This window comes from Francisella salina (genome assembly GCF_000219045.1).
GTDB lineage: Bacteria > Pseudomonadota > Gammaproteobacteria > Francisellales > Francisellaceae > Francisella > Francisella salimarina.
Window position 1 is genome coordinate 1787816 of sequence record NC_015696.1, and the last position, 57671, is coordinate 1845486.

A 57671-nucleotide genomic window follows, 5' to 3' on the forward strand; every position below is an offset into this window, starting at 1 on the left:
CTGGATTCTTTGGTGGTGTAATTAGTTCACATATTGCTGTAGATAAAAACACTCCTGCAAATAGTTTTGCATCAGGATATTTTAAACTTTTTATTGCAGCAATTATTATGGCTGTTATATTATTTGCATTAACTCCATTATTAAAAAAACTTACTAAACTTAGGGTATAAAGATGATTCTAATTGCAAATGATGAAGGTCGTGGTGGCGTACATGAAGCTTTCAAACAACTTAAAAATAAGGAAAATGGTCTCAGATCTATAATTGAGGGTATTAAACTTGTAGAGAATGATACTACTATCAAAACTGTAGGTAGAGGCTCTTGGCCTGATATTTTGGGCAATGTAACTCTAGATGCTTCTGTAATGGATGGTGATGATCTGCGTACAGGCTCTATCGGTGCTCTAAAAGGTTATGCTAATGCTGTCGAGGTTGCTTATGAAGTTATGCAAAGATTACATCATGAGATATTAGTTGCTGAAGGAGCAAATAGATTTGCTAATGAAATTAATGCGACTAAAATCGATAACCTATTACCAGAAATTAAAAAAGTTTGGTTAGAACATTTAGATAAACATTTAACTGCTGAGCAAAAAGCTAAGTTTCCAAATATTCCACTGATAGAACTAAGTAAATTTGCTGTTGATCCTGAAAAAATATTTGATACTACAGTCTATCTATCAAAAGACTATAATAACACTATCTCATCTGCTACAAGCACTTCTGGCTGGGGCTGGCGTTATCCTGGTAGGTTAGGTGATAGCCCAATTATTGGTGCTGGCTCGTATGCCGACTCTAGATATGGTGCTTGTGCTTGTACACATACTGGTGAGATGGCTATTCGTTGTGGCACAGCTAGGTCTGTAGTTCTATATATGAAAATGGGAATGTCTGTAAAAGATGCTGTGTTAGAAGCTGCTAAAGATTTACGCCATCTTAAAACTGGATATTTAGATGAGCTAACAATTCATGCGATTGATAATCAAGACAACCACTATGTGGCTAGTTTTAAAGGTAGTGAACCAGTTTATTACTGGGTTTGGACTGATGGTATGAATGAACCTGTTAAAAAACAAGCACGGCTGATTTTGTAGTCAGATTAAAAATCAATATTGCCATTTGGTCCAATAAGTGATCCAGTCATTGGCGCTATATCTGGTTGTAAGTCTAAATCTTCAATAATAATTTTATAGGTATAACTATCAAGAACAGCTTTCTTTAATTTTATATCTGATCGAAATTGTTTTATTTTTCTTACTAACTCTTTTTGAATTTTCTGAGGAGTTCTTACTCCAAAAATAATTTCTTTGATAGATTTCTCAGGTATTTCCCAAACTCCAGGACCCCATTGAGGAGTTCCTTTCACAGCACAGCTTATTAATCTATACTCATTCTCATAATCCCATTCAGTCGATTTTTTGATGAACTTATCTACATCTCTTTCACAAGGTCTTTCATCAGTATAAATTACTTTTTTAAGAGAATGTATCACAGGACTACCATGACTATTTTTATCACATTCTTTAATAAGTATATCCGTATCAAACCCTATACAAATACCCTTGTGTTGACTTGCATAGTGACTCCACATTGGCATCCTATCATTATGAGGAGTAAAACACGTAACACCAACTACTCTAGACAATCCTTGTTGTAGCTTATAGTTAAGACTATCTACTACGGCGTGAGGCAATTCTCCCTTAGGAAATTCATTTCCCCATGAATTAGGGTAACAATCAAATGGATCATTGAAATCAACCGGATTAGTAAATTTTATAGACCCTTTTGTGATTAAATCTATAAAAAATTTCTTATCTTGCTTACTATTATCATGGATATTACCTCTATATTGATAAAGAATCATAATATCTACCCAATTACCCTATATCCAAACCAATCAGGTTTTAAATCATACACTTCATCACTTAGAGTTAAATGAATATACTTACCATCAATAGAGCTAAGCTCTAAACAATCATCAACTTCCATAAGATTATCTTTATGCTGATGTAATGAGTTTTTTAGTAGACTTTGCTTTGCTTTTTCTTTTGCTTCTGTTTTATCTGCAGCAACAAATAAAGCAAACTCATGTAGCTCATTTAGCTTAGATTCATCATAGCCACCAAGATTGACAAAATATAACTTTTTATTAAAGTTTTGAGGTCTATCTTGGATAGATATCTTATAACCATCTGCACCTTTGAGAGCTTTATAACTATCCAAATGCAATCCTTTGACCGTGCCAAACCAATTTTGTCTAAGTTGCTCATAGGTATCTTCGATAGTATTACCAATTACAAACTGTACATCATGTAACTCGATATTTGCTTTGGGTGCGCTCCCGCCAAGATAAACGATAAATAGTTGACTCATAAAAACTCTATAAAATTAATTTTGTTACAAACAATTATACCAACTCTAAAACAAATTGAAGACTATGAGTTATGATTAATAAAAGGTTACTCATTAGTAGTTAGTAGCGAAACCAACATAAAACTAATGTTATAATATGATAAATCAAAGTTAGATAATCTGTTCATCCATGACAACCCTAGAAATCTGTATAGATAACTATCAATCAATACTCAATGCCCAAAAAGCTGGCGCTGATAGATTAGAACTATGCTCCGCTCTTGGAGTAGAAGGACTTACACCCTCGCCTAGTTTAGTCAAATTTGCCAAAGAGAATTTCATAGGTTCATTACAGGCTATGGTTCGCCATCGTGCTGGTGATTTTTATTACGATAAGATAGACCAGCAAATTATGCTTACAGATTGTAAACTGATGCTAGAGCTAGGTGTTGATGGTATTGTCATTAGTGCTTTAACCAAAGAAAATAAAGTTGATAAAGAATTTCTGAAACCATTTATTGAACTTACAAAAAAAGCTGGCAAAGAACTAACCTTTCATAGAGCAATTGATTTAACAACAGATATATACACAGCTACTCAAGAAGTTATTGAACTAGGTTTTGATAGAATTTTAACATCTGGAGCTAAGCCAAATGTAATACAAGGTTTAAAAATTATAAAAACTCTACAAGAAAAGTTTGGCAGCCAAATTCAAATAATGCCTGGTGGTGGAATTAACTCAAATAATTTAAAAGAAATACTCGAAACTACAAAAGTAACAAATATCCACTGCTCTGCTTCTAAAAAAATTTTACGAGATACTAAATGTACTGCTTTTCCATCGTCTGCTTTAGAAATTAAAGTTAGTCAAGTTGATGAGATGAACAAGATAAAATCACAAATTAATGAGTAAGAAAAAACATGATAAAAAATATATTCTTTGACTTAGACGGTACACTTGTAAATACAGTTGGTGATCTAACAGTTGCAACAAATGCCATGCGTAAATATTTTGGACTTGAGCCGGTATCTGAAGATGTCTTAACAAATATAATTGGTAAAGGTTACCCTACCACCGTTAGAAAAGTTCTAGCATTAGATTTTAATAATAAAGAATATATTGAATCTATAGCTGATACAGGTGTTAAAATTGTCAGTCAAACATACAAAACTCTAAATAGTGCAAATAGTAAAGTATATCCCAATGTCATTGAAACTTTAGATTTCTTAAAGCAACAAGGTATAAAAATGGCTGTTGTAACAAACAAACATGAAGAGGATGCTATACAATCCCTAACCCATTTAGATTTAATTGACTATTTTGAAGTAATTATTGGTGGAGATACTACAACGAGCTACAAACCATACGCTGAACCCTTACTGTTTGCTATGAATAAGCTAAGTGCTAAAGCTGAAGAGAGTTTGATGGTTGGCGACTCTATGAATGATTATTTATGTGCTAGAGAGGCAAATGTAAAAACTATAATGGTAAGTTACGGTTATCATAATGGTGTAGATCTAGAAGCTCTAGAGAGCTTCGCATATATTGATAATTTCGCTGAGATTAAAAACATTGTCAAAGAAATAAATCCACATTAGCAATTAGTAGTTTCAAAAATAAACCTCTTAAGAAGGTTATTTCAAAATTTCACTTGAACAAGCACTATGCTATAATTTCGCCATAATCGTATTTTGAAGAACTTTTTAAAATGGCAAATCATCATAAATTAATAATCCTAGGATCTGGTCCTGCTGGATATACTGCAGCGATCTATGCGGCTCGTGCAAACTTAAACCCTATAATAATCACAGGTATGCAACCCGGTGGACAACTTACAACTACTACAGATGTAGATAACTGGCCAGGTGAAGCTGATGGTATCATGGGTCCTGAGCTTATGGAAAAGCTACAGAAACAAGCTGAGAGATTCGATACACAAATCACATATGACACAATTAACTCTGTAGACCTACAAGCTAGACCTTTCAAATTAGTTGGAGAGATTGAAGAGTATACTTGTGATGCTCTAATTATAGCTACTGGTGCTACTGCTAGATACTTAGGTTTAGAATCAGAAGAAAAGTTCATGGGCAAGGGTGTGTCTGCTTGTGCTACTTGTGACGGCTTCTTTTACAAAAACAAAGATGTCGCAGTTGTTGGTGGTGGTAACACAGCTGTTGAAGAGGCTCTTTTCTTATCAAACATTGCTAAATCTGTAACACTAATTCATCGTAGAGATTCGCTTAGATCTGAGAAAATCCTTATCGATAAACTAATGGAAAAAGCTGAAAATGGTAATGTAAATATTATCTGGGATACGACACTAGAAGAGGTTCTTGGTGATGATATGGGTGTGAATGCTCTACGCCTTAAAAATGTCAAAACTAACGAAGAATCTAAAATTGATGTTATGGGGGTATTTATTGCTATCGGTCATACTCCAAACACAGGTATCTTCAAAGATCAGCTTGAAATGGAAAATGGTTATATCAAGGTAAAATCAGGTTTAGCTGGTGATGCTACTCAAACCAATATACAAGGTGTATACGCAGCTGGTGATGTAGCCGACCATGTTTATAAACAAGCTGTAACTTCTGCAGGTACTGGTTGTATGGCTGCGTTAGATGCTGAGAAGTATTTGGATAACTTAAATCAATAATTTCAACTCATCACTAATTCAATATCTATTACTTAGTTTTGTCTAAAAACTTTAATCCATTAAATATTGGCCATAATGTACATAATGCCAAAGCTGCCAATACATAAAACCATCTATTACTAGGTAATGGTTCTAAATAATTAATCATAAAAAATATTGTATATATAAACATAACCACCAGACCAGATAAACCATAAGCAACACCTTGTATTTTAGCCTGTAAAGTTATCGGCGTATTTTTTTGTGCTATAGTAACAATTATTACCCATGATGATATAAATACACCAGCTACTAGATAATACAAGATAGCAAAAGCTATACTTTGGTTTAATCCCAATAACAAATACATCATAGCTGATGCACTCATAGAAAAAGCTAGCGTTAATTTTGGCGACATTTTTTCTATCATATATGGCAGTAAAATATTCCCAATAATAAAACCTACCGAAAATGCCACTTCTATTAGTCCAAATTCCAAAGATGAAGCATGAAGAATATTCTTAGCGTATGGAGATATGAAGATTGGAGCAATCATATATATACAAGTCATGCTAACTTGAGCCAAATAACACCAATATAACGATATATTTTTACTAAGATAATTAATAACTTCCTTCCAATTATCTAAAAAGCTCCCCTTTTGATTTTTTACAATTCTCTTTGGTACAATCATAAAACTACACAAAGTCGCAAAAATACTTCCAGCAAGCATTATTATCATAATCTGGTGCATATCGAAATACGCTACTAAGATCCCTCCTAAAGACATTCCAATAACCATACCAAATTCAAATAGACCATCCATCGTACTATTTGCATACAATAGAACATCATCATTAGGAAATAGCTCTCGCGACATTATCATCATTGCCGGCATAAAAAATGCTAATATAATCCCCCATATACTTGTAAACAAATATACTAGAGTTAAAGAATCTAAATTACCCAAAAATACAAATGCTGAAAGTAATATAACTCTAAAGATATTTACTAGAACTATAATTATTTTTCTAGGTATAAGATCAGCAAAATAACCTGTAATTGGAGATAATATCACTCCAAAAATCCACCAAGTAAGCATAAATAACATTATAACTTCAAGGTTATTCTTCAGAGTTAACAAATGCCAACTTATAGATATATACGCGATACCTACCACAGTAGCATTAAATAAAGTCATCACACAAGCATAGCTAAAAGAACTATTACTAAATAGTCTACCTCTAACTTTAAAATAATTGAGCATACCAATACCTATCAAGATAAGATTTTTAAATTCATATGACTAAATTAATTACAGAAAATACAGACACAAATAATCTAAAGTCATTCTATATTAAAAATATTTATAAGCAAGAGATACATCGGCAAATGCTAGCTGTGACTATCCATAATCTTAAGGATATTGGGTAGATTAGGTTTATAATTTCAATTATCTAAGACAGCTCCAGTTTTTTATTGTAAGTTTACTAAATTTTTCTCTGCTTCAGCTACTTCTTGCAATGTTACATCTGGATTATTTTTAGCCATACTCAAAAAGATTTTTGGATTTTTTAAAATCAAGCGGGTAAATGTACCTTTGACCAACTTATTATTTTTATGTCCAAGATCCCTTCTAATTTCTAAAAAAGCTCTTCCATCATAAACATAACTTTTGCATCATTTTTACCTTCCTTTAAACGCTCCAACCAGTTAATATAATTTAATAAGACATCTTGTCCTCCCCAAAGAATTATCTTTCTTTGCCATTCCTGAAGAAAACTAACGAGGTCATCTATTTCTTTATTATTTTCTGAAGTACCATAGAAAAGTTTGAGAAGTTTACATAAAAACTCATCGTATATTTGAGTTTTCTTTTCTCTATAGTGTGCTTCAATATCTTTCTTTCGTTCAAAATACTTTCCTAAAACAACTGTTACAGTTGCAGCTATCACTGTTGTAGCGGCTGTTAATAAACTAATTGAAACTTTAGGATCCAAAAGCTTAAATTGATTCCAAACAAGTGAAATAATCAAGTAGCATCCCCAACCTACCGCTCCAAGTAAAATAAAACCTAAAATCGTTGATATAATTTTTTCAAAATAGTTCCTACAAATTTAACACTTATTAATATACTAAATAATAAGTATTTATAATTCTCATATCAATAAAGCTATATTCTTACTTTTATGACTTTTGCACATCAGCGACAAGTAGTTTCAAAAACAAATGATTAGAAAATAAAACTGTTTGAACGAAGTGAGTTTTTTATTTTCCATTTGTTTTGAACTACGATAGCGAAGTGCTAGGCAGTTTTGCATACTTTTTCTGCCATGAAAAAAGTATGTCGCTATAACTTACGCAGTAAGTAGCGAAATAGAAAAGACAGAACAATGTTCTGTCACTACAATAACAAACAAGTTATAGTTTTTTATATTTAAGGTTAACGTCCCCTCAAAAAGAAATTATCTAACTGCGCAAAATTTAATTTAACCCAAGTCGGTCTGCCATGATTACATTGACCGGAATTTTCAACAGTTTCCATCTGTCTTAGTAGATGATTCATCTCCTGAATACTAAGCTTATCATTTGCTCGTACAGCAGCATGACAAGATACTGTAGCCAAAATATGGTTTAGATAAAACTCGACACTCTTTGTCTTACCAGAAGATGTAAGCTCTGTAGCTATATTTGATATTAGATTTTGTACATCTTTATCTTTAACATAAATAGGCGTTGATCGTACAAGTATTGCATCATCAGCTACTATAGATATCTCAAAACCTAACTTTTCGAAAGTTTCAATATTTTCATCAATTGTTGCAACAGTCTTACTAGATAACTGGCATGTAAGTGGCATAAGTAGATTCTGTTTAAATTTATCCGTATCTGCATGCCAAGTTTTTTTCATCTCTTCATAGAGTATTCTCTCATGTGCTGCATGCATATCTACAAGTACCACACCATCATCTACTTGCGCGAGAATATATATACCATGGATCTGACAAATAGCCTGCCCCAAACCACTAGATTTTGGCTTTTGTGATATGTGAATTTCATTTTCTTGAGTATTTTGATTATTTAGATATCTATCAAGTAAGCTAGTATTTGATTCAGATTCCTCTTGCTCATCTTCAACACTAATATCCAAGCTCATATTACCAATATTCAATGGATTATTTGCACTATTTGATTCTTCTTGGATATCCTCTTGAAGAGCAGACTTATCTACTTCAACATCAGCACTAGTAGTTATAGCTTTATTAACTGTACCAAAAAGAAAATCATAGATGAATTTCTGATTTCTAAAGCGCACTTCACTTTTAGCTGGATGAACGTTTACATCCACCTCTTTATAATCCATATCAAGATAAAGCAAAAATGCTGGATATCTATTACCATACATTACATCTTTATAAGCATTTTTTATCGCATGAGTAACAATCTTGTCTTTGATAATACGCCCATTTATATAAAAGCTCTGCATATCTGCTCTAGCTCTATTGAATCTAGGACTAGCCACCCAGCCCCATAGATGAGCATCTCCAACCTCTTTATCTATATAAATAGCATTTTCAATAAAATCACGACTATACAAATCTAAGACACGATTGTATTTAAGTTGCGCATCTTCTGCTGAAAGTAGATCTTTGACATCTTTACCATTATGAATAAGTCTAAAGGCTATACCAAAATAGCAAAGCATATATTTCTTAAGTAAATCAGAAATATGTAAAAACTCAGTATTATCTTTTTTCAAAAATTTGCGTCGTGCTGGAGTATTATAAAAGAGTTCACTAACCTCTATAGTTGTTCCTGTTACATGAGCTGCTGGTATGATTTCTTTAGTTTGATTATTAATTTGCCAAGCATCATCATGATTATAATGTTTAGATATAATCTTTAGCTTAGATACAGATGCAATACTCGCTAAAGCCTCACCACGAAAACCCATACTAGCCACAGATTCTAACTCTTCGAGAGTATAGACTTTACTTGTTGCATGAGGTACTAGAGCTAGTCGCAAATCATCACGAGTAATCCCTTTACCATTGTCTCTAATTCTAATTAATGACTTACCTCCCTCTTGAACTTCTATGGTGATAGCAGTTGCCCCAGCATCTATAGAGTTCTCAATAAGTTCTTTGACTACAGACGAGGGTCTTTCTATAACTTCTCCAGCCGCTATTTGATTAGCTAAGCTTTCAGATAAAACCTTTATTTGACGATAATTCTGCTGAAAATGCATAAATAATAACTATTACAAAGGATCTTTTACGAAATCTCTTGTTGAACACTCCTTCCATAGTTTCTGATCAACTATATTTCCAGACTTATCTTGATATGGGTAGATATTTTCTTTGGTCAAACCACATTCCCATTTTATCTTGTTTGCTTGTGACTTAGGTATCCTTTGCCAATACTCATCTTTACCCAAATAGCCCCAAAAAGCTCTAACATATACTTTGTCTCCATCCTCTATGGTTTGAGCTTTGACGTGATAATACTTACCATCATGTGGATTTAGTACCGAACCCTCCGTATAAACTGGTCCTTTACCATGTGGTTTATCAACAGAACCTGATTTTTTAATATCCCATACAAACTCTAGCCCTTGATATGTATCACTCCCACTAGAGTAATCATATTTATGCCCATAAGCATCTCCCTTGCCACAATTTTTACAATAAATCATAGGTGGATGAACCTTGCCACCATCTACATTTGCTAACGGCACAAACATTCTAGCATTCAAACTACCATGGTCATTAGTATAAGCATGAATCACTCCCACATTTGTGTTAGTTGCTTCATCCTTTTGTAACCAGTAGCCATTTGCATTTGTTTTATCAAATCTAGCATAGCCTGACATAACAATGGAAAGACCAAAAATTAGAAACGTAATTTTTTTAATCATTCTAGAAATTTATTATGACTTTTAAGATAAAGTATAAAGAAAATTTGCAATTATACAAACTAATTAGACAGGACTTTTAACACCAAATTGCTCAACAGGATAGTTAGTACAAGTAGCAGTAACCTTCTCATCTTTATTTACATATTGTCCATCAGCGGTTACACCACAATCTGCTTTAACTTTTTCGTAATCAGCTTTTGTGATTCTTTGCCAATGAGCAGCTTTGCTACCTAACTCTTTGCCCCAAACGATATAAGCAGCTTTAGCATACATTGTTCTACCTGCATCTTGAACTTGTGCTTCAGATGCATAGACTTTACCATCATTTGGATTTATTACACCACCATCTTTATATACGTCACTACTTTGACCAGCAACACCTGTACCCGCTTGTGGCTGCATATTACCTGCGAATACTATTCCTTGTAATGGGGTGTTTTTACCTTTATAGTCAAATCCGTTATATGAACCATTTGAGCAGTTATTACAAGTTGCTCTAGGCTTAGTTGGCTTGCCAGATGAGTCTACATACATTAAAGGTACAACAATCTCCATCTGTAGAGTACCTTTTTTACCATAATCATTATTCTTTGCAAAGTATGTGTGTACTATACCCTGAGGCATACCACGACCAGCATCTGGATCTTCATCAAATTGCACCCAGTATCCTTCTGGTGATAGATTAACTCCACCTGCATCATCTGCATAAGAAAAACTCGTCGCACCAAATGTTGCCAAAGCCATCAATGTCAAAAATTTAGTTTTCTTCATTACTTCTCCTTTAATTCTTCTTTAAGATTAAATATGAATTTTCTTTCTTAATCTCTCGATACTAGCAAAGATAATATTTTTATTCAAATATATACAAGACATTATTCGCATTTTCATAAATAATGCTTATAATTAACTTTAATAAAAAGATAATTCATAATATATCTTTGCAAGGAAAAATCATAACAAACTTTGGTGGCAATATTTCTGTCAAACTTACAAGTGGCGAGAAAGTTTCGGCACTATTACGAAGCCACTTAAAGGGCGAACTTACTGTTGGCGATAATGTAGAACTTGAATATACAAATTCCACTTATGTAATTGCTAAATTATTAGATAGAAAGAATTTAATCGCTCGTCCCAACCAATATCAGCGCAAAAATAAGAATATCGCTGCAAATATTGATAGTGCTGTAATAATTATTGCACATTCTCCGGCACCAGTTGAGCATTATATTGATAGATATCTAGCAGCATTACATAATAGTAATATTGAACCTATAATTGTTATCAATAAAATCGATGATCAAAAAGAGAAAGATAAGAAATATATTCAAGACTTAGCAAATGTTTACCAAGAAATCGGCTATAAAGTATTCTATACCTCTGCACAAAACAATATAGGGATTGACAACTTACTTGAAGAACTTAAAAATAAAACATCTATATTTTTAGGTCAATCAGGTGTAGGCAAGTCTGAAACATTAAATACAATATTAGGTACTAAAATCACTGCAACAACTGCTGTATCGGATTCCACCAAAAAAGGGCGTCATACAACTACATGCTCTACCTTGTACGAGATAGATGATACTACTAGCATAATTGACTCTCCTGGCATTAGAGAATTTGGACTTTGGCATATCACAAAAGAAGAGCTTTTTGATGGTTTCTTAGATTTCAAAAAATACAAGGGTATGTGCCAATTCAGAAATTGCTCACATGAAGAGGGTTCTAGGGGTTGTGAAATAGTCGAACAAGTTAAACGAGGTCATATCAACCCCGTTAGGTTTAAGAATTATCATCGAATATTAGCAGAGATCAAAAACTAAGAATACATGCTAACCAATCACCTCTTTTAGAAGTACTCAATCCAAAAGGGCTTTAGACTAATTTTGGTTGGGCTTATAATACTTAGGTGTAAATTCTATACCATATTTAACATTCATCCACATTCTACTAATAAAGCTCTGCATTTCTGCATCATGAATGTTAAGAACATACATCTTTTTGATCATCTCATCAGTAGGCCTGATATTAGTGTCACTAAATATATCATCTAAATATTTTTCATTTTGCGTAACTGCATTAGGCTGATATAAATAATTACTGTTTTGAGCTGCTACATACGGATCTATAATATAATTCATAAGAGCATAAGCTTTATCAAGATCCTTGGCTCCTTTTGGAATCATAAGCATATCAAACCAAATATTAGTACCTTCTTTAGGTATCACATAAGCTAAAGTCACATCAGGATTAATAGTTTTCGCTCTTTCGACAGATCTAACTACATCGCCAGAGTACCCCATCACTAAACATAAGTTACCTGCTGTAAAATCATTTTGATATTTGTTACTATCAAAATACTTAATATATGGACGTATGTTCTTGATAATATCCAAAGCTGCCTTCTCATATTCAGCTTTACTATTAGTATTAGGATCAATACCATGATAGTAGAAATAATTACCAAAAATCTGCTCAGGCTCATCAAGCAATGAGACTCCACATGGTGCTATTTGTTTGAGATACTTTTTATCAAATACATATTTCCAACTATTAGGAACAATACCCTTACCTAATCTTTGTTCTATTTCTTGTTTGTTATAAGCTAACCCAGTAGTACCATAGCTATAAACTACAGCATAATTATTCCCTGGATCATTAATTTGAGAAACCTTATCATAAATTACTTTATTACGATAATCTAAGTTTGGTAATTTTGACTTATCAAGTTTAATAAGTGCTTTAGATGCTATTTCACTATTTAGATATAGAGCACCTTGCTCAATCAAATCAAAACCTGAAGAGCCTGTCATTATTTTTGCCCTAGTCATATTATCGTCAGATGTATATATGTACTTAACTCTGGTATTAGATAAATCAGAAAAGCAAGGTACTATATCAGGAGATATATAGTCAGCCCAGTTTGTAAAATTCAACTGCGTTCTTGACTCTGTTGATATAATTGGATTTTTAAGAATTTTATTATCACAAACATACGAGTTTTCTTCAGAATAAGCCACATTAAATAGGCTAACTAGTAGGCCTAAAACAAAAACTTTTTGTTTCATAAAACTAACACACGCTCTAGTTGTTATAAAATTCCTTTAAGTATATACTAAACCGTGGTATCGGAGAAATAGAAAAATAGAATAATGGAACAAATTGTTAGTAGTAAAAAGTTTGGTCTAATCAGACTAATTATGATAAATATTATTGCTGTTGATAGCTTAAGAAACATATCAATTACCGCTCAAGCTGGCTGGATAGTTATTACTTTTTATATACTAGCAGGTATTTTCTTTTTAGTTCCATGCGCCCTACTTACTGCTGAAATGTCTACAGGATCCTCTCAAGAAACTGGTGGTATTTACATCTGGGTCAAAAAAGCTTTTGGTAAAAGATTGGGCTTCCTAGTGATATGGATACAGTGGGTTTATAACTTAGTTTGGTTTCCATCTATTTGTGGCTTTTTCGCTGGTATTATCGCTTATGTAATAGCTCCAACTATAGGTCAAAATGCCAACGAACTAGTAGCTAACCCTTGGTATATGATCTCTATGAGTTTGGTGATGTTTTGGAGTGCTACAGCTATCAACTTATTTGGTATCAAAACTTCAAGTACAGTTAGTACTCTTGGTGCTATTATAGGTACACTCCTACCTATGTTTATTATTATATTAATAGCTATTATTTGGTCATTTTCTCACAGCTCTGAAATAGTATTACCTAGTGTTACTGATTTTATCCCATCAGGTAATAACATGAGTAGCTGGGCTTTATTTATCACAGTGATGTTTAGTTTATTCGGTCTAGAAATGAGTGCAATCCACGCTGCTAATGTCAAAAATGCCAAAAAGAACTTTCCTAGAGCCCTACTAATTTCAGGTTCTGTAATATTAGGTTCTTTGATTTTGTCAAATATTGCAGTGATTTTAGTTAGTAGTCAGCTACAGATTGGCGATGTTGATATTGTTACAGGATTGATGGTTTCATTTCACTACTTCTTTAACCAAATCAATATGCCTTGGATGACATATATTATTGCTATTACATTAATATTTGGTGCATTTACTACAACCTCAGCTTGGATTATGGGATTATCTAGAGCATTTATGGTTGTCAGTAATGACAATATCCTACCTCAGATGTTTGGTAGAACTAACAAAAATGATGCTCCTGATACTATGCTAATTACTCAAGCACTCATTTTCACAGTATTTTGCTTCTCGTATATATTTATGCCATCAGTAAATGAAGCATATTGGTACCTAAGTGACTTAACTGCTCAGCTAGCTGTTATTGCATATATACTCATGTTTATTACAGCTGTGAAGCTTAAACTCAGCTCTCCTCTTCAAGAAGGTCAGTATGAAATATGTAAAGGCTCTCTAGGTACTATACTAATGGCTCTTTTAGGGTGTATTGGATGTATTGTTGCAATTATAGTTGGATTCATACCTATAGATAGCATGGCAATGTCCGTTTTTAGTTTTGATATGATGCTTATTAGTGGAATTGTAATAACATTAATTATCCCAGCTGTTATAACTATTAAGAAATAATATTTTAAATTCTTTCCATTAATACCTTTATATATTCAATTTTTTTCAAAACTGATACAATATTATCAATTTAATAATAGCTTAATTAACAATGCTCTTACGAACTATAAAAAACTGGTATGGTAACAGATATCAAAACAATGAACCAATAGTGTTTTTTGGTTTAATGTTATTTTTCTATCTAGTTTTAACTTTCTTGGGTGACTATATAGCACCAATATTGGCTGCTCTAGTTATTGCTTACTTACTTGACACTCTTGTAAATATTCTACATAAAATTACAAAAATTAAGAGAATCATTCTAGTATATTTTGTATATGTACTATTCCTAATTTTACTTTTGTCATTGATATTTGTATTGCTACCGATTATCGTTAATCAGTTGATTGACTTTATTAAACAAGCGTCTCACACCCTATCAAGTTTGAAAGAAAGTCTAGAGCAACTCTCTCTCAAATACCCTACAATTCTTACAGATGAAAGAATTAACTCTATTGTAAGTTGGTTTGACAGCATTGATTGGAAGAAAATCAGCTCCAGTATTGGCTCATTTATATTAGAGAATACAGCTACAACACTACCTGTTATTTTCTCTATATTAATATATCTTTTCTTAGTACCACTTATGGTTTTTTACTTCCTAAAAGACAAAGAAAAAATGATTAACTGGTTCAAATCATTCTTACCGGAGCAAGATGGAGCCCTATATTTTGTATGGAATGATTTAAAACCTAAGCTTGCTGACTATGTTAGGGGCAAAGCTATTGAGCTAATTATTGTTTCGATTGTAACATATATTGGTTTTGCGTATTTTAACTTGAACTATGCATTACTATTAGCGGTAGGTGTTGGCCTATCTGTTATTATTCCATATATTGGAATGATCATTATCACAATCCCTGTTGTTATGGTTGGTATCCTTCAGTTTGGACTAAATGGTACATTTGTATCAATGCTGATAGTATTTTTTATTATTCAAGCTTTAGATGGTAATTTATTAGTACCTCTTCTTTTCTCTGAAGTTCTAAATATCCACCCAGTAGGGGTAGTATCATCTATCTTGATATTTGGGGGTATTTGGGGATTGTGGGGTATATTCTTTGCAATACCATTAGCATTACTATTTATATCAGGTGTAAATATGTGTCGAAACCACCTCAGTGGTAAAAAAAATCTTTCTAATATAAATTTATGCTAATAAAACAAAAACAAACTAACCAAAAAGTTTTAGATACTTTGATATCAAAAGGTTACGATACATTCTTATCAAAAATAATCTCTTCTAGAGTAAATAATTTTGAGAATATTGACCTTATATTGAAAGGATCAATCAAAGATCTATCATCCCCCTTTCTCTTCAAAGATATCGATAAAGCCGTAGATAGACTTTTTCAAGCGTTACAAAATAATGAAATCATTGGATTAGAAACCGACCATGACTGTGATGGCCAAACATCTCATGCAATTTTATATGAAGCGCTGACAAAGATATTTAATTACCCTCAAGAAAAGATTCGTTCATATATAGGTCACAGGATGCAGGAAGGATATGGTCTATCAGAGTCTTTGATGAATAGGATATTAACAGATAGAATTAGACCAAGCCTTGTTATAACAGCTGACAATGGTTCAACAGATGAGCCTAGGATTGCAGTTCTTAAACAAAATGGAATAGACAGCATTGTAACAGATCACCATGGTATTCCACCAGAAGGCCCTCCGCAAAGTGCTATAGCGATACTTAATCCAACTCAACATGATTGTAACTATCCAGACAAAGCTGTAGCTGGCTGTATGGTTGCTTGGCTTTTTATGGCAGCTCTTCGTAGAAAATATCTGCAAAATGCTAAATCATTATCTAAGTCTTACGGATTAAGTAATTTACTTGACTTTGTTGCAATTGGTACAGTTGCAGACTGTGTTAGCATGGCAAATAGTCACAACAACCGCATTGTTACAAAACTAGGTATAGAGCAACTAAAGAATAACGATCGTCTATGTTGGGACTTCTTAGATAAAGAGAAGCTATCAAGTGAGTATATTAGCTTTAGTATAGCTCCCTTGCTAAATAGTGATGGAAGAGTTTCTGATGCATTAGGATCTGTTAGCTTCTTACTTGAAAATGATGAACGCAAAATTGAAGAAACATACGAAAACCTAACCAAGCAAAATAACCAACGTAAAGAAATTCAAAAAAAGCTTACTCATGAAGCAATAACTAAAGCTCATCAACTGAACGACGACAATTTCTCTCTGTGTATATTACTTGATGATGGCCATTCTGGAATTCACGGTATAACCGCAAGTAGAGTCAAAGAAATGTTTGGCAAACCTGTCATTATTTTTTCTGAAACACAAAATGATTCCAACTTAATATCAGGCTCTGCTAGAAGTATAGATAATATTAATATCAAAACCATCCTTGATACTATAGCACTTAAATCACCTACTTTGATGATAAAGTATGGTGGTCATAAAGGAGCTGCTGGCTTAACAATTAATAAATCTGATTTCGATACTTTTTATGATTTATTTGAAAGTGAAATTATCAATTTCGTTAAAAACAATAATATATCTTTAGAGCCTATTTTAGAGTATGATTTTGAGCTTGACGAAAATGATTTCAGACTACAAACTCTAGAAAAGATAGAATCTCTTGAGCCATTTGGTAGAGAATTTGAAAAACCTCTATTTTACAATAGTTTCACTATAGAAAATCTACGTTTAGTTGGTAAAGATAAAAACCATGCTCAACTAGTTTTACGCTATAAAAACATTCCTTCAATCAAAGCAATATGGTTTAATGCTTCAGACAATAAAATAACTAAACATATAGCTATTGGCGATACTATAAGAGCCTGTTATGAGCTCCAAAAAGAAGAATTTCTCGGACAGACAAACTTATCTCTCAATATTAAACTTATCAAAAAATGAAAAATCATAAATATATTAAGACAACTCTCAGTAAAGCTATTGATGATATATATGTTGAACATTTCACTACAATAGGCTCAACTAATGACTATTTACTAGAAAGAGAGCTATCACATAAGTATCATTTTTGCTATGCAGATCAACAGACTAAAGGACGTGGACGTCGTGGTGATAAATGGATCTCTGATAACAGTGATAATATTTATTCAACATTAGCATTTAGCTGTAACTTTAGCATCGTAAAAGACTCTTTTATAAGTCTTAAAATAGCACTGGGAGTTTTAGAAACTATCAAGAAATATATTCCAGCTGATCAACAAGAAAAACTAAAAATAAAATTACCAAATGATATATATTTTGAAGATCATAAATTAGCAGGAATACTTATTGAAACTAAAAATATTAAAAAAGATAGTTTTGATATTGTTATTGGTATCGGTATAAATGTAAATATGAAAAATATTAACGAAGATATTGATAGGCAATGGACATCATTGTCTATAATTAATAACCATGAGATAGACTCGTCAAAAGTTATAGTTGATTTAGTAAAATATGTTATTAATAATTTTGAAAAATCTTACTTAGATATTCTTGAGACTTTTTCAGAGTATGATTACACTCTAAACAAAAAGATTACCTTTAACTATTCAAATAAGAGTTTTCAAGGGACCGCAAAAGGCGTTACTGATAATCTAATGCTAAGAATTTTAGATGACAATAACAATCTTCATGAATTTGATCTAGCAAATATCAGCAAAATAAGAGTTATACAATGAGCCTAGAGAATGTTAAAAAACGTGCGAAATATTTAGAAAAAATTCGTACTTATTTCAAAAACCTAGAAGTACTCGAAGTGGATACACCCTTAGCATATGAGTTTGGTGTAACGGACCCTTTTATAGATGTTTTTAGTATTGAGACAGTTTCTGGTAAAAGATACCTCCAAAGTTCTCCAGAGTATGCGATGAAAAGACTATTAGCTGCAGGTAGTGGTAGTATATACCAAATTTGTAAAGCATTTCGTGATGAGCCTTGTGGACAACTCCATAAGCATGAATTTACAATGATAGAATGGTATCGAACAGGTATAGATTATCTACAGCTAATGCAAGAAATGCAAAATTTATTCTTAGAGCTTAAACTAAGTTTAAACTTTGTATATTTAAGTTATCATGAAGCATTTGAAAAATATTATAATATTAATCCCCACGATATTTCTCTAGAGCATTTACAGGATATGGTCAAAGAAACAGTTGGAGATATTCAAGGACTATCAAATCCAACCATTGCAGATTGTTTAGATATACTTTTTAGTTATAAAATTGAAAAAAATCTTAACCAAAAAGATACTATTTATTTTATTTATGATTATACAATTCATCAATCCGCACTAGCTAGAAAAGTATATAATCCAAACAATCAATTAGTAGCTGCTAGGTTTGAAGTATTCAATAATGGTATTGAGCTAGCAAATGGATACTATGAACTTATTGATAAAGATGAACAACTGAAACGATTTAATAATGATTTAAAGATAAGAAAGCAACAAGATAAAGTCACTTTAGATATAGATCACAAACTTCTAAACTGTATAGAAAACATACCAGAATGCTCAGGAGTAGCATTAGGTTTTGATAGACTCATTATGAGTTTAGAAAATATTGATAAGATACAAAATTTGACTATTTTAAACTAAAACAATCGCTAATTAATACTTAAGATTGCTACTGCGACTTATTCAAAGTAATTGGATTAATTGCAAATTCAACATTTAAATTATTCAGCTCTTTTGCAATACTCAAAAATATCTCATCCTGAACTGTTATGAAGTCAACAAAAAATACTTTACTTACCATCGCATAGACCTGCAAATTCACGCCATTAGCTCCAAAACTCCCTTCTAATTTACCAGAGATATTACTTCCACTTGAAGCTAATGATACTGATACTGTTTTATTCTGATCAATATTAGGATGAGATTTAAGCACCGCAAGAATTTTTTCTTTAACAACTGGTATTTTATCGATATATCTATAATCAATAGTTATAAATTGTACTATACGTCTGTGAGTACGACGCGAAGTTGTTGTTATACAAGTATTCAAAAACACTGAATTTGGAATATGCATTGGCGCTGTTTCATAATTATCAACCTGTGTTGTAAGAGTGCCAATTTTTTTAATAGTTCCACTAAACTTTATCGATGAATTAATATCAGATGAAATCACATCCCCCTCAGAATACTTACGATTAAATACAACAAATAAACCACCAAAAAAATTCGTTATCAAAGTACTTTGAGAAAAAGTCAGTCCGGCAAAAGCAACTCCACTAAAGGCTCCCAAAGCTGTTAAAGGAACATTAAATGCTGCTAAAACCAATACAACAGAGATAGCCACTGCTCCTAATTCAAAAGCTTTATATATGGCATTAATATCTCTAAAATCACTATACGCATCTTTATTTTGTGCTTTTTTCTTTTCAATAGCTATACTTTTACTATTATACAAGAATTTGAATAAACTAATAATAATTGCCAAGTAGACGCAAAAATCAAAAATTTTGTCAGAATACAGAATTATAACTTCTTTATAATTTGGCAGATGGACTATTACGGGTAAATCGACACAAGTCTTAATAAAATAAGCCCATATTATTAGATATAAAGTTAACTTAAATGATTTAACAAATGTAAATCTAATTGTATTTTTATACCTAATTACTAAGATACTACCAAGAACTGAAATAATTACACTAAGTACGAAGCATAAAATAAAATCTATAAATAGAATATAAGAAACTGAGTAATTCTCTACTCTAAGTAATACATTATTTAAAACATTCATTATAAAGAAACTATAGTTGAATATTATTTAGTAGTATCATCAATACCGTCATCAATAACAATATTATTCATATTAGCAGTTGCAGGTGGATGTGCCTTCATAGCTCTTTGATTAATAGTAGCATCAGGAGAATCATTACCAGCCTTTGTTACCTCTGAAGAGCCACTATCCACTCCATTATTACTACTTGAGACATTTTGAGTAGCAGATATATCAGCGACAGGCTTATGCTCTACGGTCTGCTGTTGTTGATCAGGTTCATTTAAATCATAATTGATTGGTGTATAGATTATAGCTGATTTAGGACTCTCTTCTGATACTGATACATCTACATCTTCTTTTAAGTGTTTAATCACTAAAACTATTATTACTACAGCTAGTATAAGAATTGCAAATCTGTTTATATAATCAAACAGTTTTAACTTACCATAACGTGACTTTTTATAGTGCAACACATCTATTTTATTAAGTATCGATACTATCTTCTTTTCAGAAATTTCTAAATATTCACAGTATCTTCTCACTTGATTTTTAAGTACACTACTAGAATTTTGTAATAATGAATCATTATCAGCTTCTTCGATTATCTCAATTGTTTGTACTGATAAGTTTATAGCATCTGCAACTGTCTCTCTTTGAAGCTCTTTTGCTTCTCTTGTAGACTTTAGAAAAGTTTGAAAACTATGCATAATTTACAAATATGATATTATTTTAAATATTGATAAAAGTATATAAGAAAAAATTTAAAATTTAAATGAAGATATAGGTGAAAGAATAGATTTACTTAGGTTGTTTTTTCTTTTCTAACATTTTTTCCAAGAAATGAATGTTAGTTCCACCCTTAATAAATTCCTCATTATTAAGAATTTCTTGATGAAGAGGTATATTAGTTTTGATTCCGTTAATTACCATTTCTTCAAGCGCAGCACGCATTTTTTGTAGTGCAGTCTCTCTATCATGTCCACGAACAATTACTTTTGCAATCATCGAATCATAATTTGGTGGTACTGTATAACCAGAGTATATATGGGAGTCAACACGAACTCTTGGACCAGCAGGAGCATGATACATATCTATAGTACCTGGAGAAGGAATCATTTTCTCAGGATCTTCAGCATTAATTCTACATTCAATAGCATGTCCAACTATAGCAATATCTTCTTGCTTCCAGCTTAAGTTACTTCCACCTGCAACTTTAATTTGCTCTTTGATAAGATCTGTAGAAGTAATTGATTCTGTAACTGGATGCTCCACCTGAATCCTTGTATTCATTTCAATGAAATAGAACTCTCCATTCTCATATAAGAACTCAAAAGTACCGGCTCCACGATATTTAAGTATTTTACAAGCATTAACACATTGTTCACCAATACGCTTTCTTTGCTCATCAGTCAAACCAATTGCAGGAGCTTCTTCTATGACTTTTTGGTGTCTTCTTTGAGTAGAGCAGTCCCTCTCAAATAGATACACTGCTTCTCCTCTACCATCACCAAATACCTGAATTTCAATATGACGAGGGTTTTCTAAGAACTTCTCCATGTATACCATATCATTATTAAAAGCAATTCTAGCCTCACTTTTTGTTAGAGAGATAGAACTAATTAAATCCTCTTTCTTTCTAACAATACTCATACCACGGCCACCGCCGCCGCCAGCTGCTTTGATAATAACTGGATAACCAATTTGCTCAGCAATCTCTAAATTTTTCTTTTCATCACTACCAAGTGGGCCACCAGATCCAGGAACACAAGGAACACCAGCTTTTTTCATCCACTTAATAGCTTCAACTTTGTCACCCATCACTTCGATACTTTCTGCACGTGGCCCTATAAAGATAAAACCACTCTCTTCAACAGCTTTTGCAAACTTTGCATTTTCTGATAAGAAACCATATCCTGGATGAATAGCATCGGCATTAGTTATTTCTGCAGCTGTGATGATTGCTTGAATATTAAGATAGCTAAGGTTAGGTGCAGCTGGACCTATACAAACTGCTTCATCAGCCAACTTAACATGCATCAGATTAGCATCAGCAGTTGAATAAACAGCTACTGTTTTAATCCCCAACTCTCTACATGCTCTTAATATTCTAAGAGCTATCTCACCTCTATTGGCAATTAATACTTTTTTAATCATTTTGTATTACCTTTAAAAGTTTATACTAGATTTATGAAGTCTTTACTTAAATTACTGATTGTTTATTATTCAATAATAAATAAAGGTTGATCGAATTGTACAGGATCACCATCTTTAGCGATAATTTTAACAATTTTACCAGCTTTCTCAGCTTCAATCTTGTTCATAATTTTCATTGCTTCAATTATACAAAGAACATCGCCTTTTTTAACTTCTTGACCTTCTTTAACATAAGGTGCCGCATCAGGAGAAGACGCACTATAAAAAGTACCAACCATTGGAGATTTAACTTCTTCACCGTTAATTTCTTCTGCTTCTACTTGCTTAGGAGCTGAAGTTGCAGTAGTTGGAGCACTAGCTGCTACTGGTGCTGCTGAAGCAACACTACTTACAGCAGGAGCTGATGATACAACCGTAGCAGCAGTATTATTTTTTGTCATAAAGATGCTTGAGCCACCATCTTTAACTCTAATCTCTTTGATATCACTCGAGTTAAGAATCTCTGCTACTCTATCTATCGCTTTTAATAAATCCATGTTTCTACTCTCCTTTCATATTAATATAGTTAATTGCTTCTATTAGCGCTAATGTATATCCGTTTGGTCCAAACCCAAATATGCATCCATGAGCAATATCTGATAGAAGCGACTTAGTCCTAAACTCTTCTCTATTATATATATTCGACAAATGTATTTCAATAAAAGGCTTATCTATAGCCAAAAAAGCATCGCGTATTGCAATGCTTGTATGAGTATATGCAGCTGGGTTTATAATTATTATTTTAGATGCTGATTGTTGAATTTTATCAACGATCTCTCCCTCATGATTACTCTGGAAAAAATCAACAGTTACATTATTATTTTGTGCTATTTTAAGTAACTCATTATTAATATCATCAATAGTCTTATTACCATAAATATGAGGTTGTCTCTTACCTAATAGATTAAGGTTTGGACCGTTAATGAGTAAAATATCCATATTAAACATCCTTATAGCTTTTCAAAGCTTTAACACTATAGTGCTTATGCGTTTCTATACAATAACAACTTAGTCGACCACCAAAAACACAACCTGTATCCAAAGCTATAGCACCTTTATCTTTTGTTTCTCCTTTGATAGCTGCCCAATGACCAAAAACTATCTTATACTTATTTTCAAATTTCTTATGTTTGATCTTAAACCATGGTTTAAAACTTTGTGGGATTTGATCAATTGTTGAGCTGAACTTAAGATTTAATCTTCCATTTTTATCTACAGTTCTCATTCTAGTAAAGTAGTTAAGTATACACAACCATCTATCTATACCCTCTAACTCTTTATTCCACTTTTCCATTTCATTATTAAACAGATTAGCTAATAAAAGCCTTCTAGTCGTTATGTTTCTTAATACAAACTCTACTTCATTAGCTCTTTTAAGAGCTTTTTTAGGCGACCAAATATGTGGAATTCCTGCATGAACAACAAAAGTATCATTTACTTTGATTAGAAGGCTTTGATTACATAACCACTCTTGAATTTCTCTTAAGTTATTAGCTTTAATAATATCATCGAAAGTATTTTTACTACTTGACGGCAAGTAGTTATAGCTAATAGCCAGAAATAATATCTCATGATTACCTAATACAACTTGCGCTGACTCTCCTAAAGACATTATGAAATCAACTGTCTCAAGAGACTTAGGTCCTTTATTTAAAATATCTCCTGCAAAAATAAGTTTATCTTTATTTTTATTAAACTTTATATCTTGCAACAACAATTGCAACTCATCGTAACAGCCTTGTACGTCACCAATAACATATGTAGCCATTTATCTTACACCTTATTTCAAAAAGTTTGCTAAACTAACAAAATCCTCCACACTTAAATTTTCCGCTCTTAACTTTGTATTTACGGGCAAAGTACTAGGATCTACATTAAGTTCTTTTAATATACCTTTAAGATTATTATGCAGAGTTTTTCTGCGTTGCGCAAAGCTTTGTTTAACAATACTTTCAAAAAAGTGATAATCATTAATAATCAGTTTATCAGTTTTTGGTTTAAGACGTAAAATAGCCGAATCAACTTTAGGCTTAGGGTAAAACACTTCAGGAGGAATTTTCATTATCATATTGCAATCAAAATGATACTGTAAAACCACTGATAGCCTCCCATAAGACTTGGAATTTGGTTGAGATATAATTCTCTCTACAACTTCTTTCTGAAGCATAAAATGAGCATCGATAATCTTGTCGCTTTGCTCAATCACTTTGAACAATATTGGTGATGAGATATTATAGGGCAAATTACCAAGAAGTTTTATTTTTTGCTGATGTTCGACTCTAAGGATATCTAAGTTAAATTTCAAAAAGTCTTCATTAAAAATTTTTGGCTCGCCATATTTTTGACAGTTTTGTAACAAAGTATCAATGACACTAGCATCAAACTCAACTACACTTACATGGTTAGAGTATGTGAGTATATAGCGAGTCAATGCTCCTAAACCAGGGCCTATTTCAAGCACCATATCATCTTTTTTAATATTCGCTAATTGAACTATCTTTCTTATTATATTTTCATCTTGCAGAAAATTTTGACCTAATGATTTTTTAGCTTTTGTTTTATATTGCATTTTAATAAAGTTCTGGTGTCTTTAAATCACTTTCTAATATTTCAATATAAGCATCATCCTTCATAGAAGTTAACCATGTCTTATATACTTCTTGGGCTTTCTCAGAGAATATTGCTTCCAGTGCTTTCTGTTCTTTAAGCTCCTCTGCTGCATCATGTTCTTTTACTTTAGTATATTTGATAATCATCCAAGTCTTAGAATCCGCCTGAAAAGGTTCAGAAACCTCTCCTTTTTTCATTGACTCTAATTTTGAAAATGCTGCTGGTGGTATGACAGGTGGACTATCTAATCTTGAAACCCATCTAAACCTACCATTCGCATGATCATAATCTTGGTTATACTTTAAAGCGACCTTTGTAAAACTTTGACCACTCTCTATAGCAAGCCTAGCTCGATCTAAGGAGCTTTTAGCACCCTCTTCTGTCATGCCTCCATCTAGCTTTATTTCAATAGCATAAACATAATACTTAGTAACTTTTTTGCTTAGCATCGGAGCTTTTTCATCAATATTATCTACATATATCATTTGTAGAGTATGGTTTATTATAAAAGGTTTAGATACTTGATGTTCTTTCAAATCTTTTACATACTCTTTATACATACTAGGTATTGAATCAAATTTTACCTGTTGGCTAACAATACCACCATAAGTAGCATTAGGGGCTTGAGAAAATTGCTTAACAACTTCAGAAAAGTCAATATAGCCTTTATTAACAGCAATTGCTAATTTCTTAAATAAACCTATTTTCTTTTGACGTGCTTTTTTTGAATCTGGTAGAGCCACAATCAGATTTTTTAAAGTATAAAGCTTAACAGGAGCCATTTCTTTATCGAATTGCTCTTGATGCTTTTTAATATATTTTTGGATTTCCTCCGGAGAAACATATACTTGTTGTGAAATGGCTTGTTGTTGTAATTGGCTCACCATAAGCTGCTCTCTGATTCTTTTCTTATAGCTATCAAAAGACATGCCTGATGCTTCAATATTTAATTTAAGAGAGTCAACAGAAACGCCATTTTTTGCAGCTATATCTTTTATTGCAGAGTCAAGCTGCTGATTAGAAACCACAATATTATTTCGCTCAGCCAATTGTAACAAAACGCTTTGAGCTATTAATTCTTGCAAAGCTTCTCTTCTAATTTGTAATGAATCAGAATTAAAATTTGCATTTGGGTTCATAGCCTCAAGCTTTGCCACCTCTCGATCCAGTTCAAAAGAAGTAATAGGCTTACTATTAACTATCGCTACTGTCTTATTAACCAAATGTCTTTTATCTTCAGACATTTCTGGTGAATTTGCTGGTGCACTTATACTAGAATTAAATGAATTTTGAAACAAACTAGACGAAATATCAGACAATCCCACAGAAGTAGTTAATAGCACTATAGTAATTGAAGACAGTAACCTCTTCATTATATACCTTCTCCCCATTCACCAACCTTATAACCGTTTATCTGTTGTAAACGTGAAGATAGATTACTAGTGTCACCAATACCTCCAAGACCCTTTAATTCGAACTCTAACATATATGTACTTGTCAAATCAGCTAAATTTTGTGGGTTGTTAGGATCTTCGTTAGTATATGAACTAGCCTGCCACATAGCCCTAATAGCCCAAGATTTAGCATTATATTGAATACCTGCAAATACGTTCGATATTTGCTGCTGTTTAAAGTTGTAGTTCCACAACGCTGTAACACCCCAGTGATCTGTAATATTTAATATTGTAGATAACGTTATTGTCTCCTGAGGCTGTGGAGTCTGTCCATTATTAATTTGCTCTTGTGTAATAGAGTTCCAGTTATCTTCTATACTGTTATAAGAAATATTGAAAATATTTTCATTCTCATCTTTATATGATAGTTGATAGACTTGATAATCAAACTTTGATGTTTGAAGCCTATAGTTAATTTGTGCTGACAAATAAATATTTTTAATTACCTGAAATTCAAAAGATGACATAATCGGAGAAAACATATCATTCGCATACTTATCTTCCATTCCAGGATATGGACATTTTGCATCACCTTGGCACAAGTTAACTTTTCTATCCTCAAAATATGCCATCTGTCCAATTTTGGCAGAAGCTAATGTACTTCCGTCATCCTGACTTGTTGTATAAGTTTCCAATGCATAAGTTAACTGATTAGCATTATTGATTCTATCAAACCCAGTAAATCTGTTTACCTGGAACATCTGCATATATTGTTCATTCTGCATGCTTGTATCAAATATTGGAATATCCGTTTGATTCTGATACGGGATATATGTGTAGAATAATCTCGGTTTAATTGTTTGAGTATAAGAGCCACTTTCAGTTGTATAATCCCTGTCAAAATAAGCAGCCGCATCTATATTGAATATAGGTAAAACACTTGTAACTGTACTATTATCAAACTTAATTGTATCAGATGATTTTCTATCAAGCTGGTAATAACGAATAGGTAGTTCTAAGGATGGATTAAAATACCCCCAACCATTATTAAAGTTACCCTTGATCTTTGGTGCTTCATAAGATCTAAAACCACTCACGTTAGTTCCTCTCTCAGGGCCAGCAGCAGGATTTATTTCCCAAGGAGACTTATAAAAGTAAGTATTAAGAGTATTTGCACTAAGAGTTACATAATCAGGAGTATAGCCATCAGAAGTTATATTAAACCTCACTTCTGGTAGCTTAGCATAAGGTATATTTGCTAAGTCAATAGCTGGATTTACAACTCCATAATCTAGGACTGTTATCCCAGAGTCTATATATTCATTACCATAGTTAAGGTCAAATTGTCTAGTTAATAGTGTCTTTGTAACCAAATCAACATTACCTGACGAGAAATCATTATAGTAATTCTCATCACTAACATACTCATATATTAGATTTGTAGATAATGTTCCATCGCCAAGTGCATAACTACCTGTCGTGGTTATATCGAACGCTCCCCTCATTCTTCCTTCTTTGAAGTCCCATGGAACTAACGACCCTTCAAACTGTCCCTCAAAGTATTTGGTCATGTAACGGAATGTACCATTCTCCATAATACCTCTTTCTGACCAAATAACGTTATTAAGTAAGAAATCATAGTTTGGTGCTAAGTTGAAATAATATGGTACTGAAACCCCTATGCCAGAATTACTATTTTGAACAAAACCTGGGAATAAGAATCCAGATTTACGTTTATCATTTATCGGGTGTGAGAAATATGGTATATACATCACTGGCACATCATCTATTTTGAAGAAGCCATTTTTAACATATGCCATCTCTGTATTAGTATCGATATCGATATCACTACCAGTTATTTTCCAAGCATTATCATATGGTCCACCAGAAGTAATATAACCATCTGAAAGCATTATATTACCATCTTCCTCTTTCTTAAGAGTTTTCGCATAACCGCGCAAATAACCAGTAAAGTTCTCTTTATTATATATTCTAGTATCAGGTGTCTCACGTGCCATTCTAAAGTAAGCTTCGCCAGTACTATAAGTACCATTAGTCATATCAGAGTCTAGCTCTTTAGTCCTAATTACGATCCCAGTAGATGGTTGTTTAGCAATAACATCACCTGTCATGACCATTGATCTAATTGCACTATTATCACTAGTTAGATTTACTATGGCATTATTCCCATATAATTCTTGATCACACTGAAGAACTTGAACATTACCAGAAGCAATTAATGTACCGTCATTGTCAAATTCTGAATTTTCATAACTAAGGTCGGTCTTCTTTGAAGCACATAGCGCTTGAGTAAACTGAGGATCATTACTATAATAGCCTCCTACAAAAGTTTCTGGTTTCTTAACCCACGCTAAATCATCAGCTAAAGCTTTCTCTTTTTCTGCTGCACTAATTTCTTTATCAAAAACGTTCTTCGGCTTTTCTGCTCTTTTGCAGCTCCATTGACCATCTACAATTTCACACTTCCAATCTTCTTTGATAGGATTTTTACTAATAATTCGCGCAGCATGCGCTTGCACTGTAAACGCTACAGTACCTAAACATACTAGTAAATACCTGTGAATCCCCTTTAGCATATTTGACCTTTAAAAGCCTTAATTTTATTGAGTTTTTAAAAATAACCGTGATATTATATCTACATTTACTTAATTTTTCCATTTTTAATTTTAAAGACGGTAACTTCTAAAACAAAGAACTGGACTATTTCAATGAATATAGAAAACTATTTATCAGACATATTCGCTCAAGCATTTGAAAAGCTAGGGTACTCTCAAACTTTTGCTAAAGTTGTAACATCTAATCGTGAAGGCGTGGGTCACTTTCAATGTAATGGCGCTATGCCACTAGCTAAATTTGCTAAGAAAGCTCCTCTAATAATAGCCCAAGAGATAATAGAGCAAATTGATAGAGAAGATATTTTCTCTAAACTTGAAGTAGCTAAGCCTGGATTTATAAACATATCATTATCAGATAAATTTCTGGCTAGTACAACTGACAAATTTCTCAACTCACCTAAATTTGGCGTACAAACTAATGCCCAATCAAAAAAAGTAGTTTTAGACTTTGGAGGTCCAAACGTAGCCAAGCCAATGCACGTTGGACATATTAGATCAGCACTTTTAGGGGATGTGCTACAAAGAATACACAGATTCTATAATGATAATGTAATATCAGATGTTCACCTTGGTGACTGGGGCACACAAATGGGCATGCTAATAGAAGAAATAAAACTAGAATCCCCAGAGCTTGTATACTTTGATGAGAACTATAGCGGTGAGTATCCAAAAAGCTCTCCTGTAACAGTTCAAGAACTTGCGGAAATATATCCTAGAGCGTCAAGAAGATGCAAATCAGATATAACTGAAATGGATAAAGCAAGACAAGCAACTTTTGAGCTTCAACAAGGCCGTAAAGGCTACGTAGCTCTATGGCAGCATTTCGTGAGAATATCTATAGAAGCTATTAAAAAAGATTTTGATAGTTTAGATGTCCATTTTGACTTATGGCTTGGTGAAAGTGATGCGAACAAGTTCGTAGATGAAATGATTGACTATTTTAAAACGAATAATTTCATATATGAAGATGAAGGTGCATGGGTCATTGACACCAATAAGGAAGGAATTCCTCCTCTTATAGTTATCAAAAAAGATGGTGGTGTGATGTACGGCACAACAGACCTTGCAACACTATGGCAGCGTGCTAAAGATTTAAATCCCGATGAAATAATTTATGTGGTAGATAAAAGACAGTCCCTTCACTTTAAGCAAGTATTTAGTGTGGCTAAGAGAACAAAAGTCGTTAATGAAGAATGTAAACTTAAACACGTTGCATTTGGTACAGTAAATGGTAAGGATGGTCGTCCATTTAAAACACGTGAAGGTGGCGTAATGCACCTTTCAGATCTAATATCTCAAGCAAAAGAGTATGCTCACAAAAGAATGCCTGAGGAGAAGGATGAAAATATTATTAATCAAGTAGCTATGGCAACCATTAAGTTTGGTGATTTGGTTAACAACTACTCTAATGACTATATTTTTGATTTAGAAAAATTCGCCCAATATGAAGGCAAAACAGGTCCATACTTACTATATACAACCGTTAGAGCAAAAGCTATTTTGAGAAAGATCTTCGGCGAGAATTACAACATTAACACTTTAGCTAAAGAGTATAGAATAGCAAAAGCAGCTAATGAACATGAAGAAAAACTGCAACTACAGTTAATACAATTCCCTATTGCAATATCTCGTGCTTATGAAAACTCCCAACCTCATCATATTTGTGAATATGCATATTCTCTAGCCAATAGCTTTAATAAGTTTTATGTAAACTGCCCTATAATGAATATTGAAGATGAGCAATTAAAAAAATCAAGAATAGCATTATGTATGGCAACAATAAAAGCCATGACTACAGCAGCAGATTTGTTGGGAATCTCTATTCCTGAAAGAATGTAGAGATAAATATCACTTCATGCTCATTAAACTTAACCTCAATCTCTAATATCAAATTAATTAGAAATAATTGGAAACCAACTTATGTTAAAAATCTTTGAACAGCCTAAGGCTTTTTATACTATCTTTATGTTAGAGATATGGGAGCGATTTGGCTATCAGGCTTTAGTTGCCATTTTAGTTGTTTATTTACAACGTGGTAGCATTCAATTAAGCGAAAGTTCGGCAATTGCGACCTATGCTGCATTTGCAGCACTAGTATATGCTTTTATAGTATTAGGCGGCTATATTGGGGATGCAATTCTCGGGGCAAAAAGAACCATTGTTCTGGGACTTATTGTCTTGTTAAGTGGTTATGTACTTCTAACGATTGGGGATAAGGAGTCAACACTATGGGGGCTTTCTTTTATATGTGTTGGTACAGGTTTATTTAAGTCAAACCCTACAAGCCTGCTATCAAAATGTTATGAAAAAAGTGACTCCGGACAAATCAGCAATGCTTTCACTCTTTTTTATATGGCTATAAATTTAGGCTCACTACTTGGTAGCTTAGCAATTCCAACGATTGCAAAACATTATGGTTACTCTGCGAGTTTTGTAGTTATCTCTATAGCTTTGATCTTTGCTATAGCTACTTTTGTAGGCTTTGGTTTCACAATGAAGCATATATCTACTCACGCAGGTGCCCAAAAGCTTAGATTAAGTTATTTATTCTGGGTAATAATAGGGGTAATTGCTATGATATATATAGTCAAAGCTCTACTTGCATATCTATTCTTAGCAAAATTAATAGTCATTTTGAGTTTTATTGCTTGTCTACTTATCTATATGTATTTAGCATTTTTATACAAGAAAGATGGCTACTTCTACAAGATGATGCTTGCTTTGATACTAATGTGTGAAGCTATAGTATATAAGATATCATACATACAAATGGCATCATCAATAAACCTCTTTACTATCAAAAACACAGATCATTCAATTTTAGGATTTATAATAGCACCGGAGACATTCCAAGCACTTAATCCTTTCTGGATATTTGTTTTAAGTCCAATCTTAGCGATGTACTATGTACACTCTAATAACACGAAGTTTAGCTTAAATGTATATAGCAAATTCTCTACTGGGTTACTTGTAATAGGCCTGTCTTTCATACTACTGTATGTTTCTAAGTTTACAGCTCATAGTGGTGTAATCTCATCATACTGGCTATTTGGTAGTTATGCACTTCAAGCACTAGGGGAATTGCTAATATCCGCGATTGGGCTATCAATGTTTAGTAGACTTGCTCCAGCTAAAGTTAATGGCTTTATGATTGGAGTGTGGTGGGTATTCTTGGCATTTGCTTCGATTTTGGGTGGATTAGTTGCTCAATTAACTGCGATAAGTAAACAGCAAGTATCTTCAGAAACCCTCACTCTATCTCTAAATACCTATACCAGCCTTTTCTTAATGATTGGAATTGCTATAGTAATTGTTTCATTTATATCTTTTGGTCTTTCACCATTTAAAAAGAAACTTATTAATCAGTAAATTTCACAAACTTTAACCAAATAGCTCAAATAAACACTAATATTTATCTAATATTATTAGCTATAGAGTTTCACTACAAAAGGCCTAATTTATCGAAGCCTATATTACTCAATGCTCCATACAAAATTACTGCCACAGAATTTGATAAGTTCAAACTACGACTGTTTTCATGCATTGGAATCTTGAGCTGAGTTTGTTCAAGCATTCTTAAAACTTCGGCTGGTAAACCTCTTGTTTCTGGACCAAAAAGTAAAATATCATCACTATCAAAATCTACTTGATGATAGTACTGCTTCGCTTTTGTTGTGCACGCCCAAATCTTATTTTCTTTATTTTTCTGATAAAACTCATCAAAATTTTTATAAATCTTAAGATCTGCAAATTCATGATAGTCAAGACCAGCTCTTCTAAGTTGCTTATCTTCTAACTTAAACCCTAATGGCTCAATCAGGTGTAATTTAGCACCTACATTTGCACATAATCTAATTATATTACCAGTGTTGGGTGGAATTTCAGGTTCATATAATGCAATATTTATCATTTTTATATATCTATATCATTGTTTAAAAAGTTATTGAATTCTTCTTGCTTAGCTTTTTTTGCTGCTTTTTTATTTAAATGATATTTTTCTGCTCGTGCTATAAAATCCTTGTTCATGATTTTTTTCAGATACTCAGGATCAAGCAAGAATGGTTTATTAGGTGTTTTTTGTCTTTTCATAGCTTCTGGAATTCTAACAGAATATAAGACCAAGATGTCATCATCATTTTCTATAACTACTAAATTAGCTTCAAGGTTATACTGTTGATTAACTAAATGATACTCCTTATGGTTATCAATATCTATCTGCTTCACAGGCCTAACTTCATAGTTTATCTTCACAGCTTTTTTAATAGATTTTTTATTTGTTTCCTTCATATACTTTAAAAGCTTTTGCTTATACTTTAAGATCTTATTCTCAGCGGTTATCATCTTAGGTAGCACATTATCAAGGAAGTATTTTGTTTCATCTTCATCTAATGCAAAGCATGTTCCAGACTCTTCAGATTTGTAGAAACAGCCTTTAGTATCAACAAACATATATAAATTTTGAGTTTTATCATAGTATATGTGATATTCACTTAAAGACTTCGGATGACCTAAATAAACGAACTCGTCACTGAACATCGTTGAACACGAGTACAAAGCTAGACCCAGAATTACTATAAAAATCAAACTAATCTTTTTTTTCATTATCAAATAGATCCAGAAAAGACTTATAAATTAAATTTTATAGAATTTTTTAAAATATTTATAGTACTAAAAATAAGTTATTGAATTAAGTGAAGCCTATTAGGAATAGCTACTATTACTTTTTACCCTTATTAGGATTATGTCTATATAACACCAGGATATTCCCTATAATTTGCACAATCTCAGATTTTGTAGCTTTAACAATCTCCTCTGCAATTTCTTGCTTTTCTTCTTTCGGTAAACGTCCTGCCTTTACTTTAATTAACTCATGTGATGCTAGAGCCAAATCTATTTCTAACATTACATTCTCAGTAAGCCCCTTTTCCCCCATTAGGACAACGGGCTTTAATGAGTGTGCTTGAGCTTTTAATTTTTGTTGTTGTTTAACATCCATTTTATTTCACCTATTTTATAATTTCTAATATTAAATTTTCTATAACCAATTCTTTATCAACATTCTTGAAGTTTGCAAAATAACCTTTTGCTTCCAATGATTTATAATAAAGCTTATATATATAATCATCTGTAAACTTAGCTGAGAGGTATTTTATAACTGCCAATTTATCGTAATTAGCAATACTAGCTTGCTCATCGAGATTATAATTATAAGCATCAATTATTACACTCGTTAACCAATATAAAACATCTCTAAAATGTGGATTAACCTCTTTCAAAAACACATTAAGGTTTGTTTGCTTAACCAAAACCTTCATTAGATTATTTCTAAGAGTCCAAAAATGTTGTTCAAGCTTGATTTTAGCTACAATATTCACATCATCACGAGCCATCAACAATGATTTCTCAACTGCTTCTTGAGACATATCAAATGTATACTTTAAATAGTTATATTTATCTTTTTGGCTAAATTTAATGTCATAAACTAAAGATCTACTTTTAACTGTAGGCAAGATATCAGTATAATTTTTGGTAAACATCAAAAAGAATGTGTCTATTGAAGGCTCTTCTAATGTTTTTAATAAAGCATTAGCTGCAGACTCATTTAAGAAATCAAGTTCTTCAATTATAATTATTTTACATAAATTATTATGCGCAGTTAACCCACAGTTTTTGGTTATCTTTTTTATTTCTGAAACTTTAATTTCATCATTCTCTATAGCAGCTATACTTATATAAGGAGATTCTTTATAGTTTACAACCTTCTGACCCAACAATAACTGGCACAAGGAACTTACAAAACCATCTAGTAACACAGCATCTTTAACTCTAAAAATAAAAGCATGATGAAGCATTTTCTTAGTTTTTTGTTCAAAAAAACTATCAAGAAGTTGCTGATGAATATCTAAAGATAACACTTTCGTCCTATATTATTTTACGTGCATACAAAAAACTTGTAATAGTTTTTTTAATCATAGCAAGCTTAGATTTTATTAGTCCTTTATCCTTTTTCCTAACATAACTGACTTCATAAACAGAATAATGATTGTTTAATAACTCAATCAAATAGTCATCATAAGTTCTAATCTCATCAACTAGTCCTAAACCTAAAGCATCTTTACCAAACCAATACTCTCCAGTAGCTACTTCGTGTATATTCAAACTAGGACGATATACCAAGATATGCTTTTTAAATAGTTCGTGAATATTTTCCAAATCTTGTTTAAATTTCTTACGCCCTTCCTCTGTATTTTCACCAACAGTTGTAAGCGTACGTTTGAACTCACCTGACGTGTGCATTTCAACATTAATACCATTTTTCTCAAGTAACTCTCTGACATTAGGAACTGTTCCAACGACCCCGATTGAGCCCACTATTGCAAAAGGTGCAGCAATAATCTTATTAGCAACAGCTGACATCATATAGCCACCACTAGCAGCAACTTGATCAATACAAACTGTCAAAGTTATTCCTGCTTGTCTAATACGCTCCAACTGAGCCGCAGCAAAACCATAGCCATTAACAACACCACCAGGGCTATCAATTCTTACCACAACCTCATCTTCAGGTTTCGCAACTGCTAAAATTGCTGTTACTTCGTTGCGTAAATTTTCAACCTGAGATGCGTGAACATCTCCCTTAAAATTGATAACAAACTTTCTTTGTTCTGGCTTTTCTTGCTTATCAACTTTCTTCTGCTCTTTAACAAACTTTTTATATTCTTTTTTATCAAGAATAGTTCCTAAAATCTGCTCTTTAGTAGATCTATACTCATCGCCTATTTTATTTATCTCAAGCTTGCCTTTAGCTAACTTTGCAACTTCTTGCTTTGCCTTGGCAAGTAAAGAAAAAAAGCTACCTATAACAAAAACAATAGCTATTACAACCAAGATTGTACTCAAAACAAAAAATACAAAATCTATAAAACCTTGATACCACATAATTATTATATCCTATCGATGAGCTCTTAGAGTCTTTAGCAAAGACTCTCCAGCTCCACCTTTTAAATTGGCTTTTTTGACAGAATCTCTTGCAAAAACACGCTTCTTATAATTAAAAATTGACCCATACTCTTCATCAATTACAAAACCTTCTGCTTCTAAACAAATAATTAAAGCAGCTATGTAACAATCAGCAAGTGTAAAACCTGAGGATATGAAATAGTCAGAATCCGAAAAAGCTTTTTCCATAGCTAATAAACTCTCTTTAAGATCTTTAAAAATTGCTTTCAACTTAGCTTTATTTTCTTTATTTTTTCTAATTTCATCAAGTACTGGATACCACTCATTGTCAATTTTGTCCAAAGAAAGGCGTATCTTAATACGATCATTAACAACACTTGGCAGTAGACTTGGAGCCGGAAATCTCTCATCTATGTATATTAATAATGCTTTTCTATTATTTATACTATAGTCTTTCTCCATTAAAACAGGAAAAATACCATTTGGAGAAATTTTTTTCACAACTTTTGGTTCCAAATCTCCTGCCTCAACAATATCCATTGCCATTTTCTTTTCTGCTAGAGCTATTCTTGCTCTCAAAGAATATGGACAATATTTAGTAGTATATAATGTAACTTTCATCAAATATGCCTTTTTATGGATTAAAACAATTACTCTTGTTTGCTATAATTGTCAGATAATAAAAACTAGTATGAAATTTTACCATATTTGTGGATAACTACAACATAGACAAGCAAGGCTTTTTATTAGACTTTGACAGTTGGGATGTCAATTTTTGCGCTAAAATGGCTAATGATGAAAACATATCATTAACAGATGAGCATATGCTAGTCATCAACTTCTTACGCGACTTTTATCAACAAAATAAGAAGTCTCCGGCTATAAGAGAACTTGTAAAGGCCCTAAAAGAAAAATATGGAGAAAAAATAGGCAATAGTTTGTACTTACAGATACTATTTCCTGTATCGCCTGCTGTACAAGCTGCAAAACTAGCAGGACTTCCAAAACCTAAAAGATGTATTTAAATATTCAAAGGAGTGAATAATGACAAAAATTTTATGCAAAAAATATAATGAAGAACTAGATGCCATCCCATTTCAACCACTACCTGGTGAACTTGGTAAAAAAATACATGCTGAGATTTCAAATAAAGCATGGCAGGCTTGGTTAGCTCATCAAACAATTTTAATCAACGAATATCGTTTAAACTTAATGGATTCAAAAGCTAAGGAATTTCTCAAAGACGAAATGCAAAAATTCTTATTTGAAAACAAAGAGGATAAACCAGAACAATTTAGCGAAATTTAAAATGTTTCTCTTCAAAAGAAAATATTATTAATTGTTACAACTATTTTCTTACTTTCTTATATATATATTTTGGATTGATAGTATCCGCTAAGAGTTTGTTTTCAAAGTCAACTCTTACTAGAATACCAAGTGTAAAGCACATAATAAGTAAACTACTACCGCCGTAGCTTATAAGCGGTAAAGTAAGACCCTTTGTTGGTAACAATCCGGTATTAACACCAATATTAACAAAAACCTGAAAACCAATCCAAAAACTTATCCCATAAGATAGAAATGCTTGATAATATCTTTTTAGCTCAAAAGCCATTTTTGCAATATTCATAGCCCTAAATACTATAAATAAATATACCATGAGTAAAATCATCAACCCTATAACACCTATCTCTTCAGCTATCACAGATGTTATAAAATCCGTATGTGCTTCAGGTAAGAAAAATTGCTTTTGAACTCCATTACCTAATCCGTCACCAAACCAACCGCCTCGACCAAAGCCTATAAGAGCCTGCACAAGCTGATAACCTGAACCATTCGCGTTTTCCCACGGATGAAGAAATCCTGTAATCCTATGCATTCGATATGGCGATATAATCACAAGCATAGTCGCCATGATAAGCATTGCTCCTATAAGTAGACCATACCAACGCACCTTATTACCAGACACAAACAACATTCCCATAACACATATTGAAATAACTACAGTTGATCCAAAATCAGGTTGCATAAGCAACAAAACTGCAATACATCCTAGTAATGTAATAGGCGTAAGAATACCTTCTTTAAAATTAGTCATTTTAGGTAAATTTTCGGCTATATACCCAGAGAAAAAGATAATTGCTAAAAGCTTAGCTAACTCAGCAACTTGGATATTTATAATAATAAGAGGTATCCAACGTCTAGCCCCATTTACACTTTTACCTACACCTGGAACCAAAACAGCTACCAATACTATAAGCATTATAAAGAAAAAAGCATTATAGTTTTTCTCATAATTCTTAGTAGGTACCAACAGTGCCAATAAGAAAAGAAATATTGCAATAACTGCAAAAAATCCTTGTCTAATAGAGTAAAAATATGGATTATTGTAATCATCTAACGCAACAACCATAGAAGCAGATGTAACCATTACCCAACCAAAAATTAGCAATCCTAACATTACAAAAACTATTGAAATATCTATTTCTAGCTTTGCTCTAACACGCTCTTTTTTTGTATTTTGACCACTTAATAAAAGCTTTAATCTATATAGCACTACATTTTCCCATTTTTTTATTTTAGCTTAGCAACTAATCTTTCGAATACATCACCACGCTCCGCATATCCACTAAACTCATCAAAGCTTGCACACGCTGGTGATAGAAGAATAGTATCACCATTCCGAGCTTTTTGATTAGCTGAGTCAAATGCATCTTTCATATCATTACAAATCTGATACTGGCATAGATCTTTGATATAATTCTCTATATATTCCTTGTCTTGACCATATACACAAATGTATTTAACATACTTGTCTAAAGATTTTTTCATTAGATTAAAATCACCACCTTTAGCAACACCGCCTAATAACAATATAATATTCTTCGAATTAGTAATACTATTTAGTGCAGCTATAGTAGCTCCAACATTTGTACCTTTTGAGTCGTTGATATAAGTAATACCGTTTGTTTTTTTGACAACTTCGCAACGATGCTTAAGCCCCTTAAACTTTTTAACTGAATTTACTACCTTAAATGCATCTATACCAAATCTATCAAAAATATTGAGAACAACTATAATATTCTCTAAATTGTGTTCTCCGAAAAGATTTGTCTCATTTATATCTAACAACTTAGTCGCATTTTTATAGATAGAGCCTCTTACTATCTGATATTCACCGGCATACTTAAGACCATTGTTATGCACATCATAAACAAAAAAATCATTACTAAACTTTGCTAAATTTAGCTTCGACTGTTTATATTCTTCATAGTTATTATATCTATCTAAGTGATCAGGTGATACATTAATCACACACCCTAAATCAAACTCTACACTATTAAACAAATCTATTTGAAAACTCGAAACCTCAACCACACAGTAATCAAATCTCTCACCAATCTTATTGAGGGGTGGCGTACCAATATTACCAACAAGGATACTTTTATAGCCTAAGTCTCTTAAAACAAAATCAAGCATTGTGACGATAGTACTTTTCCCATTCGATCCTGTAACAGCTATCATTTTTGCCTTAGTGTTTCTAATTGATTGATAAAACAGATCAATATCACTAACTATTTTTTGTTTAAATTTAGATAAAACTCTATACGGCGACTTATTAAGTGGAATACCTGGACTTACAGTTATTAAATCATATTGTTCTAAATCACAATTTATAAAATCATTATCGTTCTGTGAGATATCAACTGAAAGATCAATAAAGTTAGCTAAAAAATCGCAAACAGACCTACCTGTAGAGCCATAACCAACCATAAGTAGTTTAGATATTTTTTTATCATCAAAATAGAAATTGAACATTACCTAACCTTAATAGCTATCAAACCGATTAAGAAAAGTATCAAAGAGAATATCCAAAAACGTATTACAACTTTTGTCTCAGGCCAGCCCATTAGTTCAAAATGGTGGTGGATAGGTGCCATTTTAAAAATTCTTTTACCATTTCTAAGCTTATATGATCCTACTTGCAACATCACAGATAATGCTTCTATAACGAATAACAAACCCATAATAAAAAATATCAATTCTTGGCGAATCATCACAGCAATCACACCCAAAACAGCACCTAACGTCAATGAGCCTACATCACCCATGAAGACCTCTGCTGGGTGCGAATTAAACCATAAAAATGCTAAGCCCGACCCACATAAAGCCGCACAAAAAACTACTACCTCAACAAGTCCTTTATTGTCGATGTACGGGAAAAGTAAATAGTTAGCTAATATACTATTTGTTTCAATATAAGCATAAATACCTAATCCTGCAGCAACAAGAACTACAGGAACTATCGCTAAACCATCTAATCCATCAGTTAAATTTACAGCATTACTACTTCCATTAATAATGAAAAAGGTCAATACCACAAACAGAAAGATCCCCATAGGAATATATAGATTCTTAGAAAAAGGTATTGAAAGACTCATTTCTCCATTTTTAGACAAAAGATAAAACAAAACTATAGCCAATATAACTGAGAAAACAGATTGTAAAGCAAATTTGTGCTTAGCCCTTAGTCCCTTTGGATGCTTAAGAACTAGTTTTAAGTAGTCATCAAAAAAACCAATAGCTCCAAAGAAGATAACTACTAAAATTAAAATCCATAGATATATGCTAGACAAATTCCCCCAAAGTAAAGCCGATATGATAACAGAAGAAAGAATTAAAACTCCACCCATAGTTGGTGTATTTCTCTTAGAAAAATGACTTTGTGGTCCATCATCTCTTACAACTTGGCCAATTTGCATTTTCTGCAACCATCTAATCATTGGCCTACCGAGAAAAAGCGTTATTAACAATGAAGTTATGGAAATCATTATAATTCTTACAGATACATAACTGCTAAAAACTTCTAGACCTTTATAGTAATGACTTAACCAATTAAAAAGATAAATTAACATATAATAAAAAATTTCAGTGTATTGGCGCTATTATAATCGATATATTATGTTTTTTATAGAGAGAAAATTAGTATCTATATACTTGGTTCAAATTTCTTGTATTTAAGAGCGAAATCATCATCTTCAAACTGCTCATAATTTTTGATAAAACTCTTAATTAGAGATTTATATTGTTTCTTGTATGAAGATTGATCTTCCCATATATTTTTTAAATGCATAACTTCATCGTTATCATAAATAGAAGTCAAAGCTTTAAAGTTAAAATACTTTTGTCGTTCAAACTTAAAACTGACATTTTCTGGCTCCGTCAAAAGATAGTTTACAATCATTTTTGTTTCTTCGACAGGCACTCGTCTACCAGTTTTATAATCACCATCAATCCAACCAACATTAATCATATATATTTTAGCATCACTATGCTTCAAACGTTGACGTAGAATATTGGCATAACGAGTTGGCTTAAGTAATAAAAATGGTTGCGCATAACAACAAGAAAATTCTGGCTTAGGTTCAGTAACTCCAGCCTCAATGCCTGTAGAAGTACATGTATAACCTGATAAGAAATAATAAATTGCCTGACCTTTACTTAGTTTAGCTACTCGAGGCAGAACTCCTTTGGCATCTTTTACAAGAAAAATTATTTTACTTGGATCATTTGTATTTACTATATTTTCAAAATTTTCTCTCGGGAAAGTTACGTATGTGTTACTTTGTGACTTTGATTTCTCTCCAAAAATAATATTTTGACTGTCATCAAAATTAGGATTTTCAATTAATAAGTTACCTTGAAGAGCTTTTTTTATACGTCCATCATTTTTCTTAAAACTTGCTGATTTGATAGTTAAGCCAGACTCTAAACTATATATTCCTCGCATTTCAGTCCATGCTATAGCTTCATTAGCTACTAGTTTTTTATTATTATCTAGTGCCAAAGTTGTCTTACCACTCCCTGATAATCCAAAAAACATAGAGCTATTAGCTTCGTCATCAACACCAACTGCACAATAAAAAACACCAATATTATTCAAGGACAAATAATAACTCATAACAGATAACAACACCTTGTTAATCTCTGCCAAATACAACGTCCCAACAAGTATGCTTTCACGTTGTTTCAGATTTGTAGCGATAATTTTAGGTGAGTTTAAACCTATCTCAACATAATCACTAATCTCTGTCTCTGGAGAGTGCATAATTACCCATTGAGGCTCAAACTCATCTAATTGTTGCTGATTAGGAGCTATTGATATTAACTTAAAGAAATATGCTGCAGATGCTTGAGTTGTTATCAAACGAACAGCAATTGTATTTTTTTCATCATGGTTGTAATAACCTTCTACAACAAAAATGTCTTTCGTTGAAACATCCTCGTGAAACTTCTGTTTTATTAACTTCCAGCTTTTTCTTTTTAATCTTTTATTATCAGATCCATTCTCGTTCCACCATATATTCTTTTTAGCATACTTGGTCTCAACGATATACTTATCATCAGGAAGTCTGCCCTTAACATCTCCACTGTCAACGACTAGAGTTTTGCCTTCGCAGCCAACAAAACCACTATTCTCTTTGGCATGTTGAGCTAGTTCATCTAGTGATAAATTTCTGTGTACTTCCTTGATTGTATATAAGTATTTATTATCGTCTATGGTTGAAGGATCCATAATGAAAGTTCCTATGTTGCGAAGCATTTAGATTTTAACTGCAAATTATATCCAGTATATACTTTTTTTTCAAAAAAATATGTTATTGTTTTTGTAATAAAGTAAACTATTACTTAAATTTACTAAGTAAATAATTTCTTTGACAAAATGAATAATGAAACTAAAGCAAATAAAACTAATTTTATCAAAAATATAATCAAAAAAGATATTGGAACAAAGAGAGTCTCTAGTGTTCTAACACGCTTTCCTCCTGAGCCAAATGGTTATCTTCATATTGGACATGCAAAATCTATATGCTTGAACTTCGGTGTAGCTGAGGAGTTTGAAGGTAAATGTAACCTAAGATTTGATGATACTAATCCTGATAAAGAAGATATTGAATATATTAATGCAATAAGAGATGATGTAGAGTGGCTAGGTTTCAAATGGCAAAATGAGCCTCGTTTCGCTTCAGAATACTTCGATAGAATGTATGAATTAGCTGTGCTACTCATAAAAAAAGGTAAAGCATATATCTGCGACCTATCAGCAGAAGAAGTACGTGAATATCGAGGCACACTAAAAGAAGCTGGTAAAAATAGTCCATATAGAGAACGTAGTGTAGATGAGAATCTCAAGCTTTTTGAAGCAATGAAAAATGGTGAGTTTGCTGAAGGAAGTAAAACACTACGTGCTAAGATAGATATGGCTTCTGGTAATATCAATCTTAGAGACCCTGCTCTATATAGAATAAAATTCTCACACCATCCAAAAACTGGAAATAAATGGTGTATATATCCAATGTATGCGTTTGCTCACCCACTGGAAGATGCCATAGAAGGTATTACTCACTCTCTGTGTACTTTAGAGTTTCAAGATCAAAGACCTTTTTATGACTGGGTTATCGAAGAAACTGAATTTCAACAAAGGCCTCAGCAAATAGAATTTTCAAGGCTAAACTTAAACTACACTATAACAAGTAAGAGAAAACTAAAATATCTTGTAGATAGCAATCTTGTCAATGATTGGGATGATCCACGTATGCCAACAATCAAAGGTTTTAGACGCAGAGGTTATACTCCAGAATCTATCCGTAATTTTTGTGACATGATAGGGATATCTAAGCAAGATTCAATAATAGATATATCTGTTTTAGAAGAATCTATTAGAAATGACCTTAACAAAAATGCTCTAAGAAAAAATGCAGTTTTAGATCCTATAAAGGTGAGCATCCAAGACATGCCTCTTCATGAGTTAAATGTACCAAACCATCCACAAGACCCTGAGTTTGGTCGTCGAAATATAACTATATCTTCTGATATTTATATCGAAAGAGAAGACTTTGTCTTTGAACTAGAAAAAGGTATGAAAAAACTTAGCCCAAACGGTAGGGTACGACTTCTAAATGCTTATGTAATCGAATGTAAGGAAGTTATAACTAATGATGAAGGTAAAGTTACAGAACTAGTATGTTCTTATTTACCCGAAACTTTAGGCGGTAAAAAACCTGATGATGGTGTAAAACCAAATGGTATTGTTCACTGGGTTGATGCAAACAATTGTATTGATGCTGAAGTCAGAGTATATGACAGACTATTTAATCACGAGAACCCTGCAAGCTTCGATAATGTTAAAGATGTACTAAACCCTGATTCTCTAAAGATTATTAAAAATGCTAAAGTAGAAAAATCTCTAGAAAATATAAGACCTGAGCAACACTTTCAATTTAACAGAATTGGCTACTTCATATCTGACTCAAAAGATTGTAGTCATGAAAATTTAGTATTTAACAGAACTGTTACTCTTAGAAATACTTGGGAAACTAAATAAACTTAAACCATTTCTTCTTAAACCATGCTATGTAGCGTTCCTATTAACATACTTTCTAACCAAAACAATAAACAAAGAAGTTAATACAGCAATTACAACAAAAGTATCTAATGCATCTGAAATATTTGCTTTAGCAAGAACTACATTATTCTCTGGAACATAGAAATAGCTAGATAAGAGTCCACCTAACTTACCTCCAATGCCTAATGTAATGAGCCATATCCCCATATATAAAGCAACAAAACCTTTAGGTGCAATTTTAGTCACCAATGATAAACCTATCGCAGAAATACATAACTCAGATATTCCTATGAAAAAATAGCCAATAATAAATGCAAATGGAGATACTTTATCTACTCCTGGAGTAGCATAGATAAAAATTTCTATTATAAGAAAACTTAAAATCATTATCACAAATGCCATATTAAACTTATCTATATCATTAGTCATAATGTTTCTACGACCGAGATATATCCAGAGTTTACCCATAACAACAGCAAATAACAAAATTGTTACCGAAACCACACTTAATATCTGACTGGAATTCAATAAGTATTGTTTAACCGTATACTCAGTAAATAGTAGTAAGCTTATAAACATCTGGAAATATAAAGCCCAGTAAATAATAGACAATCCGAAGAATATCATTGCTACAAAGACCTTGGTAAAACTACTCTTACGAACAGATATAAATAAGATAATTAGAGAAACGAATAAGGATCCTAATACAGAAAAGTTTGCAACTTCAGGAAACTGAAATATAAAAAATAATAAAGTTATATATACAAATAAAATTACAGTAACTTTTAAAATAACTGTCAGATTAATTGTGACATCTAGTAAATGTTTATCTATTATTTTATAGCCTACTGATAATAAAATAAGCATTCCAAAACTTACCACTAAACTACTGTAGAATGCTGCATCATAACCAAAATGATCTTTAAGAGACATCGCTAAGACTAATCCTAAAAAACCACCCAGATTAATCCCCATATAAAATACATTAAAACCAAAATCCCTTCTAGTATGATCGTAAGATGAACGATCATAAAATCTTCCAATAAATGCCGCCATATTAGATTTTATTAAGCCGCTACTTATACATACCAAACTTAATCCTAGATATAGTGCAGTCTGACTTACTGTCGATGCTAAAAGAAAGAATCCTACTAACATAAGAAAGGAACCGAGTAACCCCGACCTATAATACCCCAACAAACTTTCTGCAATATAGCCACCAACAATAGCTGAAATATAAATCATAGCCAATGTTGTTCCTACTAATGAGGCAGAAACCTCTTGAGAGATATTAAATTTTTCAATAAGAAAAAATATTAATAATGATTGAACCACATAATAACCATACCTTTCAGCAAACTCTGCCAAAGCGGTCAATGTTAAAACTTTTTTTTCTTCTGCAGAGTCATGAATATCGCGCTTATAAGTCCTCATGAAGTATTTGTTCTAAAATTAGCTATAATACAATGATAGCATATTAAGTATCATTAAGTTAAAATTAGAAATCAAAATATGAGTAAATTAAGACTATAAAAGCTACTCTAGCTCTAAAAGCTCTTCCCATAAAAGATACTTACCTTCAAGATCAGTATTCAAAGTATCAAGTTTTTGCTGAATTTCATTTTGCTGTGTTTGTGACTTTTGATAAAAATCCAACTCTCCCATTTGCTGTTGAATCAAAGCAATATTTGCTTCTAGTTTTTCTATTTGACTTGGTAAATTACGTAGCTGCTTTTTCTGCTCATAAGTTAATTTATTTTTTGACTGTGGAGCTTTGTTTGTCTCTTTGACTGGCTGCACAAGTTGCTTTCGTTGTGCTACCCAACTATCATAGCCACCAACATATTCTTGCAAATTACCATTCTCAAAAACTATAGTACTAGTTGCAACATTATTTATAAACTCTCTATCATGACTGACAATAATTACAGTTCCTTGATAGCTTATAAGCATTTCTTCAAGAATCTCTAGAGTTTCAATATCTAAATCATTGGTTGGCTCATCAAGTATAATAACATTACTAGGCTTTGATAAAATCTTAGCTAACAACAATCTATTTTTTTCGCCGCCTGATAAGTGTGTAATAGGAGAGTATAATCTCTCTGGAGTAAACAAAAACTTTTGTAAATAGGTAATTACGTGAGTTTCCTTACCATCTATATTGATAAAATCAGAACCTTCTTTAACGTTGTCAATTATACTCAAAGACTCATCTAGCTGATCTCTTAACTGATCAAAATATGCAATTTTAATATTATCAGCTAAAGTTACTGTACCTTGCGTAGGTTTATCCAATCCGAGCAGCGAATTTAAGAGGGTTGTTTTACCACAACCATTTTGACCAATAATTGCAATCTTATCACCCTTTTGAATTTCAGTGGAGAAATCTTTAAATAAAAAGTCGCCTTCATACTCAAAGCCAATATTGTCAGCTTGAATAACCTTCTTGGAAGATTTATTAGCTTGAGCCACTTTGATATCAGCCTTTCCAATACTTTCTCTACGCTGTTGTCTATCGCGACGCATTTGTTCTAGTGCTCTAACACGCCCTTCATTTCTGGTACGTCTTGCTTTGATACCTTGACGAATCCAAGCCTCTTCTTGAGCTAACTTTTTATCAAACTCGCTATTTGCTTTTTCTTGTGCATCTAGAATCTGCTCTTTCTTTTCAAGAAACCTCGTATAGTTACCATTAAATGAATATAAATGTCCCCTATCAAGTTCTACAATACTTTTAGCAACATTATTTAGAAACTTCCTGTCATGCGTAATAAAAAGTATCGCACCAGTAAAGCTTGCTAAGAATTCTTCAAGCCAGCTGATCGAGTCAATATCCAAATGGTTTGTTGGCTCATCTAATAAAAGTAAGTCTGGTTTTTTTATCAAAGCTCTTGCTAGAATAACTCTTCTTTTCATCCCCCCAGATAGATCTTTAAAAGAGGCAGCTGAATCAAGATTAAGTTTAGAAGCCAAAACTTCAACATCATTTAAGTATGACCATCCATACTTTTCATCAATATAGCTATGTAAATTTTCAAGCTTAGTAGATTCAGGATCTAAAACTAAAGTCTGCTGATATGCTATCAAATGCTCACCAAGCTCTCCTAAGCCTTGTAATATAACTTCTGAAACACTTCCTCTGATATCACTAGGAACCTCTTGTATCATACTAGCAACAATAGCATTATTATGAACTATTATCTCACCAACATCTGGAATAACATTACCTTCAATAATTTTAAGTAGTGATGATTTGCCTGTACCATTTCGTCCAATTAAACAGATTCTTTGTCCTTTTGTAACTTCTAAATTAACCTTATCAAGGACTATTTGAGTGCCGAAGTTTAAACTTACATTTTTAAGAGAGATTAGCTGCATTTAAGAAAAATAATCAAATTTAATTAATGCTGATTATTGTACCCTTTCACGCAAGATTTTGATAGAAAAGACAAAGATAATAGCAGCAATAAAATACATAAAGCCAGCAAATGTAATAGGTGAACTTGGCGATATTGAAGATAAGTGTCCCATCATAATATCATTTAAAAACCATGCAAGACCAAAACCTGCACCAGCTGCCCCCATAGCTTTACCTTGCTCTTTATCAGATACTGACCCTGAAATCATTGAGAGAAGAGCTGTATAACATATAAGTTGAGAAGCCGATAAAACTATTGTCAACATCCATTGTGCAATTTCATTAAAGATAATTGATACCAGAATGAATCCGATACCACAAATAACGGCAGCTCTCACAAAAGCTACTTGATTTGATACTTTTGCAAAAATTTTGGGCTGTATCAAAATACTCGCTAATGCTGTAGCTAACCCCATCACTGCATAAAATGCTCCTGTCATAGAAACATTATAACCATATGTTAGGTTTAAGAATAGAGCTACTCCCTGCGCATAAAAACCCCAAGCACACTGAATAAGAAGATATACAACTCCAACTAATCTCACACGTTTATCTGATAGTAGAAAAGATATAGTTTTATAGATCGTACCCAGCTGAATAACCAAACCTGGATTTTTTGGTAGATCTCTCTTCATGATAATAACTATAAATGTGATATTTACTAATGCTAAGACAGCAGCAAATACAAATGGTATTGTATGGCTTACTTCCATCACTGATACAAAACTAGTAATTACTGGACCAACAACAAAGCCTAAAGATGCCGCCATAGTTATGTAACCCAGATTTCGTGATCTATCCTCCTCCGTGGATACATCAATAACCGCAGCTTGAGCGATTTCAAAAGCTCCACCAGCTAAGCCACAAACAAATCTACTAGCTACAAATAATAAGTAATCATGTGAATATATCGCATACGCTGATAAAAGATAAGAAACACAAGTTGTTGATAAAGCCACAACTAATATTATCTTACGCCCATACTTATCAGATAGCTCACCTATTATTGGGCAACCAATCATCAGTCCTAGTGGCCAACAAGCCAAAGCTATAGAGTAATACCAATTTTGAAAATTACCACCTGGATCACCAAATGTGACACAAGATTGGCCAAAGAATAGCGAAGGCATAATTGGAAAAACAAGTCCTGCTCCCATAATATCTATAATAATTGTCGTGATAAGTATGGGAATTAAAATATTTTTAGAGTGTAAGTTCATAACTTCTATAACCTCGTAACAAGTACAAATAAAAGATTTTTAAATAAGAAAATTTAAGCGTATATACTACCGTAACAAGCTTAGTTTATCAATGTTTAGAGATTTGCAAAATATAGTTATATTCTAAAGAAAGCTTTTTCAATGCATTAAGGAACATCTTTATATAGAATATAAAACTCTCATCCTTATCGTTCAAAACTTTAACATCTTTTAATAAAGGTAAAATATGTCTTTCAAAACGCAATAACTCCTTATAACTTATGCGCTTACGTTTCTTAATATCTTCTGATACATCAGTTAATGATTTCATAATATAACTCTTAAATTCTATAAAAGCTGGCTCCTTATCAAGATCTGCAATTGTTTGAGGATCAAAAGAAAACTCTATGTATTCATACATAACGATCATATATCTGTATAGCCTACGAATATATAAACTCATCTTTTCAAACTCATGCACTTTTTTTGCAGATTTTTCATACTTCAGCTCTTTAATAAGAGTAAGGTGTTTTGCAAATTCATGAAATATACTAACTCTAAGCTTTTTATGAGAATGATTACGCTCAATAAACAGAATATCAAAAAAATCATGAATCTCTGAAATTGTTTTAATATAGCTTTCTTTAAGCCTTGTTTCTGCTCTAATTGGAAATATAAACCTATTCACAAATAATGAGATCGCTATACCCAAAGATATTTCAATAGCTCTATAAATAGCAACTTGAACACCCGGCTGTTTATTTAGAATAATAATTATAAGAGTAATTCCCGCTAATGTACCGGCATAGCTATATTTAGAAGCTCCAGCAAAGTAAACAGCTAAAAATATAAATGGTAGAATTAACACTACTTGTAAAATATGATTTTGGACTGAAGCTATAATAACTAAAGCCACTAAGGCTCCAGCGACTGTCCCCAAAAACCTCATTAGTGCCTTATCTAGAGCTCCTCCTAAGTTAGGCTGAGTAGACATCACAACTACTACTGTAATTGTCATCCAAAGATACATTTGCTCTATATTAAAAAAATTCCCTAGCAGAAGACCTAGTGTATAAGCAATCGCAACAGCTATTGTAGCTTTAAGAGCGTTTATCGCTGCATACTTATTACTATTTAAAAAAGCAAATTGCATTTAAATACCTTTAGTTTATAAATTAACTACTCAGCACTAGCTCTAAAAGTTAACAAATCTACCTGAAATAAATACTCCTTTGTACTGTTATCACAGGCTTCTCTGCCTTACTGCTTCATATAATGCCACACCTGTAGCAACAGAAACATTTAAGCTAGAAACTTCTCCTAACATTGGTAATTTAGCAAGAAAATCACAACTAGCCTTTGTACGCTGACGCATACCACTACCTTCTGCACCAGCAACTATTGCTACAGAATCTGCCAAATTCATCGAATATAAACTATCATCTGCCTCGCCTGCTAAACCAATAACCCATACCCCTAATTGTTTGAGTTTTTCGATTGCTCTAGCAAGGTTAGTAACAACTACAATCTTTGTATGCTCTGCAGCACCGCAAGCAACTTTTTTGACCGTTGCATTGACTGGTGCACTATTATCTTTGGGAATAATTATAAAATCAATACCTGCCGAATGTGCACTACGTATACACGCACCAAAATTATGAGGATCTTGGACATTATCTAATATTAAAATAAAAGCATTTTTATGCTGAGGAATTAGATTTTCAATATCATTCTCAGAATATGTTTTAAAATCATTTATCTCTATGGCAAAGATATTTTGATGATTTGCATCTTTTCTGATTCGTCCAGGAAGTTGCTTAAAACTATCAATAAACGTAACTTTCAAGCCTTTTGACTCAGCTTTAGAGATAATACTTTCAATCTTTTGATTAGCATTTGACTTCTTAAATACCAATATTTCTTTTGCTTGATTAGCTTCTACTAAACTATCAACAGCATGAATACCATAAATTAAACAGCTCATTTAGTCTCCAAAAACTTAACTAACTTCTCTCTTAATCCATCAAACGAGCCATTACTCATCATCACAAGCTGGATATTCCTGTCTTGGTACTTAGTTAACAATTCACTTATACGATTAACAAAATCATCAACACTAACTATAAAATCAACATTACTACTATTTTTAAGAACTTCTTTCGCATCCCATTTTAGTAAACTATGATTATACAACAACACTCTATCAGCTTCTATAATTGACATCGGCAAATTATCTTTATTATCACCTTGACGCATTGTGTTTGAGCGAGGATCTATAAGAGCTATTAAATAAGCTTCTTTATCTTTATTACGCACAGCTTCTAAAGTTAGCTTAATAGAAGTTGGGTGATGGGCAAAATCGTCATACAAAGTAACATCATTCTGATGAGATAATACTTCCAAACGTCTTTTAACTCCTCTAAAGCTTTCTAAAGCATTTTTTATCACTTCATCAGATATGTTTAGTTGTTTTGCTACAGCATAGGCATTCATAGCATTAAGAGCATTATGCTCACCAATTAAGTCCCAAGATATTTCGACATTATCATCATTGAAATCACATAATTCAAATCTTGAATAATCTGCTACATGTTTAGCTATTTTGATTCCATTATCAGAATTTACTCTAACTACTTCTGACCAACATCCCATTGATATTATCTTTTGAATATTCTCATCTTTGTCATTACAAATAATCTTTGCTGTTGATGGCATTTTTCTGAGTAATTGATGGAATTGCCAAAATATTGCATCAATATCTTTGAAAATATCAGCATGATCAAACTCAATATTATTAATCACAAAAATACTTGGATCATAATGAATCAATTTTGAGCGTTTATCAAAAAAAGCCGTATCATATTCATCAGCCTCGATAACAAAATATTCTGAGTCTGTATAACGCGATGAAACTCCAAAATCACTACTAACCCCTCCAACCAAAAAACTAGGATTTAAGCCAGCTTGCTCTAGTATTTTGATAGTCATTGTTGTGGTTGTAGTTTTACCATGTGTACCAGCTATTGCAATAACTTTTTTATACTTAAGAATATTTTGATATAGCCACTCTGGACCTGAGAAATAGTTTAACTTTTCTGCGAGGATTTTTTCTATTATTGGCATACCTCTTTTCATAATATTACCAATAATAATTTCATCAGGATTTGTATCTAGTTGATCACAATCAAATCCTTGTAGTATCTCTATACCTTGAGATTCAAGATAAGTACTCATTGGTGGGTATACATTAAGGTCCGAACCTGTTACTTTATACCCCTTTTGTTTGGCTAATACCGCTAAGGAGCCCATAAAAGTACCGCAGATACCTAAAATATGAATATGTTTTGACATTAATTTTTTTTTGAAACTGACTAATAAAGTAGTTAAATTATATCAGCTTATTAAGTTTAAATATATTAATAGATCTTTTATCTTAAACTATAATTACTTGGTATTCCCAAAGTTATTATCTATAATTTATAGCAAGTTTGGATATATTAGGAATAATATATGTTTATAGAGTTTGCTCTTAAGAATCAGGTACTTAAATTTGGCGAATTTACGCTTAAATCAGGACGTATTAGTCCATATTTCTTTAATGCAGGGTTATTTAATACAGGTGATCAACTTGCCACACTTGCCGATTATTACGCTCAATTGATTATCAAAAGCGATGTCAAGTATGATATCCTTTTTGGTCCAGCATATAAAGGGATTCCTCTAGTTGCAGCTATTTCTACTGTACTAGCGCTGAAGTACAATATAGATATGCCTTACGCGTTTGACCGTAAAGAAGCGAAAGATCATGGCGAAGGTGGTGTATTTGTTGGTGCCGATATGACTAATAAAAAAGTATTGCTCATAGATGATGTGATGACTGCTGGCACAGCATTTTATGAATCATACAACAAGCTAAAAACTATTAATGCTGAAATAGCTGGTGTTGTACTGTCTATAGATCGTCAAGAAAAAGCTAAAGATAGCGATATTTCAGCAACTAAGAAAATATCTCAAGATTTCAATATTCCTGTTCTAGCAGTAACTAACTTTGAAAGTATTTTTGAGTATGTCAAAGAAAATCTTGATGAAACAATAATCGAAAAATTTAAACAATACCGTCAAAAATATGGCTCATAATAAAGATATTTATCTAATTTCGGATCTTCATTTAAATGCTAACCATGCTGAGATGGCCGATCTTTTTAAAAGGTTTTTAGATAATATTACATCTACACAAAACCAGCTTTTTATTCTTGGTGACTTTTTTGATTATTGGATCGGTGATAATCACAGAGATGACTTTTATCATAAAATCACAAATTGGCTAAAAGAAGCTTCAGATCAAGGTTTAGAAATATTTTTCATGTATGGAAATCGTGATTTTTTGATTGGTAGAAAATTTGCTAAACAAAGTGGCGTGACTCTTATTAAAGATCCGTATTATATAGATATATCTAATCAAAAAATACTCTTCTCGCACGGAGATCTATTTTGTACAGACGATAAGAGTTACCAAACTTATAGAAAATGGATTGCATATAATCCTATTCTAAGATTTATTTTTAGAAGATTACCTTTATTCATAAGAGAATATACAGCAAGAAATGTGCGAAAAGCAAGCTATGTAAAAAATCGTAAAAATCCGAATGTTGATGTAACGACCAAAGGTATCGAAAAATATCGTAACAACTGTGATATTATCATTCATGGTCATACGCACAAAATGGCTATACATATAGCGGATAACTATACTAGATATGTACTTGGCGACTGGTTCAAAGATGGTAACTATATAAAAATCTCAAATAATGGTGAAATCATTCAAGTTACTACATTAAATGGATACTAATTTAACTTCCGTGCCGAATTAAAAAAGTTACTTTTATTCAAAAGCTTTTGTGTAAACCTCACAAAGCTCATCCATAGATTTATTTATTACTACTTTATATTGTTCTTTATCTAGTAGCTTCTGTAACGCCAGAGTAGCTGGGACTTGTATGTCTAATACTGGCTCAATTACACTTTCAAACTTAGCAGGGTGAGCTGTTGCTACAATTATATAATCTTTATTTGCATCTAGCTGATTTTTAGCTACAAAGCCTGTTGCAGTATGTGGACAGACTACTTCATTATACTGACGATACACTTGCTTAATTTCTTCTATGATTTCAAAATCAGAAACACATATAGCTTTAACATTTGCTTTGAAATTCTCATAACCGCCTAACAGATATAAAAGTCTTTCAAAATTACTAGGATTACCCACATCCATTGCATTTGCCAATGTCTCAACACTTGCTCTTGGGTTAAATTCTCCAGTATTTAAATAATCTATCACTGTATCATTAGCATTTAAGCTCATAGATATCTCACCGATTGGGAAGCCCATTTGTTTAGCCCAAAATGCTGCTGTGATATTACCAATATTACCAGATGGAACTATGTAGTTTGCTTTCTCTCCAGTCTGTAAATAATGCTGCCACGATGTGTAAGCATAGTAAGTAGATTGCGGTAATAATCTACCAATATTAATACTATTAGATGTATTTAGTTTTGTTCTTTCTGTCCACCAAGGTGTCTTAAAAGCTTCTTTAACTAAACTTTGACAATCATCAAAAACTCCTTCAACTTCAACAGCTTGGATATTATCGCCCCAGCAAGTTATTTGTTTTTCTTGTCTTTTAGAGATTTTACCCTTAGGGAACATCACTATAACACGAATATTACCCTTACCGTGAAAAGCTGCCGCTACTGCAGAACCTGTATCGCCAGAAGTTGCTACTAAAATTGTAAATGGCTTCTCACTATCGATAGAGCTTAGACAATTTGCTAAAAATCTCGCACCAAAATCCTTAAAAGATAAAGTTGGTCCATGAAAAAGCTCTAAAACAGATGTTGTTTTATCCAAGCGCTTAACTGGCACATCAAAAGTAAAAGCATTATTACAAATCTTATCTAAAGAAGCTGCAAGCTGATCTCCTTTAAAGAACTCTCTCAAAGTATTTGCAGCAAATTCAGCATAGCTGATATCTTTGGTAAAACTCTGCCAATCAACCTTTGGAAATCTCTGAGGTACAAATAATCCTCCATCTGGAGCTAATCCAGACTGCATTGCCTCACTTAATGAAACTTTGATATTTTTATCTCTTGTACTAATAAAATTCATGTCTTACCTTTATTATTTTTTCTCTAATATATATGCACCTTTACCGCTCATAGTACTTATCCAACTATCTGACTTAAGGTTAAATTCTTTAAACTTATCTTGCATTGTTTTAGCAACAACATTCGCATCATCTTGTTTTTTTACAAGTGCAAACATTGTTGGCCCAGATCCTGATATCCCACAAGCTATCGCACCTGCATCATAAGTGGCTTTCTGGACATAATAAAATCCTGTGATTAATTTCGATCTTCTTGGTTCAATCAATATATCTTTCAGGCTTTGACTCAACAGTTCAATATCTTGTGTATATAAAGCACTTATCGTAGCTGCTAAACATGCACTATGCTCAACAATTGTAGTTAAATCATAAGGCTCTTTCAAAAGTTCACGTGCTTTTTTTGTCTCGATTGAAAGATCAGGACAAACTATAACCACATTACAATCAACTATTGGTAAATCTATTTTTTCACATGGTTTTGAACTTTGTAATAATACCAGCCCTCCAAACATACATGGCACTGCATTGTCACCATGAAATGATCCTGATATCAAACTCTCGCCATAGATAGCATAGTCAATTAAATCATCATAGTTATACGGTGTTTCAAAAAAAGCATTCATCGCGACTAGAGCAGCAACTGAAGAAGCTGCTGAACCACCCATACCAGAACCTAGAGTAATGCCTTTTTGTATATAAACATCAAAACCCATTTCAATGTCTTTATCAGCCAAAAACTTTTTAATTACAGCTGTAGCAACATTCTTATCACTGTCAAAAGGTAGTTTATCTGCGCCAGTAGCTCCACTAATTTGTTTGATAACCAACTCGGCATCATCTCTTTTGATAAGTTCGACAGTATCACCTACCCCATCTATAGCAAAACCCAGCAAATCATAACCAACTGCAAAATTTGCACTAGTTGCTGGAGCAAATGCCTTAGCTGATTTAATATTAGCTAATTTCATGACTACTTTTCTCTTATCACAGTTATAACATCGGCATATACACCCGCTGCTGTTACCTCAACACCAGCACCAGCACCTTGGATAACCATAGGTTGAGTATATCTATCTGTATTTATCATCACGATATTACCGGTACCTTTCACATTTGCAAAAGGACTAGATTCATCATAAGCTTGGATACCTACATTTGCAACACCATTAACGATAGATCCAACATAATGTACTCCAGTAAGATCTTTCTTTTTGTCTGCAATTTGTTGCATTATTTGCTCGTTAAATGCAGGAAGTTTAGCAAAAAACTCTTCTACACTACATTCACGTAATTCTTCAGGTACTAAATTTTCGATAACCAAGTCATTCAGGCCTATATTTAGACCTATTTCTCTAGCTAAGATCACAGTTTTTCTTGCGACATCCATACCTGATAAATCTTGTCTTGGATCTGGCTCTGTATACCCAGCATCATAGGCCATCTTCACTGCATCTGAGAAAATCACACCATTATTTAACTGAGTAAACAAATAACTTAAAGTTCCTGAGAAAATACCATTTATAGATCTAACATGATCACCACTTTGAACCATATTTTGCAATGTAACTATGAGAGGAAGGCCAGCACAAACATTTGTTTCATATAAGAAACTACTGCCATTCTGTTTAGCGACTTTTCTAAGCTCTTGATAGAATTCATAGTTCCCTGAATTTGCATACTTATTAGGAGTAATCACACTGATTCCATTGTTTAAAAAATTAGCATAAATTTTCGAAACATCTTCACTTGCTGTAGCATCAATCACAATTTTTTTGGTAGCCGAAGCATGTGACATAAATTCAGCCAACTTCTCTAGATTAACTTGCTCTGTATTCTCATTAAGTAGATTATCTATATTTTCAAATAATAAATTTTCATAAGAGACACGCATTTGCTTTGAGTTAGTAGCTCCTACCAATACTAAGTTAATACCTCTTGAATACCATTTTTCATAAGTTTGTTTAATTTGCTTAATAAAAGCCTTACCAATATTACCAGCACCAATTACAGCAATTGCAATATCATCACTTACAGAATTATAGTGACGATGCATAGCTTGAACACCTCTAGCTTCATCCTCAGCTTTTACTGCAAATGTAACACTTCTCTCTGAGGATCCTTGAGCAATAGCATGTATATTTATATTTGCCAACTTAAGAGAGTTTACCAATTTTGCTAACGATCCAGTCTTAGACTTCATACCTTCACCAACTGCCGTAATCAAAGCATGATGCTTATGAACAGCAATCTCTTCAATAAGATTATTCTTTATCTCATTAGCAAACTCATGTTTTAAAGTTTCGGTTGCCCTATCAGCATTGACACTATCTATAGCAAAACATATAGAATATTCAGAGCTCGCTTGAGATATCATCATTACAGATACACCAGCTTTCTCTAGTGCTCCAAAAACTTTGAACGATATACCAGAAACACCTATCATACCAGCACCTTG

The 57671-nt window shown here is 32.6% G+C and carries 54 protein-coding genes (2 of these 54 running past the window's edge); 18 read left to right on the plus strand and 36 right to left on the minus strand.

What is annotated here, in order from left to right; all coding sequences use genetic code 11:
* Together F7308_RS08740 and F7308_RS08745 are read left to right on the plus strand one after the other, a co-directional pair.
* Window positions 1–170: the 3' portion of a peptide MFS transporter gene (locus F7308_RS08740; RefSeq protein ID WP_041263976.1), read on the plus strand. Its footprint begins 1276 nt before the window's first position; 170 of the gene's 1446 nt are visible here — the last part of the coding sequence; the start codon falls outside the window, past its left edge; the stop codon is at window positions 168–170.
* A 2-nt stretch (window positions 171–172) separates the two neighbouring features.
* Window positions 173–1093, plus strand: coding sequence for a N(4)-(beta-N-acetylglucosaminyl)-L-asparaginase (locus F7308_RS08745; RefSeq protein ID WP_013923506.1), 921 nt, complete (start codon window positions 173–175; stop codon window positions 1091–1093).
* A 5-nt stretch (window positions 1094–1098) separates the two neighbouring features.
* Here the strand turns inward: F7308_RS08745 and F7308_RS08750 are convergent, their stop codons facing one another.
* Together F7308_RS08750 and F7308_RS08755 are read right to left on the minus strand one after the other, a co-directional pair.
* Window positions 1099–1863, minus strand: coding sequence for a DUF2971 domain-containing protein (locus F7308_RS08750; RefSeq protein ID WP_013923507.1), 765 nt, complete (start codon window positions 1861–1863; stop codon window positions 1099–1101).
* Between the two features lie 5 nt (window positions 1864–1868).
* Window positions 1869–2372 carry a DUF1543 domain-containing protein gene (locus tag F7308_RS08755; protein ID WP_013923508.1) on the minus strand — a complete coding sequence of 168 codons (504 nt, stop codon included), beginning with the start codon at window positions 2370–2372 and terminating at the stop codon, window positions 1869–1871.
* A 169-nt stretch (window positions 2373–2541) separates the two neighbouring features.
* Between F7308_RS08755 and F7308_RS08760 the strand changes: the two genes are divergently transcribed.
* The 3 genes from F7308_RS08760 (at window position 2542) to trxB (ending at window position 5011) form a co-directional block, all read left to right on the plus strand.
* Window positions 2542–3264, plus strand: coding sequence for a copper homeostasis protein CutC (locus tag F7308_RS08760; RefSeq protein ID WP_041263822.1), 723 nt, complete (start codon window positions 2542–2544; stop codon window positions 3262–3264).
* An 8-nt stretch (window positions 3265–3272) separates the two neighbouring features.
* On the plus strand, window positions 3273–3950 hold the full coding sequence (locus F7308_RS08765) for an HAD-IA family hydrolase (RefSeq protein WP_013923511.1): 678 nt from the start codon (window positions 3273–3275) through the stop codon (window positions 3948–3950).
* A gap of 110 nt (window positions 3951–4060) precedes the next feature.
* Window positions 4061–5011, plus strand: coding sequence for a thioredoxin-disulfide reductase (trxB, locus tag F7308_RS08770; protein WP_013923512.1), 951 nt, complete (start codon window positions 4061–4063; stop codon window positions 5009–5011).
* Window positions 5012–5039: 28 nt separating this feature from the next.
* Here trxB and F7308_RS08775 read toward each other — a convergent pair whose 3' ends face one another.
* The 5 genes from F7308_RS08775 to F7308_RS08795 form a co-directional block, all read right to left on the minus strand.
* Complete coding sequence (locus F7308_RS08775; RefSeq protein WP_013923513.1) at window positions 5040–6257, minus strand: MFS transporter; 1218 nt, start codon at window positions 6255–6257, stop codon at window positions 5040–5042.
* Window positions 6258–6633: 376 nt separating this feature from the next.
* On the minus strand, window positions 6634–7026 hold the full coding sequence (locus F7308_RS08780; RefSeq protein ID WP_013923516.1) for a hypothetical protein: 393 nt from the start codon (window positions 7024–7026) through the stop codon (window positions 6634–6636).
* A gap of 407 nt (window positions 7027–7433) precedes the next feature.
* Entirely contained in the window at window positions 7434–9239 is a 1806-nt protein-coding gene (gene mutL, locus F7308_RS08785) for a DNA mismatch repair endonuclease MutL (RefSeq protein ID WP_013923517.1), read from the minus strand.
* A 12-nt stretch (window positions 9240–9251) separates the two neighbouring features.
* Entirely contained in the window at window positions 9252–9863 is a 612-nt protein-coding gene (locus F7308_RS08790; RefSeq protein ID WP_013923518.1) for a DUF2147 domain-containing protein, read from the minus strand.
* A 108-nt stretch (window positions 9864–9971) separates the two neighbouring features.
* On the minus strand, window positions 9972–10679 hold the full coding sequence (locus F7308_RS08795) for a DUF2147 domain-containing protein (protein WP_013923519.1): 708 nt from the start codon (window positions 10677–10679) through the stop codon (window positions 9972–9974).
* A 167-nt stretch (window positions 10680–10846) separates the two neighbouring features.
* Between F7308_RS08795 and rsgA the strand changes: the two genes are divergently transcribed.
* Window positions 10847–11731, plus strand: coding sequence for a ribosome small subunit-dependent GTPase A (gene rsgA / locus F7308_RS08800; RefSeq protein WP_041263977.1), 885 nt, complete (start codon window positions 10847–10849; stop codon window positions 11729–11731).
* A gap of 57 nt (window positions 11732–11788) precedes the next feature.
* On the opposite strand, the gene F7308_RS08805 is transcribed toward rsgA, so the two are convergent.
* The gene (locus F7308_RS08805) at window positions 11789–12976 is read right to left on the minus strand and encodes a polyamine ABC transporter substrate-binding protein (protein ID WP_013923521.1); all 1188 of its coding nucleotides are present in this window, start codon (window positions 12974–12976) and stop codon (window positions 11789–11791) included.
* A gap of 84 nt (window positions 12977–13060) precedes the next feature.
* On the opposite strand from F7308_RS08805, the gene gadC reads away from it, so the two are divergent.
* The 5 genes from gadC (at window position 13061) to epmA (ending at window position 19103) form a co-directional block, all read left to right on the plus strand.
* Complete coding sequence (gadC, locus tag F7308_RS08810) at window positions 13061–14470, plus strand: glutamate transporter GadC (RefSeq protein ID WP_013923522.1); 1410 nt, start codon at window positions 13061–13063, stop codon at window positions 14468–14470.
* 91 nt (window positions 14471–14561) lie between these two features.
* Window positions 14562–15668 (plus strand): AI-2E family transporter, encoded by a 1107-nt coding sequence (locus F7308_RS08815; protein ID WP_013923523.1) that lies wholly within the window; start codon window positions 14562–14564, stop codon window positions 15666–15668.
* On the plus strand, window positions 15662–17404 hold the full coding sequence (gene recJ, locus F7308_RS08820) for a single-stranded-DNA-specific exonuclease RecJ (RefSeq protein ID WP_013923524.1): 1743 nt from the start codon (window positions 15662–15664) through the stop codon (window positions 17402–17404). Before F7308_RS08815 ends, recJ begins: the two co-directional genes overlap by 7 nt.
* Entirely contained in the window at window positions 17401–18183 is a 783-nt protein-coding gene (locus F7308_RS08825; protein WP_013923525.1) for a biotin--[acetyl-CoA-carboxylase] ligase, read from the plus strand. Before recJ ends, F7308_RS08825 begins: the two co-directional genes overlap by 4 nt.
* On the plus strand, window positions 18180–19103 hold the full coding sequence (gene epmA, locus F7308_RS08830; RefSeq protein WP_013923526.1) for an EF-P lysine aminoacylase EpmA: 924 nt from the start codon (window positions 18180–18182) through the stop codon (window positions 19101–19103). Before F7308_RS08825 ends, epmA begins: the two co-directional genes overlap by 4 nt.
* Window positions 19104–19131: 28 nt before the next feature.
* Here the strand turns inward: epmA and F7308_RS08835 are convergent, their stop codons facing one another.
* From F7308_RS08835 to F7308_RS08875, 9 genes are all read right to left on the minus strand, one after another.
* Window positions 19132–20253, minus strand: a complete 1122-nt coding sequence (locus F7308_RS08835; RefSeq protein WP_041263826.1) for a mechanosensitive ion channel family protein — start codon at window positions 20251–20253, stop codon at window positions 19132–19134.
* Window positions 20254–20276: 23 nt separating this feature from the next.
* Complete coding sequence (locus F7308_RS08840; RefSeq protein ID WP_013923528.1) at window positions 20277–20942, minus strand: helix-turn-helix domain-containing protein; 666 nt, start codon at window positions 20940–20942, stop codon at window positions 20277–20279.
* A 91-nt stretch (window positions 20943–21033) separates the two neighbouring features.
* Window positions 21034–22389 carry an acetyl-CoA carboxylase biotin carboxylase subunit gene (gene accC, locus F7308_RS08845; protein WP_013923529.1) on the minus strand — a complete coding sequence of 452 codons (1356 nt, stop codon included), beginning with the start codon at window positions 22387–22389 and terminating at the stop codon, window positions 21034–21036.
* 65 nt (window positions 22390–22454) lie between these two features.
* The gene (gene accB, locus F7308_RS08850; RefSeq protein ID WP_013923530.1) at window positions 22455–22925 is read right to left on the minus strand and encodes an acetyl-CoA carboxylase biotin carboxyl carrier protein; all 471 of its coding nucleotides are present in this window, start codon (window positions 22923–22925) and stop codon (window positions 22455–22457) included.
* Window positions 22926–22929: 4 nt separating this feature from the next.
* On the minus strand, window positions 22930–23367 hold the full coding sequence (gene aroQ, locus F7308_RS08855) for a type II 3-dehydroquinate dehydratase (protein ID WP_013923531.1): 438 nt from the start codon (window positions 23365–23367) through the stop codon (window positions 22930–22932).
* Window position 23368: 1 nt separating this feature from the next.
* Complete coding sequence (locus F7308_RS08860; protein WP_013923532.1) at window positions 23369–24196, minus strand: symmetrical bis(5'-nucleosyl)-tetraphosphatase; 828 nt, start codon at window positions 24194–24196, stop codon at window positions 23369–23371.
* Window positions 24197–24208: 12 nt separating this feature from the next.
* Window positions 24209–24997 (minus strand): 16S rRNA (adenine(1518)-N(6)/adenine(1519)-N(6))-dimethyltransferase RsmA, encoded by a 789-nt coding sequence (rsmA, locus tag F7308_RS08865; RefSeq protein WP_013923533.1) that lies wholly within the window; start codon window positions 24995–24997, stop codon window positions 24209–24211.
* A 1-nt stretch (window position 24998) separates the two neighbouring features.
* Window positions 24999–26411 carry a SurA N-terminal domain-containing protein gene (locus F7308_RS08870; protein WP_013923534.1) on the minus strand — a complete coding sequence of 471 codons (1413 nt, stop codon included), beginning with the start codon at window positions 26409–26411 and terminating at the stop codon, window positions 24999–25001.
* Window positions 26411–29029 (minus strand): LPS-assembly protein LptD, encoded by a 2619-nt coding sequence (locus F7308_RS08875; protein ID WP_013923535.1) that lies wholly within the window; start codon window positions 29027–29029, stop codon window positions 26411–26413. The genes F7308_RS08870 and F7308_RS08875 overlap by 1 nt, the downstream gene beginning before the upstream one ends.
* A gap of 132 nt (window positions 29030–29161) precedes the next feature.
* On the opposite strand from F7308_RS08875, the gene argS reads away from it, so the two are divergent.
* Together argS and F7308_RS08885 are read left to right on the plus strand one after the other, a co-directional pair.
* Window positions 29162–30907 carry an arginine--tRNA ligase gene (gene argS, locus F7308_RS08880; protein WP_013923536.1) on the plus strand — a complete coding sequence of 582 codons (1746 nt, stop codon included), beginning with the start codon at window positions 29162–29164 and terminating at the stop codon, window positions 30905–30907.
* A gap of 81 nt (window positions 30908–30988) precedes the next feature.
* Window positions 30989–32437: an oligopeptide:H+ symporter gene (locus tag F7308_RS08885; protein WP_013923537.1), complete on the plus strand. Its 1449-nt coding sequence runs from the start codon at window positions 30989–30991 to the stop codon at window positions 32435–32437.
* A 73-nt stretch (window positions 32438–32510) separates the two neighbouring features.
* On the opposite strand, the gene trmL is transcribed toward F7308_RS08885, so the two are convergent.
* From trmL to sspA, 6 genes are all read right to left on the minus strand, one after another.
* A complete protein-coding gene (trmL, locus tag F7308_RS08890) occupies window positions 32511–32978 on the minus strand; it encodes a tRNA (uridine(34)/cytosine(34)/5-carboxymethylaminomethyluridine(34)-2'-O)-methyltransferase TrmL (RefSeq protein WP_013923538.1) in 468 nt (155 codons plus the stop codon).
* Between the two features lie 2 nt (window positions 32979–32980).
* Window positions 32981–33670 carry an FTN_0109 family protein gene (locus tag F7308_RS08895; RefSeq protein ID WP_041263828.1) on the minus strand — a complete coding sequence of 230 codons (690 nt, stop codon included), beginning with the start codon at window positions 33668–33670 and terminating at the stop codon, window positions 32981–32983.
* Between the two features lie 115 nt (window positions 33671–33785).
* Window positions 33786–34064: a ribosome assembly RNA-binding protein YhbY gene (yhbY, locus tag F7308_RS08900; RefSeq protein ID WP_013923540.1), complete on the minus strand. Its 279-nt coding sequence runs from the start codon at window positions 34062–34064 to the stop codon at window positions 33786–33788.
* A 10-nt stretch (window positions 34065–34074) separates the two neighbouring features.
* On the minus strand, window positions 34075–34983 hold the full coding sequence (locus F7308_RS08905; protein WP_013923541.1) for a DNA polymerase III subunit delta' C-terminal domain-containing protein: 909 nt from the start codon (window positions 34981–34983) through the stop codon (window positions 34075–34077).
* A 7-nt stretch (window positions 34984–34990) separates the two neighbouring features.
* On the minus strand, window positions 34991–36007 hold the full coding sequence (gene sohB, locus F7308_RS08910; protein ID WP_013923542.1) for a protease SohB: 1017 nt from the start codon (window positions 36005–36007) through the stop codon (window positions 34991–34993).
* Between the two features lie 12 nt (window positions 36008–36019).
* Window positions 36020–36652 (minus strand): transcriptional regulator SspA, encoded by a 633-nt coding sequence (gene sspA / locus F7308_RS08915; protein WP_440137195.1) that lies wholly within the window; start codon window positions 36650–36652, stop codon window positions 36020–36022.
* Window positions 36653–36738: 86 nt separating this feature from the next.
* Here sspA and F7308_RS08920 point away from each other — a divergent pair, with 86 nt between their 5' ends.
* Both F7308_RS08920 and F7308_RS08925 read left to right on the plus strand, forming a co-directional pair.
* Window positions 36739–37053 (plus strand): TusE/DsrC/DsvC family sulfur relay protein, encoded by a 315-nt coding sequence (locus tag F7308_RS08920; RefSeq protein WP_041263830.1) that lies wholly within the window; start codon window positions 36739–36741, stop codon window positions 37051–37053.
* 19 nt (window positions 37054–37072) lie between these two features.
* Complete coding sequence (locus tag F7308_RS08925; protein ID WP_013923545.1) at window positions 37073–37336, plus strand: oxidative damage protection protein; 264 nt, start codon at window positions 37073–37075, stop codon at window positions 37334–37336.
* 40 nt (window positions 37337–37376) lie between these two features.
* Here F7308_RS08925 and ftsW read toward each other — a convergent pair whose 3' ends face one another.
* The 4 genes from ftsW to F7308_RS08945 all read right to left on the minus strand — a co-directional run bounded on the left by ftsW (window position 37377) and on the right by F7308_RS08945 (window position 42605).
* Window positions 37377–38585 carry a putative lipid II flippase FtsW gene (gene ftsW, locus F7308_RS08930; RefSeq protein WP_013923546.1) on the minus strand — a complete coding sequence of 403 codons (1209 nt, stop codon included), beginning with the start codon at window positions 38583–38585 and terminating at the stop codon, window positions 37377–37379.
* A 17-nt stretch (window positions 38586–38602) separates the two neighbouring features.
* Window positions 38603–39847, minus strand: a complete 1245-nt coding sequence (murD, locus tag F7308_RS08935; RefSeq protein WP_013923547.1) for a UDP-N-acetylmuramoyl-L-alanine--D-glutamate ligase — start codon at window positions 39845–39847, stop codon at window positions 38603–38605.
* The gene (gene mraY / locus F7308_RS08940; protein WP_041263832.1) at window positions 39847–40944 is read right to left on the minus strand and encodes a phospho-N-acetylmuramoyl-pentapeptide-transferase; all 1098 of its coding nucleotides are present in this window, start codon (window positions 40942–40944) and stop codon (window positions 39847–39849) included. Before mraY ends, murD begins: the two co-directional genes overlap by 1 nt.
* Before the next feature lie 74 nt (window positions 40945–41018).
* On the minus strand, window positions 41019–42605 hold the full coding sequence (locus tag F7308_RS08945; RefSeq protein ID WP_013923549.1) for a phosphoenolpyruvate carboxykinase (ATP): 1587 nt from the start codon (window positions 42603–42605) through the stop codon (window positions 41019–41021).
* A gap of 147 nt (window positions 42606–42752) precedes the next feature.
* Between F7308_RS08945 and F7308_RS08950 the strand changes: the two genes are divergently transcribed.
* A complete protein-coding gene (locus tag F7308_RS08950) occupies window positions 42753–44414 on the plus strand; it encodes a glutamine--tRNA ligase/YqeY domain fusion protein (RefSeq protein ID WP_013923550.1) in 1662 nt (553 codons plus the stop codon).
* 27 nt (window positions 44415–44441) lie between these two features.
* On the opposite strand, the gene F7308_RS08955 is transcribed toward F7308_RS08950, so the two are convergent.
* From F7308_RS08955 to mpl, 6 genes are all read right to left on the minus strand, one after another.
* Entirely contained in the window at window positions 44442–45869 is a 1428-nt protein-coding gene (locus tag F7308_RS08955; protein ID WP_013923551.1) for a peptide MFS transporter, read from the minus strand.
* A 102-nt stretch (window positions 45870–45971) separates the two neighbouring features.
* The gene (locus F7308_RS08960; protein WP_013923552.1) at window positions 45972–47813 is read right to left on the minus strand and encodes an ATP-binding cassette domain-containing protein; all 1842 of its coding nucleotides are present in this window, start codon (window positions 47811–47813) and stop codon (window positions 45972–45974) included.
* A 33-nt stretch (window positions 47814–47846) separates the two neighbouring features.
* Entirely contained in the window at window positions 47847–49073 is a 1227-nt protein-coding gene (locus F7308_RS08965; RefSeq protein WP_013923553.1) for an MFS transporter, read from the minus strand.
* 88 nt (window positions 49074–49161) lie between these two features.
* Window positions 49162–50205: an FUSC family protein gene (locus F7308_RS08970; RefSeq protein WP_013923554.1), complete on the minus strand. Its 1044-nt coding sequence runs from the start codon at window positions 50203–50205 to the stop codon at window positions 49162–49164.
* 90 nt (window positions 50206–50295) lie between these two features.
* Window positions 50296–51036, minus strand: coding sequence for a 23S rRNA (guanosine(2251)-2'-O)-methyltransferase RlmB (gene rlmB, locus F7308_RS08975; RefSeq protein WP_013923555.1), 741 nt, complete (start codon window positions 51034–51036; stop codon window positions 50296–50298).
* Complete coding sequence (mpl, locus tag F7308_RS08980; RefSeq protein ID WP_013923556.1) at window positions 51033–52403, minus strand: UDP-N-acetylmuramate:L-alanyl-gamma-D-glutamyl-meso-diaminopimelate ligase; 1371 nt, start codon at window positions 52401–52403, stop codon at window positions 51033–51035. The genes rlmB and mpl overlap by 4 nt, the downstream gene beginning before the upstream one ends.
* 159 nt (window positions 52404–52562) lie before the next feature.
* Between mpl and pyrE the strand changes: the two genes are divergently transcribed.
* Both pyrE and F7308_RS08990 read left to right on the plus strand, forming a co-directional pair.
* A complete protein-coding gene (gene pyrE / locus F7308_RS08985) occupies window positions 52563–53189 on the plus strand; it encodes an orotate phosphoribosyltransferase (RefSeq protein ID WP_004288209.1) in 627 nt (208 codons plus the stop codon).
* Window positions 53179–53901, plus strand: a complete 723-nt coding sequence (locus F7308_RS08990) for a UDP-2,3-diacylglucosamine diphosphatase (protein ID WP_013923557.1) — start codon at window positions 53179–53181, stop codon at window positions 53899–53901. Before pyrE ends, F7308_RS08990 begins: the two co-directional genes overlap by 11 nt.
* Before the next feature lie 33 nt (window positions 53902–53934).
* On the opposite strand, the gene thrC is transcribed toward F7308_RS08990, so the two are convergent.
* The 3 genes in view from thrC to thrA are tightly spaced (at most 12 nt apart) and all read right to left on the minus strand, a layout consistent with a single transcriptional unit that may run on beyond the window.
* Window positions 53935–55218 (minus strand): threonine synthase, encoded by a 1284-nt coding sequence (gene thrC / locus F7308_RS08995; RefSeq protein WP_013923558.1) that lies wholly within the window; start codon window positions 55216–55218, stop codon window positions 53935–53937.
* A 12-nt stretch (window positions 55219–55230) separates the two neighbouring features.
* Entirely contained in the window at window positions 55231–56184 is a 954-nt protein-coding gene (locus tag F7308_RS09000; protein WP_013923559.1) for a homoserine kinase, read from the minus strand.
* Window positions 56185–56186: 2 nt separating this feature from the next.
* Window positions 56187–57671 carry the 3' portion of a bifunctional aspartate kinase/homoserine dehydrogenase I gene (gene thrA, locus F7308_RS09005; RefSeq protein WP_013923560.1) on the minus strand. 936 nt of this gene lie beyond the right edge of the window, so only the last 1485 of its 2421 coding nucleotides appear in the window; the start codon falls outside the window, past its right edge — the gene reads right to left on this strand; it ends in the stop codon at window positions 56187–56189.

Excerpts from the sequence above, each read along its gene's own strand:
- F7308_RS08745 (WP_013923506.1), top strand. The coding sequence starts at position 173 with ATGATTCTAATTGCAAATGATGAAGGTCGTGGTGGCGTACATGAAGCT.
- F7308_RS08750 (WP_013923507.1), bottom strand. The coding sequence starts at position 1,863 with ATGATTCTTTATCAATATAGAGGTAATATCCATGATAATAGTAAGCAA.
- F7308_RS08755 (WP_013923508.1), bottom strand. The coding sequence starts at position 2,372 with ATGAGTCAACTATTTATCGTTTATCTTGGCGGGAGCGCACCCAAAGCA.
- F7308_RS08760 (WP_041263822.1), top strand. The coding sequence starts at position 2,542 with ATGACAACCCTAGAAATCTGTATAGATAACTATCAATCAATACTCAAT.
- F7308_RS08765 (WP_013923511.1), top strand. The coding sequence starts at position 3,273 with ATGATAAAAAATATATTCTTTGACTTAGACGGTACACTTGTAAATACA.
- trxB (WP_013923512.1), top strand. The coding sequence starts at position 4,061 with ATGGCAAATCATCATAAATTAATAATCCTAGGATCTGGTCCTGCTGGA.
- F7308_RS08775 (WP_013923513.1), bottom strand. The coding sequence starts at position 6,257 with ATGCTCAATTATTTTAAAGTTAGAGGTAGACTATTTAGTAATAGTTCT.
- mutL (WP_013923517.1), bottom strand. The coding sequence starts at position 9,239 with ATGCATTTTCAGCAGAATTATCGTCAAATAAAGGTTTTATCTGAAAGC.
- F7308_RS08790 (WP_013923518.1), bottom strand. The coding sequence starts at position 9,863 with ATGTCAGGCTATGCTAGATTTGATAAAACAAATGCAAATGGCTACTGG.
- F7308_RS08795 (WP_013923519.1), bottom strand. The coding sequence starts at position 10,679 with ATGAAGAAAACTAAATTTTTGACATTGATGGCTTTGGCAACATTTGGT.
- F7308_RS08805 (WP_013923521.1), bottom strand. The coding sequence starts at position 12,976 with ATGAAACAAAAAGTTTTTGTTTTAGGCCTACTAGTTAGCCTATTTAAT.
- gadC (WP_013923522.1), top strand. The coding sequence starts at position 13,061 with ATGGAACAAATTGTTAGTAGTAAAAAGTTTGGTCTAATCAGACTAATT.
- F7308_RS08815 (WP_013923523.1), top strand. The coding sequence starts at position 14,562 with ATGCTCTTACGAACTATAAAAAACTGGTATGGTAACAGATATCAAAAC.
- recJ (WP_013923524.1), top strand. The coding sequence starts at position 15,662 with ATGCTAATAAAACAAAAACAAACTAACCAAAAAGTTTTAGATACTTTG.
- F7308_RS08825 (WP_013923525.1), top strand. The coding sequence starts at position 17,401 with ATGAAAAATCATAAATATATTAAGACAACTCTCAGTAAAGCTATTGAT.
- epmA (WP_013923526.1), top strand. The coding sequence starts at position 18,180 with ATGAGCCTAGAGAATGTTAAAAAACGTGCGAAATATTTAGAAAAAATT.
- F7308_RS08835 (WP_041263826.1), bottom strand. The coding sequence starts at position 20,253 with ATGAATGTTTTAAATAATGTATTACTTAGAGTAGAGAATTACTCAGTT.
- F7308_RS08840 (WP_013923528.1), bottom strand. The coding sequence starts at position 20,942 with ATGCATAGTTTTCAAACTTTTCTAAAGTCTACAAGAGAAGCAAAAGAG.
- accC (WP_013923529.1), bottom strand. The coding sequence starts at position 22,389 with ATGATTAAAAAAGTATTAATTGCCAATAGAGGTGAGATAGCTCTTAGA.
- accB (WP_013923530.1), bottom strand. The coding sequence starts at position 22,925 with ATGGATTTATTAAAAGCGATAGATAGAGTAGCAGAGATTCTTAACTCG.
- aroQ (WP_013923531.1), bottom strand. The coding sequence starts at position 23,367 with ATGGATATTTTACTCATTAACGGTCCAAACCTTAATCTATTAGGTAAG.
- F7308_RS08860 (WP_013923532.1), bottom strand. The coding sequence starts at position 24,196 with ATGGCTACATATGTTATTGGTGACGTACAAGGCTGTTACGATGAGTTG.
- rsmA (WP_013923533.1), bottom strand. The coding sequence starts at position 24,997 with ATGCAATATAAAACAAAAGCTAAAAAATCATTAGGTCAAAATTTTCTG.
- F7308_RS08870 (WP_013923534.1), bottom strand. The coding sequence starts at position 26,411 with ATGAAGAGGTTACTGTCTTCAATTACTATAGTGCTATTAACTACTTCT.
- F7308_RS08875 (WP_013923535.1), bottom strand. The coding sequence starts at position 29,029 with ATGCTAAAGGGGATTCACAGGTATTTACTAGTATGTTTAGGTACTGTA.
- argS (WP_013923536.1), top strand. The coding sequence starts at position 29,162 with ATGAATATAGAAAACTATTTATCAGACATATTCGCTCAAGCATTTGAA.
- F7308_RS08885 (WP_013923537.1), top strand. The coding sequence starts at position 30,989 with ATGTTAAAAATCTTTGAACAGCCTAAGGCTTTTTATACTATCTTTATG.
- trmL (WP_013923538.1), bottom strand. The coding sequence starts at position 32,978 with ATGATAAATATTGCATTATATGAACCTGAAATTCCACCCAACACTGGT.
- F7308_RS08895 (WP_041263828.1), bottom strand. The coding sequence starts at position 33,670 with ATGAAAAAAAAGATTAGTTTGATTTTTATAGTAATTCTGGGTCTAGCT.
- yhbY (WP_013923540.1), bottom strand. The coding sequence starts at position 34,064 with ATGGATGTTAAACAACAACAAAAATTAAAAGCTCAAGCACACTCATTA.
- sohB (WP_013923542.1), bottom strand. The coding sequence starts at position 36,007 with ATGTGGTATCAAGGTTTTATAGATTTTGTATTTTTTGTTTTGAGTACA.
- F7308_RS08925 (WP_013923545.1), top strand. The coding sequence starts at position 37,073 with ATGACAAAAATTTTATGCAAAAAATATAATGAAGAACTAGATGCCATC.
- murD (WP_013923547.1), bottom strand. The coding sequence starts at position 39,847 with ATGTTCAATTTCTATTTTGATGATAAAAAAATATCTAAACTACTTATG.
- mraY (WP_041263832.1), bottom strand. The coding sequence starts at position 40,944 with ATGTTAATTTATCTTTTTAATTGGTTAAGTCATTACTATAAAGGTCTA.
- F7308_RS08945 (WP_013923549.1), bottom strand. The coding sequence starts at position 42,605 with ATGGATCCTTCAACCATAGACGATAATAAATACTTATATACAATCAAG.
- F7308_RS08950 (WP_013923550.1), top strand. The coding sequence starts at position 42,753 with ATGAATAATGAAACTAAAGCAAATAAAACTAATTTTATCAAAAATATA.
- F7308_RS08955 (WP_013923551.1), bottom strand. The coding sequence starts at position 45,869 with ATGAGGACTTATAAGCGCGATATTCATGACTCTGCAGAAGAAAAAAAA.
- F7308_RS08960 (WP_013923552.1), bottom strand. The coding sequence starts at position 47,813 with ATGCAGCTAATCTCTCTTAAAAATGTAAGTTTAAACTTCGGCACTCAA.
- F7308_RS08965 (WP_013923553.1), bottom strand. The coding sequence starts at position 49,073 with ATGAACTTACACTCTAAAAATATTTTAATTCCCATACTTATCACGACA.
- F7308_RS08970 (WP_013923554.1), bottom strand. The coding sequence starts at position 50,205 with ATGCAATTTGCTTTTTTAAATAGTAATAAGTATGCAGCGATAAACGCT.
- rlmB (WP_013923555.1), bottom strand. The coding sequence starts at position 51,036 with ATGAGCTGTTTAATTTATGGTATTCATGCTGTTGATAGTTTAGTAGAA.
- mpl (WP_013923556.1), bottom strand. The coding sequence starts at position 52,403 with ATGTCAAAACATATTCATATTTTAGGTATCTGCGGTACTTTTATGGGC.
- pyrE (WP_004288209.1), top strand. The coding sequence starts at position 52,563 with ATGTTTATAGAGTTTGCTCTTAAGAATCAGGTACTTAAATTTGGCGAA.
- F7308_RS08990 (WP_013923557.1), top strand. The coding sequence starts at position 53,179 with ATGGCTCATAATAAAGATATTTATCTAATTTCGGATCTTCATTTAAAT.
- thrC (WP_013923558.1), bottom strand. The coding sequence starts at position 55,218 with ATGAATTTTATTAGTACAAGAGATAAAAATATCAAAGTTTCATTAAGT.
- F7308_RS09000 (WP_013923559.1), bottom strand. The coding sequence starts at position 56,184 with ATGAAATTAGCTAATATTAAATCAGCTAAGGCATTTGCTCCAGCAACT.